This window comes from Gilliamella sp. wkB292 (assembly GCF_001690235.1).
Classification (GTDB): domain Bacteria; phylum Pseudomonadota; class Gammaproteobacteria; order Enterobacterales; family Orbaceae; genus Gilliamella; species Gilliamella apicola_F.
In genome coordinates this window covers 57,672-104,969 of sequence record NZ_LZGO01000052.1, presented here as the reverse complement: position 1 = coordinate 104,969, position 47,298 = coordinate 57,672, and the positions used below count along the sequence as shown (strand labels likewise).

Below are 47,298 nucleotides of genomic sequence, written 5' to 3'. Positions count from 1 at the left end.
TAAGTGACCAATATTAAGCTGGGTTTTTCCGTATTCAGTGGCTAACTTGATGTGCTCCTGACCGCGTTTATCATCCATCCGCAGTTTATTGTTGGTCGCCGTGCGAATCACATTGCGATGTTTGTTGGCCGTTGCAACATGGTCAGGGTGGGCACTGTCATGCATCGCATAAGCAATATAAGGGCGGTCAGGGTTACCGTTAGTAAAGGCTATCGCCACCTCCGTACCGTCAATAAGCGGAAAGTGAAAACCATAACTACCACCGGCATACGGTTTCGCCAGTCTGACCCATAAGCTCTCTTCACCGCTGTTCCAGCTTTTCAGGTCAAAGTTAAACTTAACCCGGTATCGACCCTGAGTGTCAATATAACCATAGGTGTCATTATCCGGACTGGTCACCCGTGCCGGTAAGGTGCCACTGATTTGTGGCCATGCTATCGGTTTAGGGCGGTAGGGTTTTAATACCTGATACGGGATGGCGGTAAATGCCACTTCATAAGCATCCGTGCGGTTACCGTGCCCAGCCACACTTATAATGATAAACCCCTCTTGCGTATCGGCTAACGGGTTACCTGTTATGCGAATACGTTGACCCGGCACCAGCTGACAGCGGTTACTTTTACCGCTGATGATTACCTGACTACTGATTGCCTGTTCATGACGAATACGCGCATACCATGTCCCACTTTCAATGCTGTTATCCTGATTACCTTCGCGGTTACCATTTTGCTCTCCTGCCGCAAAACGGTTGGCTGTATCGCTATCACGACCAGCATTAGCCGTGCCATTATCATTCAATCCTTTATAGTGCTCTTCATAACGGTAATTCGTGCCATATGTTGTCCCGTTTGTCGGCTGACTGTTCACTTCCGTTTGTAAATTGCTGCCTGCATCCCGGTAATTATAATCCTGCACCTGAACTGACGCTTCAACCATCTGACTGTGTAAACCCATATCCCACACACTGTCAACACCCGCATCTAAAGTGCCACTCGGTAGTTTGTAGTCGATATCCTTTGCCTGCTGATAACCTTGTTCGTAATCACTTAAGACCATAACATCACAACTGTGCTCAGCATGCGTTTCAAAACGAAACCATATCCCCACATCGGCTAAAATTCGTTGAATAAAGGTCAGGTCACTCTCCTGCCATTGGGTGATAAGCTCCCGGACCGGATAACGGTCTTTTAATTCTAAACGGTAGTCAATGCCGGTAAAACCATGCCCACGCAGCACCTCTTCAACAACGCCCACCACACTCAAATTCTGAAAAATAGCACTGTTATGACTGAGTGCCAGCTTTGCCAGCACCGAGGACAATACCACCTGATAATGCGCTTGCTCTTTATTGACCGATAACTGACTAAACTCAGTAATCACCCCGTATACAATGCGTGAATCGCCTGACGATAACAGGTCGGTCAACGACGATTCAAGCGGAGCAAAAGCACTTAAGGTATTAAGCGTTTGCGTTACCTTTGAGACAATATCGAAATTATTCGCCGGGTGAAAAATAAATGCGGCTTTTTGATTTAAAACCGAGTCAAGTGTGAGGTGTTTATCTGAACTTGTAAAGGAAATGCGATAATGCCAGGGCTGGTTAAGGGTTTCATCACTGCTTACATCTAATACCGATATTGCTGAGCCTAAGGCTTCTATTGTTAATGTGTAACGATTATGGCTGATTGCGCCATTAAGCCCATTACTCACACCTTTACCATATTGAGTAAGAGTGGCTAGTCCTTTTTCCATATCCATATAATCCTCTCTATCAGATTCAGATCTTATGAATAAAGTTATATTTAAATATATGTTAAATGATTAACATTCTTTAAATTCACAATTATTCAGCATTATTTTCTTATTAATATCAGATAATTATTTTGCTAAATATTTAAAACATCTGTATTAATTTAAACGTTATAAGCATTAAAAATACACTATATTAGCTTACAAAATACCTATTTTTGAGTAATTTGCAATCACTTTGTTTGTTTATATTGAATTTTTAATTCAATAAGCGATATTAAGCTAATTTAATAATATTAACTAATTGGTTAAAAATAAGTTAATCCTGCTGGATAAGTTTTTTTACAAACACTTTTGTCGAGACGAATTAAATTCTCATATAATTTCATACTTAAACATTCTAATTTAGTTAAACTTATTTACAAAAATAACAATTATCATTGATATTAATTATATAATTTTTTTTGAAAATAACAGCCATATACTTAATTATTATCTTAATAATCAATAAGCTACAAATCAATTATTAGCTTCATTAATAACTCAGATAGACCTTATTAAAAGATTGACTTATAAGTAATATTTATTTGACCAAAATACCTTTTTTCTTTAATTTCTTAGCCATTATGGGATTAATGCCTATACTTTCACAAAATATAAAAGCGATGATTTAGAGGCAATGATATGTTATATAACCAGCATCATGAAAAAGATAACTGCGGATTTGGTTTGATAGCCCATATTGAAGGGCAACCAAGTCACAAGGTGGTGCGTACAGCAATTCACGGACTTGCAAGAATGCAGCACCGTGGTGCCATTTTATCCGATGGTAAAACGGGCGATGGCTGTGGGCTTTTAATGCAAAAACCCGATCGATTTTTTAGGCTTGTAGCTGAAGATGCCGGATGGCGTTTAGCAACAAATTATGCTGTAGGCATGCTATTTTTAAGCCAAGATGAAGCCGAAGCTCAAGCTAGTCGTGAAATTGTTGAAGAAGAGTTAGCGGATGAAACTTTATCAATTTTAGGTTGGCGCGAAGTGCCAATTGATAAAAGTGTGTTAGGTGAAATTGCCCTGTCATCACTACCAAGAATTGAACAAGTCTTTGTTAATGCGCCTGCGGGTTGGACAAAAATTGATTTAGAGCGTCGTTTATATATGGTTAGGCGTCGCATAGAAAAGCGTGTGCAAGATGATACGTTTTATGTCTGTAGTTTTTCAAATCAGGTCAATATCTATAAAGGCCTTTGCATGCCTAAAGATTTACCTCGATTCTATTTAGATTTGGCAGATATTCGTATGGAAACAGCAATCTGTTTATTCCATCAACGTTTTTCAACCAATACTGTACCGCGTTGGCCACTTGCCCAGCCATTTAGACATTTAGCCCACAATGGTGAAATTAATACTATTGAGGGCAATCGCCAATGGGCCAAAGCGCGATCTTACAAATTTAAAACGCCACTTATACCTGACTTACAAAATGCCGCACCGTTTGTGAATGTAACGGGTTCGGATTCAAGTTCACTTGATAATATGCTTGAATTATTCCTTGTTGGTGGGATGGATATAGTACGTGCAATGCGTTTACTTGTTCCACCTGCATGGCAAAACAATCCAGATATGAATGAAGATCTGCGTGCCTTTTTTGATTTTAACTCTATGCATATGGAACCATGGGATGGTCCAGCAGGCATTGTTATGTCGGATGGTCGTTATGCTGCTTGTAACTTAGATCGTAACGGTCTACGCCCTGCTCGTTATGTTATTACCACAGACAAACTCATCACCTGCGCATCGGAAATTGGTATTTGGGATTATCAACCAGATGAAGTGGTAACTAAAGGGCGCGTCGGTCCGGGCGAATTACTGGTGATTGATACCGAAGAAGGTCGAATTTTACAATCGTCTGAAACTGATAACGATTTACAAAAACGTCACCCATACAAAGAGTGGATGGCTAAGAATGTAAAACGTCTGATTCCAGTTGAAGATCTTCCTGATGATGATATCGGCTCTCGTGATTATGATGATACGTTACTGGCGACTTACCAAAAACAATTTGGTTATAGCAATGAAGAACTTGATCAATGCATTCGCGTTTTAGGTGAAAATGGTCAAGAAGCAACAGGCTCGATGGGCGATGATACGCCATTTGCGGTATTATCAAGCCGTCCACGCTTAATTTATGATTACTTCCGCCAAAAATTTGCGCAAGTAACCAATCCACCAATCGATCCATTGCGTGAAGCGCACGTTATGTCACTTTCTACCAGTATTGGCCGTGAAATGAATGTGTTTGCCGAAGCGGAAGGACAAGCGCATCGTGTGGCATTTAAATATCCAGTTTTAGTGTATTCAGATTTTCAGCAGTTAACGACGTTAGAGTCAAAATACTATAAATCAGAAACGCTTGATATTACCTATGAAATTGATGGTAGCTTACGTGATGCAATTGAACAGCTTTGTGGTGATGCTGAAGCCAAAGTAAAAAATGGCACAGTATTGCTGATTCTATCAGATAAAAATATTGCAGCCGATCGCCTACCCATTCCTGCGCCAATGGCTGTTGGTGCTGTGCAACAACGTTTAGTTGAGAAAAATTTACGTTGCGATGCCAATATTATTGTTGAAACAGCAAGCTGTCGAGATCCACATCAGTTTGCTGTCTTACTAGGCTTTGGCGCAACTGCAATCTATCCATATTTAGCGTATGAAACTTTAGCGCAAATGGTCGATAAAGGTACGATTAATAAAACCTACCGTGAAGCAATACTTAATTATCGTAACGGGATTAATAAAGGTTTATATAAAATCATGTCCAAGATGGGCATTTCGACAGTCGCCTCTTACCGTTGCTCTAAACTGTTTGAAGCAGTTGGCTTACATAAGGATGTGGTAGAACTTTGTTTCCAAGGCGTTACAAGCCGAATTAGTGGTGCTAATTTTGATGATTTTGCTCAAGACCAATTTAACCTATCCAAAAAAGCGTGGTTACGCCGTAAACCATTAGAACAAGGTGGATTACTCAAATTTGTTCATGGTGGCGAATACCACGCTTATAATCCAGATGTGGTGCAGTCATTACAAAAAGCTGTAAATAATGGTAGTTATGAAGAGTATAAGCGTTATGCCGATATCGTCAATAATCGACCAGTTGCTACATTGCGTGATTTATTAAAACTTAATCCACCAGAAAGTGGCGCTATTGCACTTAATGAAGTCGAACCTGAAGAGGCTTTATTTAAACGTTTTGATTCCGCTGCGATGTCAATTGGCGCGTTAAGTCCTGAAGCGCATGAATCTCTTGCAACCGCAATGAATACGTTAGGTGGTTTTTCAAACTCTGGGGAAGGCGGCGAAGATCCTGCTCGTTATAACAGTATAAAAGTTTCACGCATCAAACAAGTGGCGTCTGGTCGCTTTGGCGTTACACCTGGTTATTTAATGAGTGCGGATGTGATTCAAATTAAAGTGGCACAAGGCGCAAAACCGGGTGAAGGCGGCCAATTACCGGGTGATAAAGTCACCCCTTATATTGCAAAATTACGTTTTTCTGTGCCAGGGGTAACATTAATTTCACCACCTCCTCACCACGATATTTATTCAATTGAAGATTTGGCACAACTTATTTTTGACCTGAAACAGATCAATCCAACTGCAATGATTTCGGTTAAATTAGTTTCGGAACCGGGTGTTGGAACAATTGCAACAGGGGTTGCTAAAGCTTATGCCGATTTAATCACTATTTCGGGTTACGATGGTGGTACCGGAGCCAGTCCATTAACATCTGTGAAATATGCCGGCTCGCCATGGGAATTAGGTCTGGTTGAAACGCAACAATCGCTTGTTGCCAATGGTTTACGTCACAAAATACGCCTACAAGTTGACGGCGGCCTTAAAACTGGTGTTGATATTGTAAAAGCCGCTATTTTAGGGGCGGAAAGTTTTGGCTTTGGAACGGGGCCAATGGTTGCCTTAGGCTGTAAATATTTACGTATTTGCCATCTTAATAATTGTGCAACCGGCGTTGCTACTCAAGATGAGAAATTACGAAGTGAGCACTATCATGGATTACCAGAAAAAGCGATGAATTATTTCCGCTTTATTGCTCGTGATACGCGTGAAGTTATGGCTGAACTAGGTGTTAGTCGCATCATCGACTTAATTGGTCGTACTGATTTGCTGTTAGAACTCGATGGCATAACAGCTAAACAACAAAAACTTGATTTATCAGGATTACTTAAAACAGCCACACCGCTTGAAGGTAAACCGGTATATTGTATTGAGGATAATAAACCTTTTGACAAAGGGCTACTTAATAAAGCGATCATAACCCAAGCACAAGAAGCGGTGGATAATCGTCAAAGCAAAAGTTTCTATTTTGAAATTCAAAATACCGATCGTTCAGTTGGAGCAAGTTTATCCGGCTATATTGCTAAAAAATATGGCGATCAAGGTTTAGTGACCGATCCTATCAACCTTAACTTTAATGGTACAGCCGGTCAAAGTTTTGGTGTATGGAATGCCGGTGGTGTGGATTTAACCCTTACAGGTGATGCTAATGACTATGTTGGTAAAGGCATGGCTGGCGGACGTATAGTCATTCGCCCCCCACAAGGTTCGGCATTTTTAAGCCATGAAGCAACCATTGCCGGTAATACCTGTTTATATGGTGCAACTGGCGGTAAATTATTTGCCGCAGGTCGTGCCGGTGAACGTTTTGCCGTACGTAATTCTGGTGCTATTAGTGTTGTTGAAGGCATTGGTGATAATGGCTGTGAATATATGACAGGCGGTATTGTATGCGTACTTGGTAAAACAGGGGTTAACTTTGGTGCCGGTATGACTGGTGGATTTGCCTATATTTTAGATGCTGATGGCGATTTTCATAAACGTATCAATAAAGAGTTAGTCGAAATGCTAAATGTTGCTGATTATTCAATACATGAAGAGCACTTACGAGGATTAATCATGGAGCATGCTCAACTTACTCACTCATCACGCGCTGAAGAAATTTTAGCTAATTGGCAGGATTTTGCTAAACAATTTGTTTTAGTTAAACCTAAATCGAGCGATGTAAAAGCGCTGCTTGGTCATCGTAGTCGTTCATCAGCAGAACTACGCGTTCAAGCACAGTAAGGAGAGCACGAAAATGAGTCAAAATGTTTATCAGTTTATCGATTTACAACGTGTCGATCCGCCAAAAAAACCGTTGAATATTCGTAAAATAGAATTTGTTGAAATTTACGAAGGATTTTCCCCTGCGCAATCTCAAGCCCAAGCCGATCGCTGTTTGGCTTGTGGTAACCCCTATTGTGAATGGCGTTGCCCTGTGCATAACTATATTCCGAATTGGCTAAAATTAGTTAACGAAGGTAAAATTTTAGAGGCAGTTGAACTCTCTCACCAAACTAATAGTTTACCGGAAGTTTGTGGCCGTGTTTGCCCTCAAGATCGACTTTGTGAAGGATCATGCACCTTAAACGCAGAGTTTGGCGCTGTTACTATCGGTAATATTGAACGCTATATTACCGATGAAGCCTTTAAAATGGGATGGAAACCTAACTTAACTAATGTTGAAAAAACGGGATTAAAAGTCGCCATTATTGGTGCGGGTCCTGCAGGACTTGCTTGCGCTGATGTTTTAGTACGTAATGGTGTAACACCGGTAGTTTTTGATCGTCACCCTGAAATTGGTGGGCTATTAACCTTTGGTATTCCTGCATTTAAATTGGATAAGGAAGTATTAATCAACCGTCGTAAAATTTTTACCGAGATGGGAGTTGAGTTTCGTCTAAATACCGAAGTAGGAAAAACAGTTCAATTATCTGAGTTACTCAATGAGTTCGATGCTGTTTTTATTGGAACAGGTACCTATCAATCAATGCGCGCAGGACTCGAAAATGAAGATGCTAACGGCGTTTATGATGCGTTACCATTTTTGATCGCCAATACTAAGCACATAATGCATCATGAACAAACCAAAGATACCCCATACATCGACATGAAAAATAAACGTGTAGTTGTATTAGGTGGGGGTGATACAGCGATGGACTGTGTCCGCACTTCAATTCGCCAAGGTGCAACTGACGTGACTTGTGCCTATCGTCGTGATGAAGCCAATATGCCCGGTTCTAAACGCGAAGTCAAAAACGCCAAAGAGGAAGGAGTACAATTTCAATTTAATGTACAGCCATTAAGTATAGAAATTAATAATACTGGGCACGTTACCGGCGTGAAAATGGTCAGGACTGAATTAGGTGAGCCAGATGCTAAAGGCCGCCGCTCACCAGTTATTATTGAAGGGTCTGAATTTATTTTACCTGCCGATGCAGTGGTAATGGCATTTGGTTTTAAGCCGCACTCAATGCCTTGGCTTACAGAACATGGAGTTGATTTAGATAAGCAAGGTCGCATTATTGCCCCAGAGGTTAAAGGGTATCAAACGACTAATGCAAAAATCTTTGCCGGCGGCGATGCAGTACGAGGCTCTGACTTAGTCGTCACCGCCATTAGCGAAGGACGTAAAGCAGCAGAAGGAATTTTAGATTATTTAGAAGTGTGATTGCGTTTTTAGATTAAATCCAAAAATTAACCCCACTTACGCAATGTTAAGTGGGGTTATTTTTAGCAAAATCTTTAATTATCGGTGTAATCGATAAGGTTCATCCATCGTGACAAAGCTGTGTTCTTTTAACGCCTCATTTATCCACGCTTGAATACCTTTAGTATGACAAATCGTTTCAATGTAATTAGCTAAAGTTGAGCTTGTCTGAATATGATAATTTTTTAATCTTAAGCATAAAGGTGCATAAAATCCATCAGCTATACTAAAATCACCAAATAAATAGTGATCATTTGATTTGTTAGAAGATAAAAAAGACGTTAATAAATCATCTAAGAACAAGAGCTCTTTTTTGACTTCGGGGTGATCACGTAAAATTATCTGCCCAACTTCTGGCAATTCAGCCTCGATATTCATGGGTAAATAATTTCGAATCGCTTGAAATCCCGAATGCATTTTTGCAACTAAGCTACGAGCCATTGCTCTACGTTTTATATCTGTCGGCCATAGCGCTAAATTGCGATGCTGTTCAGCTAAGTATTCACAAATCGCTAAAGAATCGGTAATAACAAGATCGTTATCAACAAGTATCGGAACAGTTCCAAATTTTGAAATGGATGATATCGTAGTTTTAAATAGGGAATCTTCATCAAAACTATCAAATTTAACCAATTTTTCAGCAAAGGGAATATCAAAATATTTCATCACCACCCAAGGCCGCATAGACCATGTAGAGTAGTTTTTATTGCCGATATAAAGTGTGTAATACATTTCCAACCACCCTACAATAAATATTAACTTTAAAAAGTGTTAAGTGCTAATCTCACTTAATCTTTACATCAACAACCTTATCTCACTTTCTACGAAGTTATAAGTAAACCACATGTGTGCCTTTTTCAGGTTGGAAGGTCGCTTTACCAAATTCATCAAGGAAATAAGCAATATGATCAGTTTTATCACCCAATAAACGCCCTTTCACTTTATTCCAGGTCATTAGCACAATCATTGCATCGGGTTCACAGCAAATCAGCATAGGTTGTTCGAACTCTTCATTATAATAAAACTCGCCACCATATATTTTATGTGCGGTGAGTAGTAGGTAACATCCATACTCTTGAGCAATCATATTTAATTGTTCTTCAGGAATACTAAAGTTTTTTTCGGCAATTTCGCTGATAATCATTTCAACAACAGTGATGCTCTTTTCAGAGTAATCAAGCTGATTAATGCTCCATGTTGGACTATGTAATATCGCATTTTGTGCCCACGCTTCTATTTCTTGATACAGTTCGTTTTTTTGTTCAGTCATTTTTATTTACTTCGCTATTTGATTTTTCTAATTGCTTAACACTTTGCCACGCGTCTTCCATTTGTTCAAGTGTTGCATCAACTAAAGCCAGATTTTTTTGTTTTAATAGCGATTCCACTTGTTTAAATCGACGAACAAACTTGTTATTTGCTTTTTGCGCGCAAAGTTCCGATTTAACTTTCAAATGACGTGCTAAATTAACCGTTGCAAAAATCAAATCGCCTAATTCTTCTTCAATTTTGTCTTGTTCAAGTGTTGATTTATTTAGCTCTTGCTCGACTTCAATTAGCTCTTCTTTTACTTTATCTAAGACAGGCTGCAACGCTAACCAATCAAAACCAACAGATGCACAGCGTTTTTGGATTTTCTCAGCTCTCATCAAAGCAGGAAGAGAATTAGGAATATCATCGAGTATCGAGAACTGCGCTCGCTCATTACGCTCTTGTTGTTTGAGCTGCTCCCAATTGAGTTTTGCAGCAGGATTATCTGAAAAGATATGTGGATGACGACGAACTAATTTATCAGCAACCGCATTGCAAATATCATCAAAATTAAACGCCTTTTGCTCGTCAGCCAAATCAGCATAAAAAACAATTTGAAATAACAGATCGCCTAATTCATTTTTCAGTTCTTGCATATCTTGTTGATCGATAGCCTCTAAAACTTCATAAGTTTCTTCTAAAGTATAAGGCTTTAATGAGGTAAAAGTTTGTACGCGATCCCATTCACAACCATTAATCGGATCACGAAGTTGCTTTGTAATAGCTTGTAGACGCTTTAATCCATTCACGGTAGATATCTCAATTAAATTGACCTAAGCGCATATTGTAATATATTCACAATAAAACAGTTATTTTTTTAATATTACTAACCTATTACTACTCAAATTATTCATAATAAATTCAAGCACAATTACACTAAAAAAATTTAACAAGCAAAAAAATCCAAATAAGACAAACAAAAAAAGATAAACAACAAATAAAGTGAATTTCAGTATATAATGTCGGTATGCTAAATCAATTACATTAATAAAAATGAATAACTTACGTGAACTTACATTAAGAGGCACTATTCTAGGTGCCTTTATAACGATTATTTTTACTGCATCTAATGTCTATTTAGGTTTAAAAGTTGGATTAACATTTTCTTCTGCTATTCCGGCAGCCGTTATTTCTATGGCAATATTGAGGCTTTTTTCTGGCTCAACCATTTTAGAAAATAATATGGTGCAAACCCAAGCATCAGCAGCGGGTACTTTGTCTTCAATTATCTTTGTGTTACCGGGATTATTAATGATTGGTTACTGGCAAGGTTTTCCGTTTTTACAAACCTTTGCCATATGTGCTGCTGGAGGAATGTTGGGCGTATTATTTTCAATCCCATTGCGTCATGTTATGGTAGTAAAAAGCACACTACCTTACCCCGAAGGGATCGCTGCTGCTGAAATTTTAAAAGCTGGCTCAAAATCAGGGGATAACGATACCAATGAAGGCCTAAAAGATATTTTAGTCGGTGGCGTCATCGCTTCTGTAGTCAGTGTTTGTACTAATGGTTTTCGATTACTATCTGAAAGTATCTCTTATTGGTTTACCGGTGGTAAATCAATCTTTCAATTACCAATGGGTTTTTCATTAGCTTTACTTAGCGCAGGTTATTTAATTGGTATTATTTCGGGTATTGCTGTGTTAGTTGGGACAATTATTGGTTGGGGATTTGGTATTCCTATTTTAAGTCTTATAACCGATTATGATACTAATGAGCCTTTATCTAAAATTGCTATGGGACTTTGGGCAAAAGACATTCGCTACATTGGTGCTGGTACTATTGCAATTGCTGCAATATGGACATTATTAACATTAATCAAACCAGTTATTGAAGGTTTAAAAATATCATTCAGCACTTTACGTTCTGATGTTTCAGCGAATGATATCGCCGAAACAGATCGCGATCTCTCGCCTAAATCAATCTTTTTGATAATGGGTGGGATGCTAATTATCTTAATCGTGACTTTTTATTCATTTATTTCTGGCAGTGGGTTATCAACAGGCGTTGCATGGGCATTAGTATTTTGTGCAGTTCTATTTGCTTTTATTATGGGCTTTTTAGTTGCTGCCGCTTGTGGTTACATGGCTGGACTAGTTGGCTCATCCGCAAGTCCAATATCAGGCATTGCCATTGTCGCAGCTATTGTAATTTCGCTCATCTTATTAGGTTTAGGTGAAGCCAATGGTATGTTAGCATCCGTTGAAGGATCCAATTTTGCGACTGCTTTAGCGCTATTTACTACCAGTTCAGTTTTAGCAGTTGCTTGTATTTCTAATGATAATTTACAAGATCTTAAAACAGGCTATCTTGTTAAAGCAACCCCTTGGAAACAACAGGTTGCTTTACTCATTGGTTGTGTGGTTGGTGCTATTGTTATCGCACCTATTCTTGAGATTCTCTATAACGCATATGGTTTTACCGGGGCATTACCACGAGCAGATATGGATCATTCACAAGTGTTAGCTGCACCGCAAGCAACCTTAATAACAACTATTGCCAAAGGGATATTCTCTCATCAACTTGATTGGACCATGATTTTAATCGGCTTGGCGGTCGGTACAATGATTATCATCATTGATTTAATTTTAGCAAAATCAAAATGTCGCTTCCGTTTACCTGCATTAGCGGTTGGTTTGGGTATCTATTTACCGCCGACCATTACTATGCCAATCTTCGTGGGCACCATACTATCGTGGTTAATTAAGCGTGGCGCTTATGCTAAAGCAAAAAAACAAAATTTAGATCCTGAAGCACAATATAAAAAAGTTGATAGTAAAGCGGCGTTAATTGCTTCGGGATTAATTGTAGGTGAAAGTTTAGTTGGTGTGTTATTAGCTATAGTGATTGTTATCAGTATTGCCAGTGGCGGTAGTGATACACCATTGGCTATATCAGCTGACTTAGGTACATTACCACAATATTTGGGATTAGCGGTATTTGTGGCGATCTGTTTGTACTTTATTCGTCGATCATTAACAGCAATCAAACAATCATAATAGAACTAAACAACGTTAAGCCCTTTAGCAATCATAAAGGGCTTTCATTTATCTGAAAACCTTACCTACGCATCCATCATATTAATATTACAATCAATGATTTTCATGGTTCTATCAACAAGTTGTTGTGCAATTTTAGCCGTTAGATTATAAGGACTCATTGCCATCTTGGTCATCCTATTTTGATTTTACTTGAACTTCAATTTTTGCTAGGATAGCTCATTTTATTTTGAATAATAGATCGCAATATCATGATTGTTTTTGATTCTATCCAAATTCGCCGAGGTGTAAATCTCCTATTAGATAATGCTTCAGCCACTATTAATCCTAAACAAAAAGTGGGATTAGTTGGTAAAAATGGTTGTGGAAAATCCACCTTATTTTCGCTAATCAAAGGTGAAATTCAAGCAGATGGTGGTAGCTTGAGCATTCCTGCACAATGGCAACTAGCTTGGGTTAATCAAGAAACACCCGCTTTAGATGTGCCTGCTATTGAGTATGCTATTGATGGGGATCGAGAGTATCGCCAATTAGAACAGAAATTAGCCATTGCTAATCAAGAAAATAATGGTGAACAAATTGCAATTATTCATGAAAAACTCGATACCATTGATGCTTGGTCAATACAGGCAAGAGCTGCAACACTATTACATGGTTTAGGATTTTCTAACGAACAACTTCTGTTGCCGGTTAAATCCTATTCAGGCGGTTGGCGAATGCGACTAAATTTGGCGCAAGCGTTAATGTGTCGTTCTGATTTACTGCTTCTAGACGAACCGACCAACCACCTTGATTTAGATGCTGTAATTTGGCTTGAAAAGTGGTTAAGTAATTACCAAGGTACACTAATTTTAATCTCACATGACCGAGATTTTTTAGATCCTTTAGTGAATAAAATTATTCATATCGAACAAAAGAAATTATTTGAATACACAGGCAATTATTCATCATTTGAAACACAGCGCTCAGCAAAATTGGCTCAACAACAATCATTATACGAAAGCCAACAACTTAAAGTCGCTCATTTGCAAAGTTACATCGACCGTTTTAGAGCTAAAGCAACCAAAGCGAAACAAGCGCAAAGTCGAATTAAAATGCTAGAAAAAATGGAACTGATAGCGCCAGCGCATGTGGATAATCCTTTCCATTTTAATTTTAAACCTGCTGAATTTTTACCGAGTCCATTATTGATGATGGATAAAGTAGTTGCCGGCTATGGAGATAAAATTGTCCTTGAAAAAATTAAATTGAATCTTGTGCCAGGCTCAAGAATTGGTTTATTAGGACGCAATGGAGCGGGTAAGTCGACCTTAATTAAATTATTAGCGGGCGAACTACAACCTAAAGAAGGCCATATTAATTTAGCCAAAGGTGTTCAATTAGGCTATTTTGCTCAGCATCAGTTAGAGTATTTGCGAGGTGATGAATCGCCACTTTGGCATCTAACCAAACTTGCTGATCCTAAAATAACAGAACAAGAACTGCGTAACTATTTAGGTGGTTTTGATTTTCATGGTGATAAAGTCAATGAGCCTGTAAAAACATTTTCAGGCGGTGAAAAAGCACGATTAGTGTTAGCACTAATTGTTTGGCAAAAACCCAATTTACTGTTACTTGATGAACCAACTAACCATTTAGATTTAGATATGCGTCAGGCATTAACCGAGGCGCTTATTGATTTTGAAGGAGCTTTAGTTGTTGTATCACATGATCGTCATCTATTACGTTCAACAACTGATGAGTTTTATTTAGTCCACAATCATAAAGTCGAACCATTTAATGGCGATCTTGATGACTACCAAAAATGGCTTGCTGAAGAACAGAAAGCTGAAAATCAACCTGAACCCGATCAAGATGCGGCTAAAAAAGATAGTGTCCAAAATATCTCCTCGCAAGAGCGCAAAGAACAAAAACGCCGTGAAGCGGAATTAAGAGCGCAAATGCAGCCAATTAAAAAATTGTTGCAAAAAGAAGAGCAAGTTCTTGAACAACTGACAAAACAATTAAAAGCAATTGAAGAACAATTAGCTGATCCAACTATTTACGAAACAGAAAATAAATCACAATTAACGGAATTATTACTGAAACAGAGCCAACTTAAAGGTGATCAAGAAGAATCAGAAATGAAATGGTTAGATTTACAGCAGCAACTAGAAGATTTTAATTATGAAGATTAATATTGTTTTGCCAGGTTTATTTTTGCTAATTAACCTATAGCATAATAATCTTTAATAAAGAACCAAGTTAAAACGAATTTTTTTGTAAATGGCTAATTTTAAATATTTTTAAAAAAATATTTAATGAGCAACATCACACACAAATATATCCTTGCTTGGTTGCTGTTTACTAAAGCAACCAATGCAAATACAAATGATGTAAAAGATCAGATAAGATCGCCTTATGAAAAGAGGTCTTATACTTTAACCTTAGTAAAAAATAGAAAGAGTTAAACAAACTAAATTTTATCGCTAAGAGTAATTTATTGAATTTGTAAAGATAATTTATTCATCTAATACCAATATCCCGTCGGGATGAATTTTTAGATAAAATTCATCGCCGTATTTTGGCTTTAAATTAAATGAAATTAACGTATAAAAGTAAGATTTGATCATACCAGTTAACTGAAATCTTGTACTGAGTCCGCATATACGCTACATTTTCGACACGATATTTTTGGCAATCTTCAGCTTTTTGGGTTATCAGCTCAATAGTTTCTAGTCTAATGCCAACAATACAGCGTGTTGATTTAAATTTGATTTAATCTTGGCATTTTAGCTTATAACCAAAAATCGAAATATAACCATTATTATAATGCTCAGGGAAATTCTTTGCACATCGATAAAATTAGTTTTTGATAAACCTAAATAGTTGGTTGTAAATTCGGTAACATAACCAGAACATTCCCTTCATCAACGTAACACCAAGTCTAACAACAACAGTCAGAATTATAATTGATAATAAAAAATTCGACCTATAACCATTATATGCTTAGCATATTCTAGCGCTATGCGGTGCATAGATTATCCCCAAATGTTGCATTAACTCCAACAGCAACACCTAATAAAATTGCGTTAAAAATAACTCGAATAAATAGATCTTTGACAAAATATCAATAAATTGCAGCCGTATCAATTTTCTCTTTTCGTAAACATCGTCAAAAATATAGCCAGAGCTGAGTATAAAGCACATACTAATAGGGTAATTATTATCATTGTTCCAATGACAAAGCAATCACCTTCCATTCCCTAAAAGCCAGCAAACTTATGTATCATCATCATTTCAAACCAAAAAATATTATTGCATAGCCCATACGGGAATAACAAAACCATAAGTTTGTTACTGTAAATATCATACAAAATAATGTATAAATAGCATCAAAATGAAAGATTTGATTTAAAACATAAAGTTAATTACACCATTATGAGCTATAAAAATACTTTTAAGCGAAGATACTTAATGAGGAGAGTAGCAAGAAGAAATATACTAATGAAGTAAAAATAGACAAAAAACTAAAATGCAATACAAATCATTTCTGTCGGTGATGAACAAATTCACCTTTATGTTTATCCTATCATTTTATCGAAAGGGTAAAACATTGACGTTGATCCAAATAAGGCTATCTTGGTCATTACATTTAAATAGCGAATAAAAAATAGTAATTGTTATTTTTAAGGCAGATTTTTTGCATAAAAAAAATCACAGAATAATTTCTGTGATTTTTGTTGTCATTGAATTAAAAATATTCAAATAAATTAGCTTTTTTCTACTTGGCTAAAATCAAGTTCAACAGGTGTTGAACGACCAAAAATAGAAACTGAAACTTTTAGGCGACTTTTTTCGTAATCAACTTCTTCAACCACACCATTAAAGTCAGCAAATGGTCCTTCATTAACACGCACAAGCTCACCTGGTTCAAACAGTGTTTTAGGACGAGGTTTGTCACCGACTTGTTGTAAGCGGTTCATAATTGCATCAACTTCACGTTGACTAATCGGTGCTGGTCTATCCGATGTACCACCAATAAAGCCCATAGTTCTTGGTACACTTTTGACCAAATGCCAAGTCGCATCGTTCATTATCATTTCAACTAGTACGTAACCTGGGAAGAATTTACGTTCACTCTTACGGCGTTGACCACTTTTCATCTCAACGACTTCTTCTGTAGGAACTAATACTTCGCCAAATGCGTCTTCCATATTATGTAATTTGATATATTCACGTAATGATTGTGCAACACGCGCTTCATAACCTGAGTAAGCTTGAATGACATACCAACGTTTTTGTTGTGCTTCGCTCATATTAACGTCCTATTGATGTTAAATAAAAGACTATTGAACGGAATAAAGAATCCATTCCCCAAAGTGCTAAGCCGACAATCACAGTAATTGCAGCAATGAGTAAAGTTGTTTGTACGGTTTCTTTACGTGTTGGCCAAACTACCTTTCTTAGCTCTTTTCTAGATTCTTGTAAAAACACATAAAATGCCTTACCTTTATTTGTTGTAAAGGCAATAAATAAAGTTAACAACGAAATTACAACAACCGCAATAATTCGTACAATAGTATTTGGTTGATATATATCATTAGGTCCAGCAAAATAGAAATTCCCCCAGACAATAAACGCAATCAGTACTAGAACTAAACCCCATTTGAATTTGTCTAGATTCGTGTTTGTATCTTGACTCTCGTTACTTACTAGCATATAAAACCTATGATTATGTTATTTATAATAATATCTATTTTCCAAAATGCTCTTTAAAGAAAAACATTTTGCTAAACAGACTAGATAAGAAAGGGTATCAAACGACACCCTTCTTATTGTCGCTAGTGTATAAAATTATTTAATAACTTTAGCAACAACACCCGCACCAACAGTACGGCCACCTTCACGAATCGCAAAACGTAAACCTTCTGCCATCGCAATTGGGTGAATTAATGATACTGTCATTTTGATATTATCGCCTGGCATTACCATTTCTACACCTTCTGGTAACTCGATAGTACCTGTTACGTCAGTTGTACGGAAGTAGAACTGTGGACGGTAACCTTTGAAGAATGGAGTATGACGTCCGCCTTCTTCTTTACTTAAAATATAAACTTCTGATTCAAAGTCTGTATGTGGTGTGATTGAACCTGGTTTAGCTAATACTTGACCACGTTCGATTTCTTCACGTTTAGTACCACGTAGTAACACACCTACGTTTTCACCTGCTCGACCTTCGTCAAGTAATTTACGGAACATTTCAACACCAGTACAAGTTGTTTTTGTTGTCGGTTTGATACCAACGATTTCAACTTCTTCACCAACTTTGATTACACCGCGCTCTACACGACCTGTTACTACTGTACCACGTCCTGAAATTGAGAATACGTCTTCAATTGGAAGTAGGAATGGTTTGTCAATATCACGCTCTGGCTCTGGAATATAAGTATCTAAAGCTTCAGCTAATTCAACAATTTTGTCTTCCCATGCTGCATCGCCTTCTAACGCTTTTAACGCTGAACCACGAATAACTGGTGTGTCATCACCTGGGAAATCGTATTGAGATAGAAGTTCACGTACTTCCATTTCAACTAATTCTAATAATTCTTCATCATCAACCATATCACATTTGTTTAAGAATACGATGATGTAAGGAACACCTACTTGACGTCCTAAAAGGATGTGCTCACGAGTTTGTGGCATAGGACCATCAGTTGCTGCTACTACTAAGATAGCACCGTCCATTTGTGCTGCACCAGTGATCATGTTTTTAACATAGTCAGCATGGCCCGGACAGTCTACGTGTGCGTAGTGACGAGTTGGTGTATCGTATTCAACGTGTGAAGTATTGATGGTAATACCACGTGCTTTTTCTTCTGGTGCGTTATCGATTTGATCGAATGCACGAGCTTGACCGCCGTATTTTTTAGCAAGTACAGACGTAATTGCAGCAGTTAAAGTTGTTTTACCATGGTCAACGTGGCCGATTGTACCAACGTTAACGTGGGGTTTTGTACGTTCAAATTTTTCTTTAGACATTTATCGTCCCTCAAATGTAATACAAATCGGTGGTGAATCACCACATTAACCAAGTATCATATTTAATATCAATATAATACTAACTTAAAATTAGCTCTGAATGATAACAGATAAAGCCATCGAGTGACAAGCTTTAAAGCAGTCAAATTCGATATTTTTAGAAGTTTAGGAGATTAACAAGAATGGTGCTGATAGGCAGATTTGAACTGCCGACCTCACCCTTACCAAGGGTGCGCTCTACCAACTGAGCTATATCAGCAATTGGAGCGGGCAGCGGGAATCGAACCCGCATCATCAGCTTGGAAGGCTGAGGTAATAGCCATTATACGATGCCCGCATGTTCAAACTCGGCTACCTAAATGCTTCAATTAGCTATTGCTAATATTAGATATGTGGTGGTGGGGGAAGGATTCGAACCTTCGAAGTGTGACACGGCAGATTTACAGTCTGCTCCCTTTGGCCGCTCGGGAACCCCACCCCGAATCTTTATAATTTTGTTTACTTAGGAAAATGGTGCCGGCTGCCGGAATCGAACTGGCGACCTACTGATTACAAGTCAGTTGCTCTACCTACTGAGCTAAGCCGGCCTAAGTGCTGCGCATTATGGACTAGAACATTTAAGCTTGCAAGCAAAAAAATCAAATTTTATTTTGTTTGCTTAAAAAAAAATCAAAAACATAAAAAAAACCTGAAATTTAAGCTATTTCAGGTTTTTATTTAATCAAAAATAATATTTTAAATTATTTCTTCTTAGCGACTTTTTTCTTTGATTCAACTGCTACACCTTTAGCGGCAGTATGCATTGCAACATCCTCGCTGATGTCACCTTTATCTTGATATGGACGTCCATAATAAGTATCAAGTAGAATTTGTTTTAATTCAGCGATTAAAGGATAACGCGGGTTTGCTCCAGTACATTGGTCATCAAAGGCATCCACAGCAAGTTGATCAACTTGCGATAAAAATACTTTTTCATCTACACCAAATTCTTTAATAGAAAACGGTATATCAAGCTCTATTCTAAGTTGATCTAACCAAGCGATCAGTTTTTCAACTTTCTTCTCATCTTTATCACTTGCGGATGTTAATCCTAAATGGTCTGCAATTTCTGCATAACGACTTACCGCTTTAGGATAACCGTATTGGCTAAACGTACCTTGTTTAGTTGGTTTATCGGTTGCATTAAATCGCACTACATTACTAATAAGCATTGCATTAGCAAAACCATGCGGAATATGGAAAGCAGCGCCAATTTTATGCGCCATTGAGTGACAAACACCTAAAAATGCTTGAGCAAAAGCAACACCAGCTAATGTTGCCGCACTATGCACTTTTTCACGCGCAACAGGGTTTTTAGCACCATCTTTATAACTTGCAGGTAAATAAGTTTTTAACAAACTTAATGCTTGTAATGCTTGACCATCAGAAAACTCACTCGCCATGATAGACACATAAGCTTCTAACGCATGAGTTACCGCATCATAACCACCCGCAGCACAAAGTGATTTTGGCATGTTCATTACTAAATTAGCATCCACAATTGCCATGTTAGGCGTAATAGCATAATCGGCTAATGGATATTTTTGCCCAGTTGCATCATCTGTTACCACGGCAAATGGTGTTACTTCAGAACCCGTACCCGATGTAGTTGCTACACAAATTAATTTAGCTTTTTTACCCATGTTAGGGAAGTGACAAGTACGTTTACGAATATCCATAAAACGCAACGCTAATTCATCAAATTTTGTTTCTGGGTGTTCATAAAGTACCCACATGATTTTAGCCGCATCCATTGGCGAACCACCACCCAAAGCAATAACAGTATCGGGTTGGAAGTCAGTCATTGATTGTGTTCCTTTACGAACAATACTTAACGTTGGATCAGCTTCAACATCAAAGAAGGTTTCACAAATTACACCTTGTGCTTCTAGTTGATCAGTAATTTGTTTTGAATAACCGTTATTAAATAAAAATTTATCAGTTACTAAAAAGACGCGTTTTGCTCCTTGCTCAATGACTTCATTTAAAGCAACAGGAAGTGAGCCACGTTTAAAATAAATAGAACTTGGTAATTTATGCCATAACATATTTTCTGCTCTCTTAGCGATGGTTTTCTTGTTGATTAAGTGTTTCGGTCCAACATTTTCAGATACCGAGTTACCACCCCAAGAACCACAACCCAATGTTAAAGATGGCGCTAAATCAAAGTTATATAAATCACCAATACCACCATGTGCAGCTGGTTGGTTAATTAAGATACGACACGTTTTCATTTTGCTGCCAAAATAAGCAATTCGCTCACGATTACTATCTTGATCAGTATAAAGAACAGAGGTATGACCCATACCACCCATTTCAACTAATTTTTCGGCTTTTTCTACAGCTTCATTAAAATCTTTTGCTTTGAACATAGCCAATGTTGGTGAAAGTTTTTCGTGCGCAAAAGGTTCTGACAAATCAACTTTAGTCACTTCACCGACAAGGACTTTTGCACCAGCTGGGGCTTTAAAACCAGCCATTTCAGCAATTTTGGTTGCTGGTTGACCAACGATGTTAGCATTTAACGCACCTTTATCATTTAAAATAATGCCTTGAACCGCTTTAGTTTCTTTAGCATTTAAAACATATGCACCATATTGTGTTAATAAACGTTTAACTTCATCGTACACAGAATCAACAACAACAATCGCTTGTTCAGATGCACAGATCATGCCGTTATCAAACGTTTTAGACATAAGTACAGAGGCAACAGCACGTTTTAAATCAGCCGTTTCATCAATAATAACTGGCGTATTACCTGCCCCAACACCTAGTGCTGGTTTACCTGAGCTGTAAGCCGCTTTAACCATACCTGGACCACCGGTTGCTAAAATAGCAGCAACATCATCGTGATGCATTAATGCATTCGATAATTCAATAGAAGGTTCATCAATCCAGCCAATAATATCTTTTGGTGCGCCTGCTTTAATAGCAGCATCGAGTACAATGCGAGCAGCTTCAATAGTTGATTTTTTAGCTCTAGGATGTGGAGAAAAAACAATGGCGTTACGAGTTTTTAAGCTGATTAAAGATTTGAAAATTGCGGTAGAAGTAGGGTTGGTTGTTGGAACGATACCACAAATAATACCTAAAGGTTCAGCTAAGGTTATTGTTCCGTATGGTTCATTTTCTGCAACAACACCACACGTTTTATCATGTCGGTATTTATTTAGAATGTACTCAGCAGCAAATAAATTTTTAATGACTTTATCTTCTACTATTCCCATGCCTGATTCTTCTACAGCTTGTTGAGCTAGTGGGATTCTAGCTGCTGCAGCTGCTGTAGCGGCTGCGACGAAGATTTTGTCGACTTGCTCTTGAGTATAAGTTGAATAAGTTTCCTGTGCTTTTTTAACACGGGCCATTAACTCATTTAACTCATTCATGTTGGTTACTGCCATAGATTTCTCCTTGAAATTAAAAAAATAAATCTGGATCGTTTGGCTTCTTCCTTGAATTTTAAATGCTTCAGCATAACAACTAAACGAAATTGTCGTTATCCTAAATCAGTTTTTTACTTTATACAATAATATTGCACAAAAAATAAATATAACAGACAAAATGAAAGTGATTAACAGGATAAATAACAACAAATATTGGTTATTTTTTTGATGAAAAAACCATTTTTAGACAAAATGGTCATGAGTTAACAATTAATGTTTAATATTAATAAGATAGATGGTTTTGTAATTATATTTTAGATAATTTATTTAACACATAACTAACTGCAACAAAACCAAAGGTTGCTGTAACGGTTGTAATTGCACCAAAACCCGATGCACAATCCATTTTTTTCGCGCCGTCGGCATCACTTTTGGTAAAGCAAATTTGACCATTTTTAGTCGGATAAGTGAGTTGTTCGGTTGAGAAAACGCAAGGAATTGAATATTTACCTTTACTGTCTTTATTGAGTTTATAATCGTTTTTTAAGCGTTCGCGTAACTTAGCCGCTAACGGATCTTGAATCGTTTTGGCTAAATCGACGATCCTAATTTGGGTAGGATCTTTTTGACCACCAGCTCCACCAATTGTGATCACCTTTAACTTCTGGCGTTTACAATAAGCCAATACCGCAGCTTTATCACGGACACTATCAATTGCATCAATGATATAATCATAACGTGGTAACTGTTTGCTTCCTAAATAGTCGCTGACATTATCAACATTAATAAAATCATCGATCTCATTGACAATGCATTCAGGATTGATCTGCAAAATTCTATCAGCCATTACCGCTGTCTTGGCTTTGCCGATAGTTGTTGTTAAGGCATGAATTTGACGATTGGTATTGGTGACACATACATCATCCATATCAATCAATGTAATTTGACCCACACCACTACGCGCTAGCGATTCAGCCACCCAAGAACCTACCCCACCTATGCCTATCACGCAGATATGGGCACGAGCAAAAGAAGCTAATGCAGATTCACCATATAACCGCGCAATTCCGCTAAAACGTTGAAAGTAACTATCAGAAAATGTGTTACGCATAATCACCATTGTTATATCGAAATTTTGCAATACTAGCAGTGCATAACGATTAACGCAACTAACGCTGCTATTCTTGTGATTGAAGTTATCAGTATTAGACTGGTAAATTAACTATTTACGTCCTAATTTCAATATCTCTTGTACCATTTGTTTAGTATGGGTTTGCATATATTTTACTAAATGGTCATTTTTTTCATTAAGTAGAATGAGATAAAAACGATTACGAGCCAAATGGGTTGATTCATCATAAGTACTGACAATTAAATAACCTATACCATTTTTTTCATCAGTTCCTACAACATAAGAAACGTTACCTTCTTGAGTGACTTTTGGATCAGATGAACGCATTGCGATTTGCAATTTGAAGAGTTTTTGAGCATCTTGAGCATTGGCAACAACATCATCCATAATGATGAAATAATCTTCATAATAGGTTGCTGATTTAGGATCTTGCATGTACATAATTGCACGCTTATCATTAGGATTACCTGAACCACTATCACAACTTTGATTATATATATAATAGGTTTTATTGTGGAAATCTAATTTTTGGGGTAAATCATAAGTTGGTAATTTTTGATTAATTACCGTTAACATCGGACCATAGTTGCTAGGTTGATAATTATTTTCTAAGGTCCCACAACCAAACAATAATATTGAGATAAAACTGATTATAACTTTTTTCATTTTGTTTCCTTTGTGAGCTAAGTAAAAACACGATAAAATAATAAAATTTTACTACGACTTTACTTACTTGCTGATTTTCAACTCTTTGTTATGGTTTAGAAAATTTGATTAATTCATCTATTAGTTTGGTGGTTTGAATTGGATTTATTGTTTGGTAAAAATCACTATTTTTTGCATCAATGCTATACATTAAAGCCTTTATTACAACAAAGCCTTTTGCTTGGTCAAATTGTTGGGTATAGATATAGCGCCCATTTACTTTGGAATCAATACCTTCAACATATTTCACATTTTTGTAAGATTTAATTTCCGGATTTTCATTACTGCGTAGTTTTAGTTGCGTTAAAAAAACTGTCATCGCATCTTGTTCATTAGTGACAGCTTCATACATAATAAAAATCCGAGCATTATCTACATCATTACTATAAAGCACGATCTGTCTTTCATTGGATTGCTGTGTTTTTTCTGTTTTATCTGTTTTTACTTTCTTAAAATTCACATTGAAAAAATTTTTTTGATCAGATACTTGAATGGATGGCAATGCTTTATCGGAGCGAAGAATAAAAGTTTTATCTGATTGAGGTGCACTTAATACTTGATTAAATGGTATGTTTAATATAAAGCATGCTGTAATAATAATTAAAAATCTTTTCATACAAAACCATCCTATTTGTTTGTTTAACAACCTCACCTTTATGCTGATTATAAACTTTTTGATTCTGTAAACAATTGATTATTTATTATCATTAAACGCAAGCATCTAACGTAAAATTAGCCGTTTTATTAGTTAACTTTATTTTTGTTTTTATACTGAAATGCATAAATTTCCTAAACTTCTTTACAAGAATACCATCATTGTTTTTACCAATTTGAAAATTGAAATCTTTCTCCCTATGTTGAGAAATCAAAAATATATCATTTGCCATTTCACACCATTCTATTGGCGCTTTAACCCGGCTAAAAAATAAAAGGTTTAATCACATGTTTGATATCGGTATGTGGCATAACCACAACATAAAGTCAGTCAGTAGTGCGGTTGAATATAACAATTCTCGTTGCTTAATAACGAGTAAAAAGGAGTCTTACACATAGCCTTCTAGTTTTAAAATAGGAAACGTAAAATCAAAAAATTGATCGGCATTGCCGACGCGTTCATCTAACACCATGAAATCGTCAAAAAATAGTTGGTGGTTCGATTTATCTCCCATCTCATCTTGCATATTGTGATAGCAAATTGCCAAACGCAGGCTTTACTGGTTACCACCTAAATTAAATCAAATTATTTTTTTATATATCTGATTTTAAGGAAGAAAAAAATAATGCTAATTGATTTGTTACCAAATAGTATCCATGTGATTGCTCGTCATAGGGATAACCATAAAAAAAGAACAAGAAAATCGCGTTTTAGATTATCAGAGGGGAATAATAGACATAAAGTTATGTGATACCTTGTCTTTTTAGATATACAAGGCATCACAAAATAATCGCTTAGTTTTTGAAAGAGTGAATTGGCGCAGGAATGCGGCCGCCACGATTAATAAAATCGCATGAACTATATTTATTAACCGGCATAACGGGAGCATGACCAAGTAAACCACCAAATTCGATATTATCGCCAACCTTTAACCCAACAGCCGGAATAATTCTGACAGCGGTCGTTTTATGGTTGATAACACCAATTGCAGCCTCATCAGCAATGATTGCCGAAATAGTTTCGGCTGGCGTATCGCCTGGAATCGCAATCATATCAAGTCCTACCGAACAGACACACGTCATCGCTTCGAGTTTCTCTAAATTCAGTGCGCCATTATTAACTGCATCTATCATACCAGCATCTTCAGAAACCGGAATAAATGCACCACTTAAACCACCAACATGACCACAAGCCATAACACCGCCTTTTTTAACAGCATCATTAAGCATAGCGAGTGCTGCTGTAGTGCCATGTGTACCAACAACTTCCAGTCCCATTTCTTCTAAGATATGAGCAACAGAATCACCAATAGCCGGTGTTGGCGCTAATGATAAATCAACAATCCCAAATTTTACGCCTAAACGCTCAGAAGCTTCTTTACCAACAAGTTGTCCCATGCGGGTAATTTTAAAAGCGGTTTTTTTGATTGTTTCGGCAACGACATCAAAAGATTGTCCTTTTACTTTTTCAAGTGCACGTTTAACCACACCTGGGCCACTGACGCCAACATTAATAACACAATCAGCCTCACCAACACCATGAAAAGCCCCTGCCATAAATGGGTTATCTTCAACCGCATTTGCAAAAACCACTAATTTTGCACAAGCCATACTGCTATTATTTGCAGTTAAACTAGCTGCTTGTTTGATAATTTGTCCCATCTGCTTAACTGCATCCATATTGATGCCAGTTTGAGTTGAGCCCACATTAACCGAAGAACATACACGTTCTGTTTGAGCTAATGCTTGCGGAATAGAGTTAATTAAAATTTCATCGCCTTTATGGTAACCTTTTTGCACTAAAGCCGAAAACCCACCAATAAAGTTAACGCCAACAGCTTTAGCTGCCGCATCAAGCGTTTTTGCAAACTCAACATAATCTTTATCGTCACTTGCACCTGCAATTAACGATATAGGTGTAACAGAGATGCGTTTATTGATAATGGGGATACCAAATTCTGAAGTGATCTCATCGCCAACTTTAACTAAATTTTTGGCAAGACGAGTAATTTTTTCAAAGATCTTTTGACGGGCTTTTTCACCATCACTATCAATGCAATCTAGTAGGGAAATACCCATGGTTATTGTGCGGATATCAAGCTTCTCTTCCTCTATCATTTTAATGGTTTCGAGGATCTGTTTTGTTTCCATTAGTACTATCCTTCAGTAATGAGTATCAAATTTAGATTATAGGCGATGCATAGCATCAAAGATTTCTTCACGTTGAATATTGACTTTAACTTTCAGTTTTTCACCCGATTGAATTAATGCAGTTTTTACCTCATCAAAGCTCACTTTGATTTTAGATAAATCTAACAACATAATCATGGTAAAGTATTCATCCATAATAGTTTGGCTTACATCTAAAATATTAATGTCCAATTCATAAAGCTTTTGACTAATACCTGCAATAATCCCTGTTTGATCTTTACCGATAACCGTTAAAATGGTTTTCATAACACTCTCCAGCACAATTTTTACACAGTTAAAAAATATTTATAGCGTTGATTATAATAACATCTTCAAAAATTATCGAAATAGGAGTAGATTGTTTTTTTAGAAATAATAAAGACGATTACATTAAATTGAAAGGGCTGCAATATGGTAAATTTTCAAAAATCAAATAAATTGGATCATGTTTGTTATGATATTAGAGGACCTATTCTCGATCATGCCAAACGTCTAGAAGAAGAAGGACAAACGATTCTTAAACTCAATATTGGAAATCCTGCCCCATTTGGTTTTAATGCGCCTGATGAGCTCCTTGTTGATGTAATTCGTAATCTACCAACTTCGCAAGGATATTGTGATTCCAAAGGTCTTTACTCAGCCCGTAAAGCAGTTATGCAACATTATCAAGCAAGAGGGATTACAAATATTGATGTCGAGGATATCTATATTGGTAATGGTGTATCAGAATTAATCGTACAATCGATGCAAGCCTTACTAAATAGTGGCGATGAAGTGCTAGTACCTATGCCAGATTATCCATTATGGACAGCTGCAATTAGTCTATCTGGTGGAAATGCCATTCACTATTTATGTGATGAAGAAGCCAATTGGTCCCCCGATTTAGAAGATATTAAACGAAAAATCACACCTAAAACAAAAGGGATTGTTATCATCAATCCAAATAATCCAACAGGTGCGGTTTATAGCAAAGAAGTATTACTAGAAATTGCCGAAATTGCCCGTCAAAATAATTTGATCATTTTTGCTGACGAAATTTATGACAAAATTTTATATGATGATGCAGTCCATTATTCTATTGCTGCATTAGCCCCTGATTTATTTGTTGTCACAATGAGCGGCTTATCAAAAACTTACCGTGTTGCAGGCTTTAGACAAGGTTGGATGGCGCTTTGTGGTCCTAAACAACATGTAAAAGGCTATATTGAAGGCTTAAATATGCTCGCTTCAATGCGACTATGTGCTAATGTACCATTACAACATGCTATTCAAGGTGCGCTTGGCGGCTATCAAAGTATTAATGAATTTATTGTTCCAGGTGGTCGACTTTATGACCAGTGCATGTTGGCATGGCGTTTACTTAATGATATACCCGGTGTTTCGTGTACTAAACCACAAGGCGCTTTATACTTATTTCCAAAACTTGATCAACAAAAATTCAATATTCATAATGATCAAAAATTAGTGTTAGACTTTTTATTACAAGAAAAAGTATTGTTAGTGCAAGGAACTGGATTTAACTGGCATAAACCCGATCATGTTAGAATTGTGGCTTTACCTCATACTGGTCAGCTTGAAGATGCTATTGGACGATTTGCTAAATTCTTATCTAGTTATAAACAATAACAAAATTATCTATTTTAGGATTTCCCCCCCTCTTTTTACTGCTTGAGAATTAGAGGGGGATAAACAAAAACACTAAATTCATATTTAATTAACTTAAAATCGTTTATTAATAAATTTTAATCTACATAAAATTATCACTAATTAAATTTATCTATAACTGGTTATTAAACCAATTAAACTTATCGTCTCAAATCCCGTTACCCAATTGTACTGATACTTGCTCAACAAGATTATTTAATAAAAGATGCCAATATTTACAGCCAATTTATGCTAACGCCAATAAATCAGCTTTTCTAAACTTATCAGCTCGCCGCGAATAATAAAATTCTAATTGTTTGAATTAGTGGGGCTGGAAGAATATTTAAAATAGAATGATGACATATAGTAATAACTACCAGCAGATTTTGTCAGAATAAGACGCTAAAGTTGAGTTTTTAACTCAACGTATTATAAAAAAAGCGCTTTGAAAAGCGCTTTTTTTGATAAATAACTCAAATTTACTTTTTGATTCCTGCAAGTTTTGCACGAATATTTTCTGCACGATCTTTTGAAGATGGGTGTGTACTTAAAATTGAAGAACTATCACCTTGAGCAGCTAATTTATCAAATGCAGTAGCAAGTCCTGCTGGATTAATCTTTCTTTTCACTAAGAAATCGAAAGAGTAGTCATCTGCAGCTGTTTCTTGTTTTTGTGAAAATTGTGAATTGATAACTTTTGCAGCTAAATCACCTAATTGAGATTGAGAAATTGATGAAACTACACTGTTTCCTGATGCTGCAGCGGCATCACGAGCAATTTCAGTAGTATAAGCCACTTGCATTGCTTTTTTGCTATGACCTAAAGCAACGTGACCTAATTCATGGCCAAGTACGCCTTCAACTTCATTATCGTTCATCAAGTCCATTAGACCACTATAAACGCGCACACAACCATTTGCCATTGCCCACGCATTAACATCTTTAGTTAAATAAACTTTATAATTAACTGGTGTACCCTCAACATTATTACCAAGCGCTTTAGCAATTTTATTGAGTCGTTTAGTATAAGCACTATTAGCCGGTGCAATTTTTGATTGAGCATCCATTTGAGCACAAGCTTCTTGACTTAATTGCTTAACATCATTATCACTTAAAGTTACCGCTTTAAGACCTTTCATCCCCAAATTAACTGCATCATTTGGGTTGATGTTACAACCAACTAGAGACATTGCTGCAACCAAAGGTAGCGTAGCTAATAATGTTTTTTGATGTTTCTTCATACTCTTTTTCCTTTCCTTATATTATTAATAATCAACTTTTATCTAATCTTTAGTTAGATTCCAAAAATTTTAAACTAACTTGAAGAATAATCAATAAATAATTGTTTGTTTTATACTAGAAAAAAGAATTACTTGCTTACCTATATCAGGAAGCTTAGACTATTGGGTCATTTTTTTGAGGTATATAATTATGCAATTATCTGATTTTGACTTCACTCTTCCCAAAGAACTTATAGCCAAGCACCCGTCAGAAACAAGAAGTGCATGCCGTTTATTATCGCTTGATGGTGCGACAGGTCAGATAGAACATGGCGTCTTTTCCGATATTATTGATAAAATTAATCCTGGCGATTTACTGGTTTTTAATAATACCCGAGTAATTCCTGCTCGGGTTTATGGTAAAAAAGCCTCTGGCGGTAAAATTGAAATCTTAATTGAACGATTGTTAGATAATAATCGCGCGCTAGCCCACATAAAAGCATCAAAATCACCGAAAGAAGGCGCTGAATTAACATTAGGCGAAGATGCATCTGTTAATGTAATTATGCTCGCTCGGCACGATAGTCTATTTGAACTACAATTTCCTGATGATGTGCTGACAATCTTAAATAAAATTGGTCATATCCCATTACCGCCTTATATAGATAGACCCGATGACAGCCATGATCGTGAAGTTTATCAAACCGTTTATAGTAAAATTCCGGGAGCGGTTGCCGCCCCGACTGCCGGATTGCATTTTGATCAACCTTTATTAGAAAAATTAAAACAAAAAGGTATTGAGATGGCTTTTGTAACCTTACATGTAGGTGCCGGCACATTTCAACCAGTTAGAGTAGAAAATATAGAATCACATGTGATGCACGCTGAGTATGCACAAGTCTCGCAATCAGTAGTTGACGCTGTTTTAGCTTGTAAAGCAAGAGGCAATAAAGTCATAGCAGTTGGAACAACCTCGGTTAGAGCACTGGAAAGCGCGGCACAAAAAACCGGTAAAATTGCACCGTTTTTTAATGACACTCAAATATTTATCTATCCTGGTTATCACTTTAATGTTATCGATAGCTTAATTACTAATTTTCATTTACCTGAATCAACATTAATTATGCTGGTTTCTGCGTTTGCTGGTTATCAAAATACAATGAATGCTTATCAAGAAGCCGTCAAACAACAATATCGTTTTTTTAGTTATGGCGATGCCATGTTCATTACTAAACAAAATCAACAATAACAGTTAGGATTATTTCAATCTTTTACCTATTACCGATTGAATATCAAAATTAGGCAGGTCTTTTTTAACTAAACAAGTTATCAAAGTTACTTGCCACTCATCCTATCTAAAATATTATTGATACGCTTTAAATTTGAAGGATGTGAAACTGGATCTTTTACAGCATGAATAGGCATTTTAGATAACATATCAACTAAACCTATAGGATCAATGTTTTGGTTAACTAATAAGTCAAAAGCATAATTATCTGCCTCTATTTCATGTTGCTGAGCAACATCTTCTTTTTGGAAGATAACAATTTCATTCACTTTGTCAGCAAGTTCGATGTAAGAAGCTTGTTGAAATGAACTAACAAAATGCTGTAAAGCAATATGGCCCTGTTCATGCGCAATAACTGCTTGTAATTCAGCATCATTTAAAAGTTTTATTAAACCACTATTTATACGAATACAACCATTGGCTGTGGACCATGCATTTGGCTCAGTATCAAGATAGACTTTATAATTCAATTTAATATGATTAATCGTTTGTGGTAATGTTAAGGCGACTCTATTTAATCGTTGACTTAGTTTATGATAACTAGCAGGAATTACTGCTTTTTCATCCATTTCCATACAAGCAAGCTGGCTCATTGCCATAATATCAGAAGACGATAATCGACTAGCTACATCAGCAGAAATTAATTTTAAGGTACTTTTATTGTGACTTTGACAACCTATCAAACAAAATAGCGATACATAAACGAGCCACAATAACGATAAAAAACTTTTCACAAACGTCAAAAACCTTCTAAATATTGTCTATTACGGCTAGCCACGCTAAACTAGGCGCCGAAAAATCATAATACAATGACGTATTATATCAATAATTCGCGCCAAACTGTTTATTTGGTCGCAAGAGGTTAACAAAAAAAATGAAATTTGAATTAGATAATACCGACGGCTTAGCTCGCCGTGGACGAATGAAGTTCGATCGCCGTGGCGTCGAATATACAGTTGAAACACCAGCATTTATGCCGGTGGGTACTTATGGTACCGTCAAAGGTATGACTCCCGAAGAAGTCGCTGCAACCGGCGCACAAATCCTATTAGGAAATACTTTCCATTTATGGTTAAGACCGGGACAAGCAATTATGCGAAAACATGGCGACTTACATGATTTTATGCAGTGGCCAGGTCCGATTCTAACTGACTCAGGCGGATTTCAAGTATTTAGCCTTGGTGATATTCGTAAAATTAAAGAAGAAGGTGTCTATTTTCGCAATCCAATTAATGGCGATTCTATTTTTCTTTCGCCGGAAATTTCGATGGAAATCCAATATGATCTTGGTTCAGATATTGTCATGATTTTTGATGAATGTGCCCCTTTTCCAGCAGAGTGGGACTATGTCAAAAAATCGATGGAAATGTCTTTACGCTGGGCAAAACGGAGTCGACAACGCTTTGATGAACTCGGCAATAAAAATGCTTTGTTTGGTATTGTCCAAGGTGGCATCCATCAAGAATTGCGAGACATTTCAATTAAAGGATTAACCGAAATTGGTTTTGACGGATATGCAGTCGGCGGATTAGCCGTTGGCGAGCCAAAAGCCGACATGCATCGAATTTTAGAAGGTACTTGTCCACAACTACCTGCTGATAAACCTCGCTATTTAATGGGTGTGGGTAAACCAGAAGATTTAGTTGAAGGCGTTCGTCGTGGTATTGATATGTTCGATTGCGTCATGCCAACACGTAATGCCCGTAATGGTCATCTATTTGTGACTAATGGTGTGATAAAAATCCGTAATGCTAAATATAAAGATGATACAACACCACTTGATCCACATTGTGATTGTTACACGTGTAAAAATTACACCAAATCTTATCTTCATCATTTAGATAAATGTGGTGAGATTCTAGGCGCTCGTTTAAATACTATTCACAATTTACGCTATTATCAACGCTTAATGGCAGAGATTCGAGAAGCAGTTGCTAACAAACGTTATGAAGAATTTGTTACCGAATTTTATCAACGTATTGACAAAACACCAGCACCTTTCTCTATATAATTAAGCAAAGCGCATAATTTTTTAATGTAACTATTGACAGTTTATGGTTAGCAAAGTATTATGCGCTACCTAACGGCGAGTAGCGCAGCTTGGTAGCGCAACTGGTTTGGGACCAGTGGGTCGGAGGTTCGAATCCTCTCTCGCCGACCAATTTTAGATAAGAAAGCCTGCTCATTGAGTGGGCTTTTTTATTATCCGCTTCAACTTAAAGGATGAGAACCGATGGAGGTTCGAGCCGAGCGTAGCGAGACAACGTTGCTTTAGCAACGACCCGAAGGGCGAGCATAAAATGCGAGTCATCCTCTTTCACTGATCAATTTTTTCATGATCATCAATCCTATAAACTTGCCCTTGATTGAATCACGGGTACTAATGTTGATAAATCAGGCTTCAAACACTCTAGCTGTTTATTTAATCGATTTAACAACACAGCAGCGGTGTATTGACCAATTTGCTTTGATGGTAAAGCCACTGTTGTTAAAGTTGGAAAGCTGACTTGACTAAATTCATTATTACCAAATCCACTCACTGCTAATTGATAAGGCACACGAATGTGTCGACGTTGGCACTCATACAATACTCCACAAGCTAATTCATCGGTTGTACAAATTAGCGCATCAAGTTCTGGCCAATTTAGTAACATATCGGGTAATAATTCACTACCGGTAGTAAAGTTAGCCGGTTTAGCAGCATTGATGATGCGATGTGTTGGTAAATGATAAGCTAGCATGGCTTTATGCCAACCATGTAAACGTTGTTGAAATAGTTGATATTGTTGATTCGCACAAAGTAAACCAATATGACGATAACCTTTTTTTATAACGTGTTCAGTTAATATATACATCGCAAGGCTATCATCCAAGCCAATATGGGCATTGTCTAATTCATCAATTTGTTGACCGATGTTAACTATTGGTACGGCTTTATTGTTAATCATTTGATTAATTAACGCATCATTGTCAAGATAAAATAGCACAATCGCTTTAAGATTATGATTATATAAGGTTTCTAATAATTGTGGTTCACGATTGTAGTAATGGCAAGCTTCAATGATTAATGTGATATATCCCTGCTTGGCTAATTGAATTTGTAAGGTATTAAGTAAAATACGTGTAGAGTTATCATAGATTTGGTCAGTAACAACTGCAATGACTTGATTATCGGATGCTGATGCTAACAAGCTAGCCGCCACATTTGGTTTATACCCTAGCATTTGAACAGATAATTGAATTTTTTGGCGTAGCTTATCAGACACCCTTTCAGGTGTTCGCAGCGCTCGTGATACAGTCATAGCACCAACACCTGCATGTTTAGCTACATCAAATAATGTTATTTGTCCCGTACTCCTACGTTTTTTTATATCCTGCATTTCTTATCCCAATTGAATATTATCAAAGCTGTTAACCACACGACTTATAACATACTTGCTAACAAAAAAGAGGACACAAGCCCAAATAATATACATAGTAATCTGTCTAAATGATAATTTTATGAATGTTTAGTTGAAAATGTTATCTAAATCACAAAATCAATAAAATTTTAATTAACTTTGATAGCGCTATCACATTTCTATTATTTTTTAATTTTTATTATTTCCCAATATGTTAGTTTATAAAAAAATACTTAAGGTATCGATTTTAATGGAGGAAAAATGTTAGATAAATGGTTAACTAACCAGACAGTTAATATTGTCGATTCCGTTGATGATTGGAAAGAAGCAATACAACTTTGTGCTAAGCCATTATTAGAAAGTAATGCCATTTCACCTAGTTATATCCAAGCTATTTTTCAACTACACCAATCCATTGGACCTTACTATGTTTTAGCACCAGGTATTGCTATGCCACATGCTAGACCAGAGCAAGGGGTGAATCAATTAGGTCTATCTATGCTATTAGTTAAACAAGGCGTTAATTTTAATTCGCAAGAAAATGATCCAGTCTATTTAATTACTTTATTAGCTGCGAGTGATAGTACCAGTCATATTGAAATGTTAACCCAATTAGCCGCGCTATTTGGCGAATCAAAAGATATGCAGACAATTTTTCAAGCAAAACAACGCGATGAAATCTTGGCTGTAGTTAAACACTATTAACTTTAATAACAAAATGAAGGGATAAATAAAATGAAAATTATGGCAGTTTGCGGTTCAGGTCTTGGTAGTAGTTTTATGGTTGAAATGAATATCAAAAAAGTGCTGAAAAAATTAAATGTTGATGCTGAAGTTACCCATGCAGATCTTGCTTCAGCAACCCCAGATCAAGCGGATTTATTTGTCATGACCAAGGATTTAGCGGCAAGCTCTGGCATTCCAGCTGACAAATTAGTTATTTTAAATAATATTATCGATATCAACGATTTAGAAGCAAAACTCGTTGAACATTTCGCTAAACATTAATGATATTATGAGGACTTGCTATGATACAAGAAATAGTAAAGTTTATTGTTGATATTTTAAAAGTACCTTCAATATTAGTTGGACTTATTGCCATGGTTGGGCTTATTGCTCAGCGTAAATCCTTTGCTGACACGGTTAAAGGTACCATTAAAACTATTTTAGGTTTTTTAGTATTAAGTGGTGGTGCAACCGTACTCATTAGTGCTATTACCCCATTAGGCATGATGTTTGAACAAGCGTTTAAATTACAGGGTATTATTCCGAATAATGAAGCTATTGTTTCAATGGCACTTAATGAGTATGGCGCAGCAACAGCGTTAATTATGGCATTTGGTATGGTTGCAAATATCATTGTTGCGCGTTTTACTCGTTTAAAGTTCATCTTTTTAACTGGTCATCATACTTTTTATATGGCTTGTATGATAAGTATAATATTAACAGTAGCGGGGTTTGAGGGATGGCAATTAGTCTTTACTGGTTCATTAGTGCTTGGCTTAATTATGGCCTTTTTCCCTGCACTTGCACAACCGCAAATGCGTAAAATAACCGGTAATGATGATGTCGCTTTTGGTCACTTTGGTACATTAGGTTACGTTTTAGCTGGTTGGCTTGGAATGGCAGTTGGTAAAGGATCTCGTTCAACCGAAGAGATGAATCTACCTAAAAATCTAAGCTTTTTACGTGACAGTTCAATTTCAATCTCATTAACTATGATGATTATCTATTTAATTCTTGCTATCTTTGCAGGTCCTAACTACGTCGAAACGACTTTAAGTAAAGGTGATAACTATCTAGTTTATGCAATTATAGAAGCCATTACTTTTGCCGCAGGTGTATTTATCATCCTACAAGGTGTACGCTTAATTCTAGCTGAGATTGTCCCTGCATTTACTGGTTTTTCTGAAAAATTAGTCCCAAATGCTAAACCTGCTTTAGATTGCCCTGTCGTATTTCCATATGCACCAAATGCAGTATTAATCGGATTTTTATGTAGTTTTTTAGGTGGATTAGTCGGACTATTTGTACTTGGACAATTAGACTTAGTATTAATTCTACCAGGCGTTGTACCGCATTTCTTCTGTGGGGCAACTGCTGGGGTATTTGGTAATGCAATGGGCGGCCGTCGCGGTGCCATGCTTGGTGCATTTGCCAATGGATTACTGGTAACATTCTTACCTGTGATGTTATTACCAGTTTTAGGTTCACTTGGTTTTTCAAATACTACGTTTTCTGACGTCGATTTTTGTGGTGTCGGTATTATCCTCGGTAATATGGCAAAATGGTTTAATAAAGATGTGATAATGGCAATTATTGTAGCCATCTTCGCTTTACTCGTTATTTTCAACTATACGATAAAACCTAAAAACAGCAAAAACGATAAAGCATAACCAATATGCTTTATTTTATTAAAAAGCTATACCAGACTAAGCCATAGTCTGGTATTTTTTTATCGGTACATTATAGACTTACTAATAATCTATCGCTTATAGTTAATCACTATTACCTTACATTCGGCTATGCACAAAGCACCATGATAAGCTTTTTTTACTATCGATAAGCTATATTTGTCTTGAATGTTTGACGGTTAGAATAATGACACAGACAATATATTTATAAGAAATAAGGAACAAATAATGACTAATAGCCAAACTGATAGCATTTTGGTAAATCCACATATAATACTAAAAACTGCTAATAACAGTTATGCCAAAGAACTATATAATGTCATTGATTTCAATCGAAACTATTTTAGCCAATTTATGGCATGGCCTAAATTTGTGATAAACGAATTAGATACAGCTAAATTTTTACAAGAGTGCTGGTTAAAACATCAACAAAATCAGAGTAAAACCTATGTCATTATACAAAATGATATGGCTGTCGGTATATTGTCTTTCAATCAAATCGATACTAGCAATAAAACAGCTTATATTGGATATTGGCTTGATAGCCGAGCACAAGGTAAAGGTGTTATGACTCAAGCAATCCAAGCGCTTACCAACTACTATGCATCACAAAAAATTATTAAACGGTTTGTTATTAAATGTGCTGTTAGTAATGTAAAAAGCAACGCTGTAGCAAACCGTTGTGGTTTTAGTTACGAAGGAAGATTAAAACAAGCTGAATACTTAAATGGGATTTATCACGACCAAAACATTTATGGACTGATTTCAACTTATATGTAAAACAGCAATTAACATCTGTCAGTAAAACTGAAAACTCAACCATTATCATTTTTAAGAAAATAACCGGCAATTGCCGGTGTTGATCAAGTAATAGTCTGTTCGTTTAATATGAACTCATGCAATAATTATTTATTGATAATATAACCACAAATTGCTAACAGCACTACAACAAATAAAGTTGCTATAGCGATGATGTATTGTGTTTTTGTTCGATATTTTTTCATCTCACCAAGGGAAAGCTCTCTACTTTTATTTTTGCTATGATAATAATAGTATAAAGGTAACCCAAGTAGAGTAAGTACTATTGATGCTATGCCATTAAACGTTTGATAAACCAACATGCCATAAATAACATAAATTGCACCAATGATCGCCATAATTGGAACTATCGGATAAGCAATAACTTTATAAGAACGCGGTATATCTGCATATTTTTTTCGCGCTATAATCACCCCAATAAACGTCAGCAAATAAAAAACCCATATTGAAAACATGGATATCTCAGATAGACGATCTGCATCAAGCAAGATTGAATATAAAAAAGCAAACACCACTAATACCGAGATCGCATTAACTGGTGAACGACTATCTTCATCAAGTGTACTAAGATAACGAGCGCCAATAATAGTGCCTCGTTCAGCCATACTAAAAATAGTACGAGATAATGTCATAATATAACCATTAATCCCACCCAAAATTGATACCATTATGCCTACTGCCACTAAATTCCCACCTAAATGACCAAACATTCGTTGTGAGGCAACAGCCGAAGCATCATGACCAAGAGTGACCATTTCTTGAACTGGAAATATTTTAAACAGTGCTATATTTATACAAGCATAAACAATGACTAAAAATATGATGCCTAAAATAATTGCTTTAGGTAAAACTTTTGCCGGATTATGAATTTCACCAGCAACCGAAGCAACTTGTGCCCAACCGTCATAAGCAAACAAGGTCGCCAAAATAGCTACAGCAAAAGGTGCGAAAGTTTCAATACCCTGTCCACTAGCCCCAAATAAGGCAACTTGACCATTGCCTTTCCATAATCCAAATACAGCTAAGAGTAATATTGGGATTAATTTACAAACTGTAGCTAGCGTTTGTAGATACCCCGCTTGTTTAACACCGATTGCATTAATAAATGCGATAAAACCTAATACCCCAGCGCTCACCGCCATACGATAATTATCATCTATATTGAATAACAAACAAAAAACTGAACTAAAATAACCAACTAATGCACCAACTAAAGAAGGCGCAAATAACACTGTTATCATCCAACCATAAAGATGAGCAATTTTAGGGCCATAGATTTTTTCTAAATAAACGAGCATGCCACCTGTTTTTGGAAACATAACCCCCAATTCACACAGCGTTAATCCCCCACAAATAGAAAAAATACCACCAATTATCCAAGCTAGCAGCGCATAATTATAATCACCGGCTACGGCTAATACGGCTGGCGGTTTCATAAAAGCGCCAGCCCCTAATACCATTCCTACAACTAACGACAATGCAGAAACTAAACCAAGATCTTTTCTTAATTTACTTTCTAGATTATGTTCTGACATAACTGTTCCCTTGAATATAAAAATACATCTACAAAATGGGCTTATATTAGGGATTTATTTATAAAACACAAGAAAGATTAATTTCAAAAAATTAGAAAAGTATAAAAATCAAGGTAATAAAAAAGTTAGCTAAACACTAACTTTTTTATTAATTGGTAAAATGAATATTAGTTTTTCTTTTTCATTTTCATATCAACCACCATTCGACCGCGAATTTTACCTGCTTTCATTTCTTCGATCATCTCATTGATATCTTCGAGCGGTCTTTTCTCGACAATAGGAACCACTTTACCTTCAGCACTAAAACGGAATGCTTCAGCAAGATCCTCGCGTGTACCAACAAGCGAACCTAATACTTGTATACCATCTAATACTGTTTTGGGAATACTTAAATCCATGGTTTCAGAAGGTAAGCCTAACGCGACAACTCGACCTAATGGGCGCACAGAATTAATTGCTTGATTAAAGCCTGTTTTAGTTACTGAAGTCACCACTGCACCATGAACACCTCCATCAGTATGTTCTTTAATATAAGCACCCACATCATCAACTTTTTTCGGGTTAACAACCAAATCAGCCCCTAATGTTTTACATAATTCTAACTGACTGTCACTGTTACTAATTGCGACAACTTTGTTATTAAAAACTTTCTTTCCATACTCAATAGCAAGCGTGCCTAACCCACCAATGCCAAACACTGCCAACCATTGACCGGGTTTTGTGTCTGCAACTTTAATACCTTTATAAGTGGTAACACCGGCACAGGTGACACTAGTGGCTTGAGCAGGATCAAGCCCATCGGGGACTTTAACGGCATAATCAGCTTTAACAATGCATTGTTCAGCCATTCCACCATCGACACTATAACCCGAGTTAAGCGCATGGCGACAAAATGTTTCGTTACCTGAAATACAATATTCACATGTACCACAACCGGCATGGAACCATGCTATACTCACGCGATCGCCTATTTTTAAACTTTTTACATCAGGCGCAATTTTAGTCACAATCCCAACTCCCTCATGACCAATAACCCGCCCCGGTTTTTTCCCAAAATCACCCGATGCAACATGAATATCGGTATGACAAAGCCCACAATATTCAACATCGACTAAAGCCTCACCAGCTTCTAAAGGGCGAAGAGAAATATCTTTGATGTCAACTTGCCCATCACACTCTTGTCTAATAACGGCTGCTTTCATTATATTCTCCTAGAAAAGTTTTAAGTTTAAGATGTAATGATTTTCATTTTAAACTAAATTTTTTCTAAAAATTTGATTAATTTCACAAATTTTCAAAAGAATAGGATTATTAAATGATTTTTATAAAAGATTGCCATCAAACCAAACTAAATTAAAAAATGATAAAATAAAGCCGTTAACGTGAGTAGATGAATAAATGGATAACTTGATAAAAAAGAGGAACAAAACTGTGTTTATTGATCCTCTAATTTTCGTGATTAAAAAAATGAATATTAAGCAATATCTTTAACGATATATTTTTGGCTATTATTTTTTATGGATAAATACAAGCCAATTAACGCACCTAGCCCAAACAGCCCTACCACATAAATCGCGGGCGCCATTTTGCTAACAAAATCGCTAAAGAACGATATAAACAAAGGTGTTAATCCCCCAGCGATTGCATAAGCCATATTAAACGAAAATGAAACACCACTATAACGAATTTCAGCAGGAAACACTTTAACCATAAAATAAGCAAACGAGCCAACAATACCAACACCAAAACCAGCTAAAGGATAAGTGATTAATAAAAGATGAGGGTTATCTAATGAAAAATAGAAAATTGAAATTATAGCGACAGCAATAAGACAGCCAATAAATAACACTTTACCCATAGCAAATCTGTCCATCATCATGCCATAAAAAGTGCAACTAATGATTAGTCCAATAATGGCGAGTATATTACCTTGCAATGCATCAATAGCTGAAAATCCAAACTGCTTTTGCAATAAAATTGGGGTCATTAACATAATAACCATAATACCTGCCGATAATACCCAAGTAAGCAGCATAGATAAAATAGTTTGAGGTAAGTACTGAGTTAATACTGTTATAACTGGAATTTTTTTTGCTAATTCTTGTTGTTTTCGTTTTTGTATTTCCAAAAAAATCGGCGTTTCTTTCAACCAACGACGTAAATACATGGCGATTAAACCAAATATCCCGCCAATAATAAATGGAATTCGCCAACCCCAATCACTCATTTGTTCAGGTGAAATGCTTTTATTCATTACAGTTGAAACCAGCGAGCCAAGTAAAATACCCAAACTTAAACCACTAGTTAATATTCCACAAGCTAAGCCAATTTTATTATTGGGGACATGTTCAGCAACAAACGTCCAAGCACCGGGTACTTCACCGCCCACTGCAAGACCTTGGCACAGTCGCATAATTAATAACAAAATAGGCGCTAAAATGCCAATATTAGTATAAGTCGGTAAACAACCAATGAATAGTGTAGGTAATGCCATTAAAAGAATGCTTAACGTAAACATTCGTTTGCGTCCAAATAAATCGCCAAAATGCGCCATAACAATGCCACCAAATGGACGAATTAAATAGCCTGCCGCAAAAATCCCAAATGTTTGCACCTGACTTAACCATGCTGGCATATCATCCGGAAAAAAAAGATGACTAATAATAATGGAAAAAAAGACAAATATAATAAAATCATAAAACTCTAATGCACCACCTAGTGCTGATAAGGCCAATGTTTTATAGTCTTGATTGTTTAAAGTACGATTTGGCGTCGCATTTTGTGCGTATGACATGATTATCCCTGTAAAGTATATTTTACACATAGTCTATTATTGTGTACTAATATACCTCAACACAATTTTTTTGGAAGAAAAATATCAAATAATACGCCAATTTACATTGTATAACGCTCAAAACTAACTTGTGCATATTGCTCTTTTATTACCCTGATAAAATGATGATAATTAACTGCAATTTATTAAATTGTGTATATAATCTAAACTAGCACTAAATGATTAATAAATCGTCGCGAAAAGAAACTACAATCATAAAATCTTTTTAAATGGAGAGTTATAAAATGGGTATAAAACGTATTTCTCGTGGAAAATTCACTCGCATGCAACAGTTATCAAACCAAGATGGCGTTATTGCGGCACTAGCAATCGACCAACGTGGTTCAATGGTAAAAATGATGGAAGCGGCTGTTGGTAAAGATCGTTATAATGTTGAAATGGTCTATGAATTTAAAGAACTTGTTTCACAAGAATTAACAAAATATGTGAGTGCAATTTTGTTAGATGAAGAATATGGCTTTAAAGGTATGGCTAAAAAAAATAAGGATGCAGGATTAATCATTTCTTATGAGAAAACCGGTTATGATGCAAACACGCCAGGCCGTTTACCTGATGTTTTACCTGAAGACTCTCTACAACGATTATTGAAAAAAGGGGCTGATGCAGCAAAAGTATTAGTTTATTATAATCCCGATGATCCTAAAGATATTTTAGAGAAAAAACATGCGTTTCTAGAACGTGTTGGTACAGAAGCCAGAGCTGCCGATATTCCATTATTTGTCGAACCAATTGTCTATGATAATGTCGTGACCGATGATAAAAGTCCTGAGTTTGCCAAAATAAAACCACAAAAAGTGATTAACACCATTAAAGAATTCACTAAAAACCAATATTTCATTGATGTACTTAAAGTTGAAGTACCCGTCTTGTTTAAAAATGTAGAAGGATTTAATGATAACAACGTGGTTGTCTATACTCAAAAACAAGCTGCCGATTATTTTAAACAAGCTAGCGATGCGGCAACTCGTCCATTTATCTATTTAAGTGCGGGCGTACCAACAAAAACTTTCCATCAAGAATTAATTTTTGCTGGTGAGAATGGCGCTAAATATAGTGGTATTTTAGGTGGTCGTGCAACATGGTTTGAAGGCGTTGCTGCTTATGCTAAAGACGGTAAAGAGGGTTTAAAACGCTGGTTAGATCAAACTGGTCGTGAAAATGTTGAGCACCTTAATAAGATTTTAAAACAATATGCTACACCTTGGTATGATATCTATGGTGGTAAAGACAGTATTGAAGTAATTGATCTAAAATTAGGTGACTAATTTAAATCAATAAATTAACACTCATCACCTAAAGGTGATGAGTGAATTAATGAAAGAACAAAGTTGATAGATATATTCTTCAACCTCTCGTTAAATCTCTTCCATGCTACCAAACTCAGTCAAAAAGCATCATGCTATCGTACTAACTCAGTGATTGATTAAATTGCGCGATCAAAAAATAGATCAACCTGGCTCAATTTAGCCATTGCCGTTACATAAGCCAACGTTTTTGGTGGAAAAGATAGATCTTTTACACAGGTTAAATTACGTAATACTGGAAATAGACAAATATCATCTAAAGACAATTGACCATTACACGCTTGTGGTGAAACAATCAAAGGATCTAGTTGTTCAAGCAACTTAGAAACAGCTAAAACCAGAGAACTTGTTTGCGCTAAACACTCATCGAATGATCCCATCTTTTGAGCTTTACTCGCGACAAAACTATCAATTGCACTTTGTGTAGCAAACTCAGCTAAACCCAGTTTGATATAACGCGGACACTCTAATTTATAATCATACTGCTGTATGTTTTTTATTATCTCGGCAATTTTCGCTGATTTAGGTCCAATCAATATAGGGCTATCGCCATAATTATTATCAACATAATCAACAATATCTAAACTTTCAGGCATATAACTACCATCATCTTTTTGTAAAATTGGCACCATTTTTTCACCAATCATACTTTCAGGTGATTTGTTATCATCACTCAAAAATACTTCTAATTTAACTGGTATGTGTTTTAAACCAAAAATCATTCTTGCTCTGGCGCAAAAAGGACAATGTTCATAAATATACAGCTTCATGTTTTTCTCCTCAAACAATCAACTACCCATAAAAATAAGGCTGAACCTAAAAACAATAAAAAAACCATACCGACAGCAAACAACGCTTTCGGATAGCCTATTTTCACAACATTAATAAAAGGATAAGGATATAAATTAGTATAGTATCCTCTGACAAAAATATATATGCCATAAACTAACATACAGACTAATGAACCCATTATCACTCGAAAATTAATACGTCGAAACGGTCCCCAAATTAACCAACTCAAAACACCCAGTAACGGTATGACAACATGTAAACTTTCATTGGTGAATTTTAATAAATCATTCGGCGGTTTATGAATAGCGCGTAACATTAAGTTATAAACGATAGAAGTGATTATCACGCCTACTAGCCCATTTAATCGAATAATTTTAAAGCTAGAACGATGGCAACTAGGATTAAAAAATAGCCACAAACAACTCACCGCCAACATCAAATTCGATAACACAGTAAAAAAACTATAATAAAAAATGATTCGACCAACTGGTGTCGCTGGTTGCCAAGGTTGAAGTTGAGCTTGCCAGTATAGATAAGTTTCAATACCAATAACAAAAAAAGCATATAGCCCAATAAAAAGAGGTACAGTGCGTTTTAACATACACATCATCACAAAGTAAAATATTAATGCAAATATATATCAGATATTATTCAAAATACAAAAGAGAATCATGTGTTAATTGACTTATTATCATTAAGTTTGCATAAATCGACTTAAAAAAGCCATTACCCAATGAATTTAACAAAATACTTCCATTTACATGCCATTACTTGGTCTAAACTGCAATGAGCAGCGAGTTGGTATATAATGGCTAAAATAAATTGTATACAGAGATGACCATGAATGTCAGATAAAAGTATTGCGACACAAAGTAAAGTGTTAATTGAACAGTTTTTAGATTCATTATGGCTAGAGCGTAACCTAGCAGAAAACACAATAGAATCTTACAAACTCGATTTGTTTGCACTTAGCCACTCATTACAGCAACAAAATGTCACAATGCTAAGCGCACAGACCATTAATTTACAAAATTTTTTAATGCAGCGCGTGCAAGATGGTTATAAAGCCAGTAGCTCGGCACGTTTGTTAAGTGCAACTAAACGTTTTTTTCAATATTTATATCAAGAAAATTATCGCACAGATGATCCCTCTGCCGTTTTGTCTTCACCAAAATTACCCAAAAAATTACCTAAAGATTTAACCGAATCACAAGTCGAGGCGTTGCTTGAATCACCCAGTACTGATGATCCTATCGAACTACGTGATAAAGCTATGCTAGAAGTGCTTTATGCAACTGGATTACGGGTTAGTGAATTAGTCAATTTAGAAATCAGTGATGTCAGTTTGCGGCAAGGGGTGATAAGGGTAATTGGTAAAGGTAATAAAGAACGCTTAGTGCCACTGGGGGAAGAAGCCATTTATTGGCTTGAATACTATTTCAAATACGCCCGTAATGATCTTTTAAAATCTGGACCGATTGATGTGCTGTTTCCTAGCCGATTAGGTAAAAAAATGACACGACAGACATTCTGGCATCGAATCAAATATTATGCCATACTAACCGGCATTAATATTGAAGCACTGTCACCCCATGTACTACGACATGCGTTTGCAACACATTTGCTTAACCATGGCGCGGACTTGCGGGTTGTGCAAATGTTACTTGGTCATAGTAGCTTATCAACAACGCAAATCTATACCCATGTGGCAACAGAAAGATTAAAACAGTTACACAGTAAGCATCATCCCCGAGCATAATGCTTAAAAAATAAGGATAATTGAATGAAAAAATTAGTTTTAGGTTTAGCATTAATTTCAACATCAGTACTGGCAAGTAATGCTGATATTGCCAAAACACTCGGCAAATTAGGTTATACTGAAAAAGACTTAAAAATTGCCGACAGCCCTGTAAAAGGACTAAAAAGTGTTAATACACCTGATGGTATTTTTTATGTCTCTGATGATGGTAAATATTTAACGCAAGGTCCTTTCTATAACTTAGAAGGTAACGAACCTGTTAACATTGCTAATAGTAATAATGTTAAATTAATCAAATCTATTGAAAAAGATGCGATTGTTTATAAAGCGCCAAACGAAAAATATGTTATTTCAGTCTTTACTGACTATACTTGTCATTATTGTAAATTACTGCATGAAAATATTGATAAATATTTAGATGCAGGCATTTCAGTCCACTATTTTGCGTTCCCACGAGCTGGAGCGGATAGCGAAGTGGGCAAAAACATGCAATCAATCTGGAGCGTTGCTGATCGTAAAGCTGCTTTTGATAATGCCTATAAAGGTAATGCGATTTCACCCGCTAGCAGTATGGTACCTTATGTTACTCAACAATTTAATGTTGGTAAGCAACTTGGTATTAGTGGAACCCCAGCTATTGTTTTAGCTGATGGTCAACTGGTGTCAGGTTATGTCCCAGCTGATAAATTACTTGATATTTTGAATAAAAAATCTGTTAAATAAGTAGTCGTTCATCACAACAATTAATATTGGAACTAACCACTATAACAACTTGTGTTAGCGCTTTTGCGCTAACATTTTAAATATGAATAAAAATAGAATAATACATCGACAATTACCACAAACGCTTCCCGAATTCTCACAAGATATTCCGCCATTATTGCAACGGATTTATGCCGCGCGAGATATCAAATCAATGCAAGAGCTAGACTATTCTACGCGTAATTTGTGCAATTATGATAAGTTAGATGGAACAACCACCGCTGTTGAAATTATTTATTCAGCAATGAAGAATAATCAACGTATCATCGTTGTTGGCGATTTTGATACCGATGGCGCTACCAGTACCGCATTAACGGTTACTGCACTGAGAAAAATGGGCTGCCAATTTGTCGATTATATCATTCCAGATCGTTTTGAAGATGGCTATGGTTTGAGTATAGGTGTTGTTGAAAAAGCAATGTCAAGACATGCAGATCTCATTATCACTGTTGATAACGGTATTGCCGCAGTAGAAGCGGTAAAATTTGCCAAACAAGCTAACTTAACAGTGATTATTACCGATCACCATTTATGCCCCGAACAGTTACCTATTGCAGATGCAATAATTAATCCCAATTTACCTAATTGCACTTTTCCATCTAAACATCTTGCTGGCGTCGGTGTTGCATTTTACTTTATGCTGGCATTAAGAGCTAAATTACGCAAAGAAAATTGGTTCATTAATAATCATCTAACCGAATACAATATCGCCAAT

Annotated in this window: 37 protein-coding genes, 5 tRNA genes, 1 other RNA gene and 1 pseudogene (1 of these 44 cut by a window edge); 17 read left to right on the top strand and 27 right to left on the bottom strand. The window is 36.3% G+C overall.

The window, feature by feature from the left end; all coding sequences use genetic code 11:
• On the bottom strand, nucleotides 1–1,758 hold a 1,758-nt coding region (locus tag A9G09_RS06405), incomplete at its 3' end, for a type VI secretion system Vgr family protein (protein WP_065634047.1).
• Between the two features lie 675 nt (nucleotides 1,759–2,433).
• On the opposite strand from A9G09_RS06405, the gene gltB reads away from it, so the two are divergent.
• On the top strand, nucleotides 2,434–6,891 hold the full coding sequence (gene gltB / locus A9G09_RS06400) for a glutamate synthase large subunit (protein WP_065633254.1): 4,458 nt from the start codon (nucleotides 2,434–2,436) through the stop codon (nucleotides 6,889–6,891).
• A 13-nt stretch (nucleotides 6,892–6,904) separates the two neighbouring features.
• A complete protein-coding gene (locus tag A9G09_RS06395) occupies nucleotides 6,905–8,317 on the top strand; it encodes an FAD-dependent oxidoreductase (RefSeq protein WP_065633255.1) in 1,413 nt (470 codons plus the stop codon).
• A gap of 78 nt (nucleotides 8,318–8,395) precedes the next feature.
• On the opposite strand, the gene A9G09_RS06390 is transcribed toward A9G09_RS06395, so the two are convergent.
• The 3 genes from A9G09_RS06390 to mazG form a co-directional block, all read right to left on the bottom strand.
• Nucleotides 8,396–9,088 carry a glutathione S-transferase gene (locus tag A9G09_RS06390; RefSeq protein ID WP_065633256.1) on the bottom strand — a complete coding sequence of 231 codons (693 nt, stop codon included), beginning with the start codon at nucleotides 9,086–9,088 and terminating at the stop codon, nucleotides 8,396–8,398.
• A gap of 97 nt (nucleotides 9,089–9,185) precedes the next feature.
• Complete coding sequence (locus A9G09_RS06385) at nucleotides 9,186–9,626, bottom strand: hypothetical protein (protein WP_065633257.1); 441 nt, start codon at nucleotides 9,624–9,626, stop codon at nucleotides 9,186–9,188.
• A complete protein-coding gene (mazG, locus tag A9G09_RS06380; protein WP_065633258.1) occupies nucleotides 9,619–10,425 on the bottom strand; it encodes a nucleoside triphosphate pyrophosphohydrolase in 807 nt (268 codons plus the stop codon). The genes A9G09_RS06385 and mazG overlap by 8 nt, the downstream gene beginning before the upstream one ends.
• A gap of 235 nt (nucleotides 10,426–10,660) precedes the next feature.
• On the opposite strand from mazG, the gene A9G09_RS06375 reads away from it, so the two are divergent.
• Nucleotides 10,661–12,667, top strand: a complete 2,007-nt coding sequence (locus A9G09_RS06375) for an OPT family oligopeptide transporter (protein WP_065633259.1) — start codon at nucleotides 10,661–10,663, stop codon at nucleotides 12,665–12,667.
• A gap of 68 nt (nucleotides 12,668–12,735) precedes the next feature.
• Here the strand turns inward: A9G09_RS06375 and A9G09_RS12715 are convergent.
• Nucleotides 12,736–12,828, bottom strand: a pseudogene (locus tag A9G09_RS12715) (sugar diacid recognition domain-containing protein); the annotation flags it as partial.
• A 90-nt stretch (nucleotides 12,829–12,918) separates the two neighbouring features.
• Between A9G09_RS12715 and A9G09_RS06370 the strand changes: the two are divergent.
• Nucleotides 12,919–14,844 (top strand): ABC transporter ATP-binding protein, encoded by a 1,926-nt coding sequence (locus A9G09_RS06370; RefSeq protein WP_065633260.1) that lies wholly within the window; start codon nucleotides 12,919–12,921, stop codon nucleotides 14,842–14,844.
• A 1,575-nt stretch (nucleotides 14,845–16,419) separates the two neighbouring features.
• Here A9G09_RS06370 and nusG read toward each other — a convergent pair.
• From nusG to A9G09_RS06300, 14 genes are all read right to left on the bottom strand, one after another.
• On the bottom strand, nucleotides 16,420–16,965 hold the full coding sequence (gene nusG / locus A9G09_RS06365) for a transcription termination/antitermination protein NusG (RefSeq protein ID WP_065633261.1): 546 nt from the start codon (nucleotides 16,963–16,965) through the stop codon (nucleotides 16,420–16,422).
• Nucleotide 16,966: 1 nt separating this feature from the next.
• Nucleotides 16,967–17,368, bottom strand: coding sequence for a preprotein translocase subunit SecE (secE, locus tag A9G09_RS06360; RefSeq protein ID WP_065633262.1), 402 nt, complete (start codon nucleotides 17,366–17,368; stop codon nucleotides 16,967–16,969).
• A gap of 135 nt (nucleotides 17,369–17,503) precedes the next feature.
• Nucleotides 17,504–18,688: an elongation factor Tu gene (gene tuf / locus A9G09_RS06355; protein WP_065633263.1), complete on the bottom strand. Its 1,185-nt coding sequence runs from the start codon at nucleotides 18,686–18,688 to the stop codon at nucleotides 17,504–17,506.
• 183 nt (nucleotides 18,689–18,871) lie between these two features.
• Nucleotides 18,872–18,947 (bottom strand) — tRNA-Thr (locus A9G09_RS06350).
• 3 nt (nucleotides 18,948–18,950) lie between these two features.
• Nucleotides 18,951–19,025: transfer RNA gene (locus A9G09_RS06345), tRNA-Gly, on the bottom strand.
• Nucleotides 19,026–19,081: 56 nt separating this feature from the next.
• Nucleotides 19,082–19,166 (bottom strand) — tRNA-Tyr (locus tag A9G09_RS06340).
• Between the two features lie 33 nt (nucleotides 19,167–19,199).
• Nucleotides 19,200–19,275, bottom strand: a tRNA-Thr gene (locus A9G09_RS06335).
• A gap of 153 nt (nucleotides 19,276–19,428) precedes the next feature.
• A complete protein-coding gene (adhE, locus tag A9G09_RS06330) occupies nucleotides 19,429–22,128 on the bottom strand; it encodes a bifunctional acetaldehyde-CoA/alcohol dehydrogenase (RefSeq protein WP_065634046.1) in 2,700 nt (899 codons plus the stop codon).
• A gap of 289 nt (nucleotides 22,129–22,417) precedes the next feature.
• Nucleotides 22,418–23,221: a tRNA cyclic N6-threonylcarbamoyladenosine(37) synthase TcdA gene (gene tcdA / locus A9G09_RS06325; protein WP_065634045.1), complete on the bottom strand. Its 804-nt coding sequence runs from the start codon at nucleotides 23,219–23,221 to the stop codon at nucleotides 22,418–22,420.
• Nucleotides 23,222–23,332: 111 nt separating this feature from the next.
• Complete coding sequence (locus tag A9G09_RS06320; RefSeq protein WP_065634044.1) at nucleotides 23,333–23,908, bottom strand: hypothetical protein; 576 nt, start codon at nucleotides 23,906–23,908, stop codon at nucleotides 23,333–23,335.
• Between the two features lie 88 nt (nucleotides 23,909–23,996).
• Nucleotides 23,997–24,563, bottom strand: a complete 567-nt coding sequence (locus A9G09_RS06315) for a hypothetical protein (protein WP_065634043.1) — start codon at nucleotides 24,561–24,563, stop codon at nucleotides 23,997–23,999.
• Between the two features lie 427 nt (nucleotides 24,564–24,990).
• Nucleotides 24,991–25,116 carry a hypothetical protein gene (locus A9G09_RS13085; RefSeq protein WP_255307675.1) on the bottom strand — a complete coding sequence of 42 codons (126 nt, stop codon included), beginning with the start codon at nucleotides 25,114–25,116 and terminating at the stop codon, nucleotides 24,991–24,993.
• Between the two features lie 280 nt (nucleotides 25,117–25,396).
• Nucleotides 25,397–26,752 carry a PFL family protein gene (locus A9G09_RS06305; RefSeq protein ID WP_065634041.1) on the bottom strand — a complete coding sequence of 452 codons (1,356 nt, stop codon included), beginning with the start codon at nucleotides 26,750–26,752 and terminating at the stop codon, nucleotides 25,397–25,399.
• Nucleotides 26,753–26,788: 36 nt separating this feature from the next.
• Nucleotides 26,789–27,058, bottom strand: a complete 270-nt coding sequence (locus tag A9G09_RS06300) for an ACT domain-containing protein (RefSeq protein ID WP_065634040.1) — start codon at nucleotides 27,056–27,058, stop codon at nucleotides 26,789–26,791.
• Between the two features lie 144 nt (nucleotides 27,059–27,202).
• On the opposite strand from A9G09_RS06300, the gene A9G09_RS06295 reads away from it, so the two are divergent.
• The gene (locus A9G09_RS06295) at nucleotides 27,203–28,417 is read left to right on the top strand and encodes a pyridoxal phosphate-dependent aminotransferase (protein WP_065634039.1); all 1,215 of its coding nucleotides are present in this window, start codon (nucleotides 27,203–27,205) and stop codon (nucleotides 28,415–28,417) included.
• 497 nt (nucleotides 28,418–28,914) lie between these two features.
• Here the strand turns inward: A9G09_RS06295 and A9G09_RS06290 are convergent, their stop codons facing one another.
• Nucleotides 28,915–29,676 (bottom strand): M48 family metallopeptidase, encoded by a 762-nt coding sequence (locus tag A9G09_RS06290; protein WP_065634038.1) that lies wholly within the window; start codon nucleotides 29,674–29,676, stop codon nucleotides 28,915–28,917.
• A 190-nt stretch (nucleotides 29,677–29,866) separates the two neighbouring features.
• Here A9G09_RS06290 and queA point away from each other — a divergent pair, with 190 nt between their 5' ends.
• Nucleotides 29,867–30,904, top strand: coding sequence for a tRNA preQ1(34) S-adenosylmethionine ribosyltransferase-isomerase QueA (queA, locus tag A9G09_RS06285; RefSeq protein WP_065634037.1), 1,038 nt, complete (start codon nucleotides 29,867–29,869; stop codon nucleotides 30,902–30,904).
• A gap of 86 nt (nucleotides 30,905–30,990) precedes the next feature.
• Here the strand turns inward: queA and A9G09_RS06280 are convergent, their stop codons facing one another.
• Nucleotides 30,991–31,677: a M48 family metalloprotease gene (locus A9G09_RS06280; protein WP_065634036.1), complete on the bottom strand. Its 687-nt coding sequence runs from the start codon at nucleotides 31,675–31,677 to the stop codon at nucleotides 30,991–30,993.
• Nucleotides 31,678–31,817: 140 nt separating this feature from the next.
• On the opposite strand from A9G09_RS06280, the gene tgt reads away from it, so the two are divergent.
• The 3 genes from tgt to A9G09_RS06265 all read left to right on the top strand — a co-directional run bounded on the left by tgt (nucleotide 31,818) and on the right by A9G09_RS06265 (nucleotide 33,270).
• Complete coding sequence (gene tgt / locus A9G09_RS06275; RefSeq protein ID WP_065634035.1) at nucleotides 31,818–32,954, top strand: tRNA guanosine(34) transglycosylase Tgt; 1,137 nt, start codon at nucleotides 31,818–31,820, stop codon at nucleotides 32,952–32,954.
• A 73-nt stretch (nucleotides 32,955–33,027) separates the two neighbouring features.
• Nucleotides 33,028–33,104: transfer RNA gene (locus A9G09_RS06270), tRNA-Pro, on the top strand.
• Between the two features lie 41 nt (nucleotides 33,105–33,145).
• A non-coding RNA gene (locus tag A9G09_RS06265) (RtT sRNA) lies at nucleotides 33,146–33,270 on the top strand.
• Between the two features lie 21 nt (nucleotides 33,271–33,291).
• Here the strand turns inward: A9G09_RS06265 and A9G09_RS06260 are convergent.
• Entirely contained in the window at nucleotides 33,292–34,323 is a 1,032-nt protein-coding gene (locus A9G09_RS06260; RefSeq protein ID WP_065634034.1) for a LacI family DNA-binding transcriptional regulator, read from the bottom strand.
• Nucleotides 34,324–34,605: 282 nt separating this feature from the next.
• Between A9G09_RS06260 and A9G09_RS06255 the strand changes: the two genes are divergently transcribed.
• From A9G09_RS06255 to rimL, 4 genes are all read left to right on the top strand, one after another.
• A complete protein-coding gene (locus tag A9G09_RS06255) occupies nucleotides 34,606–35,049 on the top strand; it encodes a PTS sugar transporter subunit IIA (RefSeq protein WP_065634033.1) in 444 nt (147 codons plus the stop codon).
• A gap of 30 nt (nucleotides 35,050–35,079) precedes the next feature.
• The gene (locus tag A9G09_RS06250) at nucleotides 35,080–35,352 is read left to right on the top strand and encodes a PTS sugar transporter subunit IIB (protein WP_065634032.1); all 273 of its coding nucleotides are present in this window, start codon (nucleotides 35,080–35,082) and stop codon (nucleotides 35,350–35,352) included.
• Between the two features lie 20 nt (nucleotides 35,353–35,372).
• Nucleotides 35,373–36,740, top strand: coding sequence for a PTS ascorbate transporter subunit IIC (locus A9G09_RS06245; RefSeq protein WP_065634031.1), 1,368 nt, complete (start codon nucleotides 35,373–35,375; stop codon nucleotides 36,738–36,740).
• A gap of 246 nt (nucleotides 36,741–36,986) precedes the next feature.
• Entirely contained in the window at nucleotides 36,987–37,538 is a 552-nt protein-coding gene (gene rimL / locus A9G09_RS06240; RefSeq protein ID WP_065634030.1) for a 50S ribosomal protein L7/L12-serine acetyltransferase, read from the top strand.
• Between the two features lie 125 nt (nucleotides 37,539–37,663).
• On the opposite strand, the gene A9G09_RS06235 is transcribed toward rimL, so the two are convergent.
• The 3 genes from A9G09_RS06235 to A9G09_RS06225 form a co-directional block, all read right to left on the bottom strand.
• Entirely contained in the window at nucleotides 37,664–39,112 is a 1,449-nt protein-coding gene (locus tag A9G09_RS06235; RefSeq protein WP_081297499.1) for an APC family permease, read from the bottom strand.
• A gap of 167 nt (nucleotides 39,113–39,279) precedes the next feature.
• Nucleotides 39,280–40,314, bottom strand: coding sequence for an alcohol dehydrogenase AdhP (adhP, locus tag A9G09_RS06230; protein ID WP_065634029.1), 1,035 nt, complete (start codon nucleotides 40,312–40,314; stop codon nucleotides 39,280–39,282).
• Between the two features lie 272 nt (nucleotides 40,315–40,586).
• Nucleotides 40,587–41,906: an MFS transporter gene (locus A9G09_RS06225; protein WP_065634028.1), complete on the bottom strand. Its 1,320-nt coding sequence runs from the start codon at nucleotides 41,904–41,906 to the stop codon at nucleotides 40,587–40,589.
• 290 nt (nucleotides 41,907–42,196) lie between these two features.
• Between A9G09_RS06225 and A9G09_RS06220 the strand changes: the two genes are divergently transcribed.
• Nucleotides 42,197–43,231: a tagatose 1,6-diphosphate aldolase gene (locus A9G09_RS06220; RefSeq protein ID WP_176700959.1), complete on the top strand. Its 1,035-nt coding sequence runs from the start codon at nucleotides 42,197–42,199 to the stop codon at nucleotides 43,229–43,231.
• Nucleotides 43,232–43,389: 158 nt separating this feature from the next.
• On the opposite strand, the gene grxB is transcribed toward A9G09_RS06220, so the two are convergent.
• Complete coding sequence (grxB, locus tag A9G09_RS06215; protein ID WP_065634026.1) at nucleotides 43,390–44,040, bottom strand: glutaredoxin 2; 651 nt, start codon at nucleotides 44,038–44,040, stop codon at nucleotides 43,390–43,392.
• Nucleotides 44,037–44,663 carry a Pr6Pr family membrane protein gene (locus A9G09_RS06210; RefSeq protein WP_065634025.1) on the bottom strand — a complete coding sequence of 209 codons (627 nt, stop codon included), beginning with the start codon at nucleotides 44,661–44,663 and terminating at the stop codon, nucleotides 44,037–44,039. Before A9G09_RS06210 ends, grxB begins: the two co-directional genes overlap by 4 nt.
• Nucleotides 44,664–44,906: 243 nt before the next feature.
• On the opposite strand from A9G09_RS06210, the gene xerD reads away from it, so the two are divergent.
• The 3 genes from xerD to recJ form a co-directional block, all read left to right on the top strand.
• Nucleotides 44,907–45,821, top strand: coding sequence for a site-specific tyrosine recombinase XerD (gene xerD, locus A9G09_RS06205; protein ID WP_065634024.1), 915 nt, complete (start codon nucleotides 44,907–44,909; stop codon nucleotides 45,819–45,821).
• 24 nt (nucleotides 45,822–45,845) lie between these two features.
• Nucleotides 45,846–46,544, top strand: a complete 699-nt coding sequence (gene dsbC / locus A9G09_RS06200) for a bifunctional protein-disulfide isomerase/oxidoreductase DsbC (protein WP_065634023.1) — start codon at nucleotides 45,846–45,848, stop codon at nucleotides 46,542–46,544.
• Between the two features lie 82 nt (nucleotides 46,545–46,626).
• Nucleotides 46,627–47,298, top strand: the 5' end (the start) of a protein-coding gene (gene recJ, locus A9G09_RS06195) for a single-stranded-DNA-specific exonuclease RecJ (RefSeq protein WP_065634022.1). Its footprint extends 1,065 nt past the window's final position; only the first 672 of its 1,737 coding nucleotides appear in the window; the start codon lies at nucleotides 46,627–46,629; the stop codon falls past the right edge of the window.

What these genes read in the sequence shown, in the direction of transcription:
- gltB (WP_065633254.1), top strand. Translation starts at nt 2,434, where the DNA reads ATGTTATATAACCAGCATCATGAAAAAGATAACTGCGGATTTGGTTTG.
- A9G09_RS06395 (WP_065633255.1), top strand. Translation starts at nt 6,905, where the DNA reads ATGAGTCAAAATGTTTATCAGTTTATCGATTTACAACGTGTCGATCCG.
- A9G09_RS06390 (WP_065633256.1), bottom strand. Translation starts at nt 9,088, where the DNA reads ATGTATTACACACTTTATATCGGCAATAAAAACTACTCTACATGGTCT.
- A9G09_RS06385 (WP_065633257.1), bottom strand. Translation starts at nt 9,626, where the DNA reads ATGACTGAACAAAAAAACGAACTGTATCAAGAAATAGAAGCGTGGGCA.
- A9G09_RS06375 (WP_065633259.1), top strand. Translation starts at nt 10,661, where the DNA reads ATGAATAACTTACGTGAACTTACATTAAGAGGCACTATTCTAGGTGCC.
- A9G09_RS06370 (WP_065633260.1), top strand. Translation starts at nt 12,919, where the DNA reads ATGATTGTTTTTGATTCTATCCAAATTCGCCGAGGTGTAAATCTCCTA.
- nusG (WP_065633261.1), bottom strand. Translation starts at nt 16,965, where the DNA reads ATGAGCGAAGCACAACAAAAACGTTGGTATGTCATTCAAGCTTACTCA.
- secE (WP_065633262.1), bottom strand. Translation starts at nt 17,368, where the DNA reads ATGCTAGTAAGTAACGAGAGTCAAGATACAAACACGAATCTAGACAAA.
- tuf (WP_065633263.1), bottom strand. Translation starts at nt 18,688, where the DNA reads ATGTCTAAAGAAAAATTTGAACGTACAAAACCCCACGTTAACGTTGGT.
- adhE (WP_065634046.1), bottom strand. Translation starts at nt 22,128, where the DNA reads ATGGCAGTAACCAACATGAATGAGTTAAATGAGTTAATGGCCCGTGTT.
- tcdA (WP_065634045.1), bottom strand. Translation starts at nt 23,221, where the DNA reads ATGCGTAACACATTTTCTGATAGTTACTTTCAACGTTTTAGCGGAATT.
- A9G09_RS06320 (WP_065634044.1), bottom strand. Translation starts at nt 23,908, where the DNA reads ATGAAAAAAGTTATAATCAGTTTTATCTCAATATTATTGTTTGGTTGT.
- A9G09_RS06315 (WP_065634043.1), bottom strand. Translation starts at nt 24,563, where the DNA reads ATGAAAAGATTTTTAATTATTATTACAGCATGCTTTATATTAAACATA.
- A9G09_RS13085 (WP_255307675.1), bottom strand. Translation starts at nt 25,116, where the DNA reads ATGGGAGATAAATCGAACCACCAACTATTTTTTGACGATTTCATGGTG.
- A9G09_RS06305 (WP_065634041.1), bottom strand. Translation starts at nt 26,752, where the DNA reads ATGGAAACAAAACAGATCCTCGAAACCATTAAAATGATAGAGGAAGAG.
- A9G09_RS06300 (WP_065634040.1), bottom strand. Translation starts at nt 27,058, where the DNA reads ATGAAAACCATTTTAACGGTTATCGGTAAAGATCAAACAGGGATTATT.
- A9G09_RS06295 (WP_065634039.1), top strand. Translation starts at nt 27,203, where the DNA reads ATGGTAAATTTTCAAAAATCAAATAAATTGGATCATGTTTGTTATGAT.
- A9G09_RS06290 (WP_065634038.1), bottom strand. Translation starts at nt 29,676, where the DNA reads ATGAAGAAACATCAAAAAACATTATTAGCTACGCTACCTTTGGTTGCA.
- queA (WP_065634037.1), top strand. Translation starts at nt 29,867, where the DNA reads ATGCAATTATCTGATTTTGACTTCACTCTTCCCAAAGAACTTATAGCC.
- tgt (WP_065634035.1), top strand. Translation starts at nt 31,818, where the DNA reads ATGAAATTTGAATTAGATAATACCGACGGCTTAGCTCGCCGTGGACGA.
- A9G09_RS06260 (WP_065634034.1), bottom strand. Translation starts at nt 34,323, where the DNA reads ATGCAGGATATAAAAAAACGTAGGAGTACGGGACAAATAACATTATTT.
- A9G09_RS06255 (WP_065634033.1), top strand. Translation starts at nt 34,606, where the DNA reads ATGTTAGATAAATGGTTAACTAACCAGACAGTTAATATTGTCGATTCC.
- A9G09_RS06250 (WP_065634032.1), top strand. Translation starts at nt 35,080, where the DNA reads ATGAAAATTATGGCAGTTTGCGGTTCAGGTCTTGGTAGTAGTTTTATG.
- A9G09_RS06245 (WP_065634031.1), top strand. Translation starts at nt 35,373, where the DNA reads ATGATACAAGAAATAGTAAAGTTTATTGTTGATATTTTAAAAGTACCT.
- rimL (WP_065634030.1), top strand. Translation starts at nt 36,987, where the DNA reads ATGACTAATAGCCAAACTGATAGCATTTTGGTAAATCCACATATAATA.
- A9G09_RS06235 (WP_081297499.1), bottom strand. Translation starts at nt 39,112, where the DNA reads ATGTCAGAACATAATCTAGAAAGTAAATTAAGAAAAGATCTTGGTTTA.
- adhP (WP_065634029.1), bottom strand. Translation starts at nt 40,314, where the DNA reads ATGAAAGCAGCCGTTATTAGACAAGAGTGTGATGGGCAAGTTGACATC.
- A9G09_RS06225 (WP_065634028.1), bottom strand. Translation starts at nt 41,906, where the DNA reads ATGTCATACGCACAAAATGCGACGCCAAATCGTACTTTAAACAATCAA.
- grxB (WP_065634026.1), bottom strand. Translation starts at nt 44,040, where the DNA reads ATGAAGCTGTATATTTATGAACATTGTCCTTTTTGCGCCAGAGCAAGA.
- A9G09_RS06210 (WP_065634025.1), bottom strand. Translation starts at nt 44,663, where the DNA reads ATGTTAAAACGCACTGTACCTCTTTTTATTGGGCTATATGCTTTTTTT.
- xerD (WP_065634024.1), top strand. Translation starts at nt 44,907, where the DNA reads ATGTCAGATAAAAGTATTGCGACACAAAGTAAAGTGTTAATTGAACAG.
- dsbC (WP_065634023.1), top strand. Translation starts at nt 45,846, where the DNA reads ATGAAAAAATTAGTTTTAGGTTTAGCATTAATTTCAACATCAGTACTG.